The sequence below is a fragment of the Thiomonas arsenitoxydans genome, assembly GCF_000253115.1.
Lineage (GTDB): Bacteria > Pseudomonadota > Gammaproteobacteria > Burkholderiales > Burkholderiaceae_C > Thiomonas > Thiomonas arsenitoxydans.
Map to the genome: position 1 here is coordinate 1 of NC_014144.1, position 46,756 is coordinate 46,756.

The 46,756-nt window shown below is 60.5% G+C and carries 63 protein-coding genes; 36 read left to right on the forward strand and 27 right to left on the reverse strand.

Annotation, left to right across the window (positions count from 1 at the left end; genetic code table 11):
* Window positions 1-6: 6 nt before the first annotated feature.
* Genes THI_RS17675 through trfA form a run of 5 tightly spaced genes read left to right on the forward strand, consistent with a single transcriptional unit; the run spans window position 7 to window position 3,459 of the window.
* A complete protein-coding gene (locus THI_RS17675; protein WP_020909866.1) occupies window positions 7-777 on the forward strand; it encodes a ParA family protein in 771 nt (256 codons plus the stop codon).
* Window positions 770-1,888, forward strand: coding sequence for a ParB/RepB/Spo0J family partition protein (locus tag THI_RS18210; protein ID WP_020909867.1), 1,119 nt, complete (start codon window positions 770-772; stop codon window positions 1,886-1,888). Before THI_RS17675 ends, THI_RS18210 begins: the two co-directional genes overlap by 8 nt.
* Window positions 1,885-2,337 carry a hypothetical protein gene (locus THI_RS17685; protein ID WP_020909868.1) on the forward strand — a complete coding sequence of 151 codons (453 nt, stop codon included), beginning with the start codon at window positions 1,885-1,887 and terminating at the stop codon, window positions 2,335-2,337. Before THI_RS18210 ends, THI_RS17685 begins: the two co-directional genes overlap by 4 nt.
* Window positions 2,324-2,557 (forward strand): DUF3717 domain-containing protein, encoded by a 234-nt coding sequence (locus tag THI_RS17690; protein ID WP_020909869.1) that lies wholly within the window; start codon window positions 2,324-2,326, stop codon window positions 2,555-2,557. Before THI_RS17685 ends, THI_RS17690 begins: the two co-directional genes overlap by 14 nt.
* Window positions 2,554-3,459, forward strand: a complete 906-nt coding sequence (gene trfA, locus THI_RS17695) for a plasmid replication initiator TrfA (protein WP_020909870.1) — start codon at window positions 2,554-2,556, stop codon at window positions 3,457-3,459. Before THI_RS17690 ends, trfA begins: the two co-directional genes overlap by 4 nt.
* 842 nt (window positions 3,460-4,301) lie before the next feature.
* On the opposite strand, the gene THI_RS17700 is transcribed toward trfA, so the two are convergent.
* Both THI_RS17700 and merR read right to left on the reverse strand, forming a co-directional pair.
* Window positions 4,302-4,622, reverse strand: coding sequence for a hypothetical protein (locus THI_RS17700; protein ID WP_020909872.1), 321 nt, complete (start codon window positions 4,620-4,622; stop codon window positions 4,302-4,304).
* A gap of 95 nt (window positions 4,623-4,717) precedes the next feature.
* Window positions 4,718-5,116, reverse strand: a complete 399-nt coding sequence (gene merR / locus THI_RS17705; protein WP_020909873.1) for a mercury resistance transcriptional regulator MerR — start codon at window positions 5,114-5,116, stop codon at window positions 4,718-4,720.
* 69 nt (window positions 5,117-5,185) lie between these two features.
* Between merR and THI_RS17710 the strand changes: the two genes are divergently transcribed.
* The 3 genes from THI_RS17710 to THI_RS17720 are packed head-to-tail and all read left to right on the forward strand — an operon-like array spanning window position 5,186 to window position 6,044.
* Complete coding sequence (locus THI_RS17710) at window positions 5,186-5,539, forward strand: mercuric transporter MerT family protein (protein WP_041609413.1); 354 nt, start codon at window positions 5,186-5,188, stop codon at window positions 5,537-5,539.
* A gap of 12 nt (window positions 5,540-5,551) precedes the next feature.
* Window positions 5,552-5,827, forward strand: a complete 276-nt coding sequence (gene merP / locus THI_RS17715) for a mercury resistance system periplasmic binding protein MerP (protein ID WP_020909875.1) — start codon at window positions 5,552-5,554, stop codon at window positions 5,825-5,827.
* A gap of 7 nt (window positions 5,828-5,834) precedes the next feature.
* Entirely contained in the window at window positions 5,835-6,044 is a 210-nt protein-coding gene (locus THI_RS17720) for a GDCCVxC domain-containing (seleno)protein (protein WP_020909876.1), read from the forward strand.
* Window positions 6,045-6,056: 12 nt separating this feature from the next.
* On the opposite strand, the gene THI_RS17725 is transcribed toward THI_RS17720, so the two are convergent.
* From THI_RS17725 to THI_RS17735, 3 genes are read right to left on the reverse strand one after another with little or no spacing between them, the layout of a single operon-like run.
* Complete coding sequence (locus THI_RS17725) at window positions 6,057-9,029, reverse strand: Tn3-like element ISAzs17 family transposase (RefSeq protein WP_020909877.1); 2,973 nt, start codon at window positions 9,027-9,029, stop codon at window positions 6,057-6,059.
* Window positions 9,030-9,032: 3 nt separating this feature from the next.
* Entirely contained in the window at window positions 9,033-9,452 is a 420-nt protein-coding gene (locus tag THI_RS17730; RefSeq protein WP_020909878.1) for a putative toxin-antitoxin system toxin component, PIN family, read from the reverse strand.
* The gene (locus tag THI_RS17735; protein WP_020909879.1) at window positions 9,452-9,691 is read right to left on the reverse strand and encodes a ribbon-helix-helix domain-containing protein; all 240 of its coding nucleotides are present in this window, start codon (window positions 9,689-9,691) and stop codon (window positions 9,452-9,454) included. Before THI_RS17735 ends, THI_RS17730 begins: the two co-directional genes overlap by 1 nt.
* A 209-nt stretch (window positions 9,692-9,900) precedes the next feature.
* Here THI_RS17735 and THI_RS17740 point away from each other — a divergent pair, with 209 nt between their 5' ends.
* The gene (locus THI_RS17740; protein ID WP_020909880.1) at window positions 9,901-10,821 is read left to right on the forward strand and encodes a recombinase family protein; all 921 of its coding nucleotides are present in this window, start codon (window positions 9,901-9,903) and stop codon (window positions 10,819-10,821) included.
* Here the strand turns inward: THI_RS17740 and THI_RS18215 are convergent.
* Both THI_RS18215 and THI_RS18995 read right to left on the reverse strand, forming a co-directional pair.
* Window positions 10,747-11,649 carry a Fic/DOC family protein gene (locus THI_RS18215; protein ID WP_083829888.1) on the reverse strand — a complete coding sequence of 301 codons (903 nt, stop codon included), beginning with the start codon at window positions 11,647-11,649 and terminating at the stop codon, window positions 10,747-10,749. The genes THI_RS17740 and THI_RS18215 overlap by 75 nt on opposite strands.
* The gene (locus THI_RS18995; RefSeq protein WP_020909882.1) at window positions 11,624-11,833 is read right to left on the reverse strand and encodes an antitoxin VbhA family protein; all 210 of its coding nucleotides are present in this window, start codon (window positions 11,831-11,833) and stop codon (window positions 11,624-11,626) included. Before THI_RS18995 ends, THI_RS18215 begins: the two co-directional genes overlap by 26 nt.
* Window positions 11,834-11,906: 73 nt before the next feature.
* Here THI_RS18995 and THI_RS17755 point away from each other — a divergent pair, with 73 nt between their 5' ends.
* The 20 genes from THI_RS17755 to THI_RS17835 all read left to right on the forward strand — a co-directional run bounded on the left by THI_RS17755 (window position 11,907) and on the right by THI_RS17835 (window position 25,910).
* Entirely contained in the window at window positions 11,907-12,221 is a 315-nt protein-coding gene (locus tag THI_RS17755) for an H-NS histone family protein (protein ID WP_020909883.1), read from the forward strand.
* 53 nt (window positions 12,222-12,274) lie between these two features.
* Window positions 12,275-12,742 (forward strand): DUF2726 domain-containing protein, encoded by a 468-nt coding sequence (locus THI_RS17760; protein ID WP_157869597.1) that lies wholly within the window; start codon window positions 12,275-12,277, stop codon window positions 12,740-12,742.
* Between the two features lie 212 nt (window positions 12,743-12,954).
* Window positions 12,955-13,176: a hypothetical protein gene (locus THI_RS18220; RefSeq protein ID WP_050986082.1), complete on the forward strand. Its 222-nt coding sequence runs from the start codon at window positions 12,955-12,957 to the stop codon at window positions 13,174-13,176.
* A gap of 10 nt (window positions 13,177-13,186) precedes the next feature.
* Window positions 13,187-13,492 (forward strand): hypothetical protein, encoded by a 306-nt coding sequence (locus THI_RS19005; protein WP_020909887.1) that lies wholly within the window; start codon window positions 13,187-13,189, stop codon window positions 13,490-13,492.
* 617 nt (window positions 13,493-14,109) lie between these two features.
* Entirely contained in the window at window positions 14,110-15,003 is an 894-nt protein-coding gene (locus THI_RS17770; protein WP_083829890.1) for a DUF3560 domain-containing protein, read from the forward strand.
* Between the two features lie 208 nt (window positions 15,004-15,211).
* The gene (locus tag THI_RS17775) at window positions 15,212-16,126 is read left to right on the forward strand and encodes a DNA cytosine methyltransferase (RefSeq protein WP_020909889.1); all 915 of its coding nucleotides are present in this window, start codon (window positions 15,212-15,214) and stop codon (window positions 16,124-16,126) included.
* Window positions 16,127-16,136: 10 nt separating this feature from the next.
* Complete coding sequence (locus THI_RS17780; protein ID WP_020909890.1) at window positions 16,137-16,433, forward strand: hypothetical protein; 297 nt, start codon at window positions 16,137-16,139, stop codon at window positions 16,431-16,433.
* Between the two features lie 1,315 nt (window positions 16,434-17,748).
* On the forward strand, window positions 17,749-18,573 hold the full coding sequence (locus THI_RS17785; RefSeq protein ID WP_020909892.1) for a DUF932 domain-containing protein: 825 nt from the start codon (window positions 17,749-17,751) through the stop codon (window positions 18,571-18,573).
* 306 nt (window positions 18,574-18,879) lie between these two features.
* Complete coding sequence (locus tag THI_RS17790) at window positions 18,880-19,452, forward strand: recombinase family protein (protein ID WP_020909893.1); 573 nt, start codon at window positions 18,880-18,882, stop codon at window positions 19,450-19,452.
* A complete protein-coding gene (locus tag THI_RS17795; protein ID WP_020909894.1) occupies window positions 19,449-19,817 on the forward strand; it encodes a hypothetical protein in 369 nt (122 codons plus the stop codon). The genes THI_RS17790 and THI_RS17795 overlap by 4 nt, the downstream gene beginning before the upstream one ends.
* Window positions 19,814-19,999 carry a DUF7706 family protein gene (locus THI_RS17800; protein WP_020909895.1) on the forward strand — a complete coding sequence of 62 codons (186 nt, stop codon included), beginning with the start codon at window positions 19,814-19,816 and terminating at the stop codon, window positions 19,997-19,999. The genes THI_RS17795 and THI_RS17800 overlap by 4 nt, the downstream gene beginning before the upstream one ends.
* A 735-nt stretch (window positions 20,000-20,734) precedes the next feature.
* Entirely contained in the window at window positions 20,735-21,196 is a 462-nt protein-coding gene (locus THI_RS17805) for a single-stranded DNA-binding protein (RefSeq protein WP_020909896.1), read from the forward strand.
* 50 nt (window positions 21,197-21,246) lie between these two features.
* Window positions 21,247-21,423: a hypothetical protein gene (locus THI_RS19010; protein ID WP_020909897.1), complete on the forward strand. Its 177-nt coding sequence runs from the start codon at window positions 21,247-21,249 to the stop codon at window positions 21,421-21,423.
* 24 nt (window positions 21,424-21,447) lie between these two features.
* A complete protein-coding gene (locus THI_RS17810) occupies window positions 21,448-21,714 on the forward strand; it encodes a hypothetical protein (protein ID WP_020909898.1) in 267 nt (88 codons plus the stop codon).
* 12 nt (window positions 21,715-21,726) lie between these two features.
* On the forward strand, window positions 21,727-22,059 hold the full coding sequence (locus THI_RS19015; RefSeq protein ID WP_020909899.1) for a hypothetical protein: 333 nt from the start codon (window positions 21,727-21,729) through the stop codon (window positions 22,057-22,059).
* 18 nt (window positions 22,060-22,077) lie between these two features.
* Window positions 22,078-22,284 (forward strand): hypothetical protein, encoded by a 207-nt coding sequence (locus THI_RS17815; protein ID WP_020909900.1) that lies wholly within the window; start codon window positions 22,078-22,080, stop codon window positions 22,282-22,284.
* A gap of 572 nt (window positions 22,285-22,856) precedes the next feature.
* Entirely contained in the window at window positions 22,857-23,405 is a 549-nt protein-coding gene (locus tag THI_RS17820) for a hypothetical protein (RefSeq protein ID WP_041609402.1), read from the forward strand.
* Window positions 23,402-24,397, forward strand: coding sequence for a relaxase/mobilization nuclease domain-containing protein (locus tag THI_RS18225; RefSeq protein WP_157869598.1), 996 nt, complete (start codon window positions 23,402-23,404; stop codon window positions 24,395-24,397). Before THI_RS17820 ends, THI_RS18225 begins: the two co-directional genes overlap by 4 nt.
* Before the next feature lie 12 nt (window positions 24,398-24,409).
* Window positions 24,410-25,603 (forward strand): DUF1173 family protein, encoded by a 1,194-nt coding sequence (locus tag THI_RS17830; protein WP_020909904.1) that lies wholly within the window; start codon window positions 24,410-24,412, stop codon window positions 25,601-25,603.
* A gap of 70 nt (window positions 25,604-25,673) precedes the next feature.
* On the forward strand, window positions 25,674-25,910 hold the full coding sequence (locus THI_RS17835) for a hypothetical protein (RefSeq protein ID WP_041609403.1): 237 nt from the start codon (window positions 25,674-25,676) through the stop codon (window positions 25,908-25,910).
* 96 nt (window positions 25,911-26,006) lie between these two features.
* On the opposite strand, the gene THI_RS19020 is transcribed toward THI_RS17835, so the two are convergent.
* The 20 genes from THI_RS19020 to THI_RS17915 all read right to left on the reverse strand — a co-directional run bounded on the left by THI_RS19020 (window position 26,007) and on the right by THI_RS17915 (window position 43,166).
* Entirely contained in the window at window positions 26,007-26,198 is a 192-nt protein-coding gene (locus tag THI_RS19020; RefSeq protein WP_157096603.1) for a hypothetical protein, read from the reverse strand.
* Between the two features lie 3 nt (window positions 26,199-26,201).
* Window positions 26,202-26,954, reverse strand: coding sequence for a TraX family protein (locus tag THI_RS17840; RefSeq protein WP_020909907.1), 753 nt, complete (start codon window positions 26,952-26,954; stop codon window positions 26,202-26,204).
* Between the two features lie 28 nt (window positions 26,955-26,982).
* Entirely contained in the window at window positions 26,983-27,219 is a 237-nt protein-coding gene (locus THI_RS19450) for a hypothetical protein (RefSeq protein ID WP_231836624.1), read from the reverse strand.
* A gap of 102 nt (window positions 27,220-27,321) precedes the next feature.
* Window positions 27,322-29,397, reverse strand: a complete 2,076-nt coding sequence (locus THI_RS19030) for an LPD7 domain-containing protein (RefSeq protein ID WP_020909909.1) — start codon at window positions 29,395-29,397, stop codon at window positions 27,322-27,324.
* 7 nt (window positions 29,398-29,404) lie between these two features.
* Entirely contained in the window at window positions 29,405-31,360 is a 1,956-nt protein-coding gene (locus THI_RS17855) for a type IV secretory system conjugative DNA transfer family protein (RefSeq protein WP_157869599.1), read from the reverse strand.
* Entirely contained in the window at window positions 31,347-32,381 is a 1,035-nt protein-coding gene (gene virB11, locus THI_RS17860; RefSeq protein ID WP_020909911.1) for a P-type DNA transfer ATPase VirB11, read from the reverse strand. Before virB11 ends, THI_RS17855 begins: the two co-directional genes overlap by 14 nt.
* The gene (virB10, locus tag THI_RS18230; RefSeq protein WP_020909912.1) at window positions 32,371-33,720 is read right to left on the reverse strand and encodes a type IV secretion system protein VirB10; all 1,350 of its coding nucleotides are present in this window, start codon (window positions 33,718-33,720) and stop codon (window positions 32,371-32,373) included. Before virB10 ends, virB11 begins: the two co-directional genes overlap by 11 nt.
* Complete coding sequence (gene virB9, locus THI_RS17870) at window positions 33,713-34,603, reverse strand: P-type conjugative transfer protein VirB9 (RefSeq protein ID WP_041609408.1); 891 nt, start codon at window positions 34,601-34,603, stop codon at window positions 33,713-33,715. The genes virB10 and virB9 overlap by 8 nt, the downstream gene beginning before the upstream one ends.
* Window positions 34,600-35,400: a VirB8 family type IV secretion system protein gene (locus THI_RS17875; protein ID WP_020909914.1), complete on the reverse strand. Its 801-nt coding sequence runs from the start codon at window positions 35,398-35,400 to the stop codon at window positions 34,600-34,602. Before THI_RS17875 ends, virB9 begins: the two co-directional genes overlap by 4 nt.
* Window positions 35,401-35,601: 201 nt before the next feature.
* The gene (locus THI_RS17880) at window positions 35,602-36,672 is read right to left on the reverse strand and encodes a TrbL/VirB6 family protein (protein WP_020909915.1); all 1,071 of its coding nucleotides are present in this window, start codon (window positions 36,670-36,672) and stop codon (window positions 35,602-35,604) included.
* A gap of 17 nt (window positions 36,673-36,689) precedes the next feature.
* Window positions 36,690-36,953: a hypothetical protein gene (locus THI_RS19035; RefSeq protein ID WP_020909916.1), complete on the reverse strand. Its 264-nt coding sequence runs from the start codon at window positions 36,951-36,953 to the stop codon at window positions 36,690-36,692.
* Window positions 36,954-36,964: 11 nt separating this feature from the next.
* On the reverse strand, window positions 36,965-37,669 hold the full coding sequence (locus THI_RS18235; protein WP_020909917.1) for a type IV secretion system protein: 705 nt from the start codon (window positions 37,667-37,669) through the stop codon (window positions 36,965-36,967).
* Between the two features lie 2 nt (window positions 37,670-37,671).
* Window positions 37,672-40,086 (reverse strand): VirB4 family type IV secretion/conjugal transfer ATPase, encoded by a 2,415-nt coding sequence (locus THI_RS17890; RefSeq protein WP_020909918.1) that lies wholly within the window; start codon window positions 40,084-40,086, stop codon window positions 37,672-37,674.
* A gap of 26 nt (window positions 40,087-40,112) precedes the next feature.
* Window positions 40,113-40,298, reverse strand: a complete 186-nt coding sequence (locus THI_RS19040) for a hypothetical protein (protein WP_020909919.1) — start codon at window positions 40,296-40,298, stop codon at window positions 40,113-40,115.
* Window positions 40,299-40,337: 39 nt separating this feature from the next.
* Window positions 40,338-40,826 carry a glycine zipper 2TM domain-containing protein gene (locus THI_RS17895; RefSeq protein ID WP_020909920.1) on the reverse strand — a complete coding sequence of 163 codons (489 nt, stop codon included), beginning with the start codon at window positions 40,824-40,826 and terminating at the stop codon, window positions 40,338-40,340.
* Window positions 40,823-41,146: a VirB3 family type IV secretion system protein gene (locus tag THI_RS17900; RefSeq protein WP_020909921.1), complete on the reverse strand. Its 324-nt coding sequence runs from the start codon at window positions 41,144-41,146 to the stop codon at window positions 40,823-40,825. Before THI_RS17900 ends, THI_RS17895 begins: the two co-directional genes overlap by 4 nt.
* The gene (locus THI_RS17905) at window positions 41,146-41,502 is read right to left on the reverse strand and encodes a TrbC/VirB2 family type IV secretion system protein (RefSeq protein ID WP_020909922.1); all 357 of its coding nucleotides are present in this window, start codon (window positions 41,500-41,502) and stop codon (window positions 41,146-41,148) included. The genes THI_RS17900 and THI_RS17905 overlap by 1 nt, the downstream gene beginning before the upstream one ends.
* The gene (locus THI_RS19045; protein ID WP_020909923.1) at window positions 41,499-41,753 is read right to left on the reverse strand and encodes a hypothetical protein; all 255 of its coding nucleotides are present in this window, start codon (window positions 41,751-41,753) and stop codon (window positions 41,499-41,501) included. The genes THI_RS17905 and THI_RS19045 overlap by 4 nt, the downstream gene beginning before the upstream one ends.
* A 36-nt stretch (window positions 41,754-41,789) precedes the next feature.
* Window positions 41,790-42,395 carry a lytic transglycosylase domain-containing protein gene (locus THI_RS18240; RefSeq protein WP_020909924.1) on the reverse strand — a complete coding sequence of 202 codons (606 nt, stop codon included), beginning with the start codon at window positions 42,393-42,395 and terminating at the stop codon, window positions 41,790-41,792.
* Window positions 42,396-42,425: 30 nt separating this feature from the next.
* A complete protein-coding gene (locus tag THI_RS17915; protein ID WP_020909925.1) occupies window positions 42,426-43,166 on the reverse strand; it encodes a hypothetical protein in 741 nt (246 codons plus the stop codon).
* An 801-nt stretch (window positions 43,167-43,967) separates the two neighbouring features.
* Here THI_RS17915 and THI_RS17920 point away from each other — a divergent pair.
* The 7 genes from THI_RS17920 to THI_RS17950 all read left to right on the forward strand — a co-directional run bounded on the left by THI_RS17920 (window position 43,968) and on the right by THI_RS17950 (window position 46,752).
* Entirely contained in the window at window positions 43,968-44,627 is a 660-nt protein-coding gene (locus THI_RS17920; protein ID WP_157869600.1) for a hypothetical protein, read from the forward strand.
* 65 nt (window positions 44,628-44,692) lie between these two features.
* On the forward strand, window positions 44,693-44,884 hold the full coding sequence (locus THI_RS17925; RefSeq protein ID WP_020909928.1) for a hypothetical protein: 192 nt from the start codon (window positions 44,693-44,695) through the stop codon (window positions 44,882-44,884).
* A 169-nt stretch (window positions 44,885-45,053) separates the two neighbouring features.
* A complete protein-coding gene (locus THI_RS17930; protein ID WP_020909929.1) occupies window positions 45,054-45,311 on the forward strand; it encodes an AbrB/MazE/SpoVT family DNA-binding domain-containing protein in 258 nt (85 codons plus the stop codon).
* A complete protein-coding gene (locus THI_RS17935) occupies window positions 45,311-45,643 on the forward strand; it encodes a type II toxin-antitoxin system PemK/MazF family toxin (protein ID WP_020909930.1) in 333 nt (110 codons plus the stop codon). The genes THI_RS17930 and THI_RS17935 overlap by 1 nt, the downstream gene beginning before the upstream one ends.
* A gap of 45 nt (window positions 45,644-45,688) precedes the next feature.
* Window positions 45,689-46,063, forward strand: coding sequence for a hypothetical protein (locus THI_RS17940; protein WP_157096610.1), 375 nt, complete (start codon window positions 45,689-45,691; stop codon window positions 46,061-46,063).
* Window positions 46,064-46,099: 36 nt separating this feature from the next.
* Window positions 46,100-46,351, forward strand: a complete 252-nt coding sequence (locus THI_RS17945) for a type II toxin-antitoxin system PemK/MazF family toxin (RefSeq protein WP_020909932.1) — start codon at window positions 46,100-46,102, stop codon at window positions 46,349-46,351.
* A 182-nt stretch (window positions 46,352-46,533) separates the two neighbouring features.
* Window positions 46,534-46,752: a hypothetical protein gene (locus THI_RS17950; protein WP_020909933.1), complete on the forward strand. Its 219-nt coding sequence runs from the start codon at window positions 46,534-46,536 to the stop codon at window positions 46,750-46,752.
* The last annotated feature ends 4 nt before the right edge of the window (window positions 46,753-46,756 follow it).

A 46,756-nucleotide genomic window follows, 5' to 3' on the forward strand; every position in this document is an offset into this window, starting at 1 on the left:
TCCACCATGAAAACGATTGTGGTTGCCAATCAAAAAGGCGGGGTCGGAAAAACCACCCTGGCCGTGCATCTGGCGTGCCGCGCCCATGAGCGCGGGGCGCGCGTGCTGATGATCGACCTGGATTCGCAAGCCTCCCTGACCCGGTATTTCGACGGGGCGGGGCAGGGGGGCGATACCGCTGCAGCGGCCAGCCTGTTCAACGGTTCGGCCTATGCGCCCGACACGCTGACCGAGCGCCTGGCGCTGCTGCGCGCCGACATCCGACTGACCGACGCCGACAAGGCCGACGCCCTCGCCGCAGGGCGGCATCTGCGCGCGGCACTGCGCGCCGTGGGCGCAGGTTATGACGTTTGCGTGATCGACACCCCGCCCGGAGGCGGTTCGCTGCTGTTCGGCGGGCTGGCCGGGGCGAATGCCGTGGTCATCCCGACCTCGACCGGACGCATGGAGCTGGACGGGGCGCAGGCGGTTTCCCAAACCATCGACAAGGTGCGGCAGAGCGCAAACCCGCAGTTGCAAGTTCTCGGCATCCAGCCGGTCAAGATCAATTCGCGCAGCGCCGTGAGCCTGGCGCGACTGCACGCGCTGCGCGTGGCGCATGGCGCGGCAGTGCTGCCTGATGTGCTGATGCAACGCAACGCGGTACAGCGGGCCGCAGACGCCGGGCGCATCGTCTGGCTGGGCACGAAGGGCAGTTCGCATCTGGCCGCAGCGCGTGAATGGCAGCGCGCGTGTGATTCCATCCTCGATAAAGCAGGAGTGCAACAAAATGGCTAAATCCCTTTTCGGCGGACGCAAGGCCGACGCGCTGATTCCCGCGAGCAACCCGGCCAGCTTCGCGGCCATGTTCGACCCCAACGCGGATCAGTGGAGCCTGCTCGACCTCGATGACATCGAGATTCGCGCGCAGAGCCGCCAGGAGTTCGATGCGGAATCCATCGCCGAGCTGGCCCGATCCATCGCCGACATCGGGCAGGCGGTGCCGGTGATCGTGCGCCGGGCCGAGGCGGGGGCGGCGCTGCCTTATGTGCTGGTGGCCGGTGAGCGCCGGTGCCGCGCGCTGCGCGAGCTGGGCCGCGAGCAAGTGCGGGCGGTGATCCGCACCATCAGCGACACCGACGCGGCGGCGATCCAAGCCGCCGAGAACATCCACCGCGAAAACCTTTCGCAGATGGATCAGGCGCGCATGGTGGCGCAGATGGCCGAGACGCTGGGCAGCGCCGAGGCCGCGGCGCGGCATTTCGGGAAATCGCCCGGCTGGGTATCGCAGCAAATGATGCTGCTGAACCTGCCGCCTGTTGCGCAAACGGTCGTGGACGACAACCTATCGTCTGACCTGGCCGTCATTGCCGCCGTTTCGACCGTCGAGCGCCAGAGCGGGGCGACTGCGGCCGCCGAGGTCGTGCGGCAACTCAAGGCCGCACCCAAAGGCAAGGCGCGCGAAGTCGCGCGCAGTGCGGCGCGCACGGCCAAGGACGCCAAGGGCCGGGAAGGCGCGCGCGCCGCACTGGTGAAGCCTGCCGGGGTTGACACGAGCGCAGGCCGGGCTGGTGCGGGGGATGAGAGCGGCGAGGTCGATCCGGTCATGGTGTTGCACGTTTATCTGCTGCGCATTGAGCGCGATCGGAGCCGTGAGGGCGTGAATGCGTGGCTGCGGTCTTTGCCGGAGGGACGCGCCGACGCCATCAGCGCGCACTTGCGCGCTTATTACGCGCAGGGCGAACACTGCTGCTTGAAGCCCGCTGAAACGCTGGTCAAGTTTGTGCGCGACGGGGTTTTTTCCGGCTGGGGAAAGCAAGGGGCGGCGATGGTGGCCTGGGTGAACGGCTTGGCCGGGCGACCGTTTGATGTCATCGACATCCTCTTGTCTGCAGGCGATGAGCAATGAGCGATCAAGCCAGAAGGCCGGTGCGCCGGGTCGTTCGGCGCATCAGCCCGGAGGTGTTCGAGCGGATCGTCAAGCCGCGCCTGCAGCGCCTCGATCCGGCGCGCATGGAGGCCGTGCGCTGCGTCATGGTTGACGGGATGCGCTGGGTCGAGGCGGCGGCAATGCCGGGCGTGGCGCTCAGTGCCTTGAGCAAAGCGGTTGCCAAAGGCTGGCGCGCGGTCGATGAATCCACGGGAGCGGCCCCCGATGCAAGCTCACCGAGCGCAAGCGTGCAGGTCGATACGCGGCACGGGTTGCCGCCCGGCTGGGTGTCGCTGCACCTGGTTGTTCCCGAATCCGTGCTGCCGGGGGTTCGGGCGCTGGTCGATGAGGCGGCAGAAACGATGCAGAGAGAACATGCCCGCCGACTGGCGGCGCTCAAAGGAGGGCAACGCGATGACCACGAGTGAAGTCGGGGCGGGCGACATCGAGCGGGCCTGGATGCGCTGCGCGCAGGCCAATCCCACTGCGCCGCCCGAATATGCGATGTGCCCCGATGCGGCGAAAATCGCCGATGTGTATGCCCGTGTCCTGGCGCTGAACCTGCAGACCGTCGATCTGCAAACCCTACGGGCCGAGACACGCGAGGCGCTGATGCGGTGGTGGCCTACGGAGCGTTCAAACCCATGAGCAAGAATCAGAAATCCGAAGATGTGGACAGCGGCGGGCCGACCGACGCCAAAAAGCCGGATGAAACGCCTATCGACCGCATGCGGCGCAATGCGTACCTGAACAGCAAGGGCATCACGCCCAGCGGGCAGTTCCAGCTTGATCTGATTTTTCCGAAAGAGATTGGTGTTCGTGAGGACTTGCGGCATATCCCGAACGAGTATGCGCGTTCGGCGATTTTCACCGCGCGCAACAAGAGAGAGCCGCGCCGAACCCTCATGCGCGAAAAGCTATTTCACTACAACGAGCATGTTTCCATCCTCTACACCGGCATCGAGCTGCGCGCCGAGGATGATGAACTTGTTTGGCTACAAATTCTGAATTATGGCAAAGGTATTGCGCTCGGAGAGCCGTTCGATTTCTCAATCAAAGACCTGGTGGCCGAGGTTGGCTGGCACAAAAACGGACGCAACTATGACCGCGCCCGAGAGTGCATTTCGAGGCTAAGGGCCAATGAAGTCCTGGCCCTGAACTCCAAAGCCTACGGGCGCAGCGGCTCTATATCGCTGATTCAAAAATACACCGCGCTTAACGATGAAGAAGGCAAGCCGACGCATTTCCGCGTGTGGATTGATCCCAACTTGATCGCCTTGTTCGCGGGCAATACCTTCACCAGCCATCGCTGGGAAGCCTACCGCAACCTTTCGCCGGTCGCGCGCCGACTGGCGGATTACATCGAAAGCCACAAATACCCGTTCCCTCTGACGTTGGAGCGGTTTCGGCAAATGTGCGGGTCAACAACGTCCGATGCAAGAAGCTGGAGGCAGACGGTCAAAAAGGCTTGCGCGGAGGTGCAAGCCGCCAAGATTGCCGCGATTGTCTCGCTCGACGGCAACGATCAAATCTGTTGCGCGAGCGATTAGGGCGCATGTCAAACGTCACGGCACAGCCGAAAACGGAGGGCTGGTGCGGGGTTGCCCCCTTGAAAGCGCACCTATCCACAGAAATGCAGGCATGGCGTGACGGATGACATGCAGCGCGTGACGGATGACATGCGCCACTCTTGCCGACTGCATGTCAAACGTCACGATTTTTGGCCTAACGTCGGCCTCGTCCCGGCGTTTCTGTGGATAACTTACCTCTAAACGCTAATTGTGTAACCTTGAGTATTCATTCCGTGACGTTTGACATGCAGTTTGTGGATAAAGCGTGACGGATGACATGCAGGGACACAAAAAATCACCCCATTGCGTGACGGATGACATGCAGAAGCGTGACGGATGACATGCAGAAGCGTGACGGATGACATACGCACAGGTTATCCATGTTCTTGATTTTTCTGCAGAAAATGGGATTTTTCGCGGGCGCTAACCGTCTTTTTAACCGTTTTTTAACCTAAAGAAAGGAAACGCACCGCTTCTTGGGGGCTACGCCCCCGCCAGCTCCTACGCGCCTACGGCGCTTCGCCCGCGCTTCGCGCTCCCCGCCCGGCACCCCCCAGGGGCTACGCCCCTCGGCCTACGGCCTTCACCCCTTTTCGAGCCCCCATGCCTGCGGCCTGGGGAGCAACGCCCTACGGGCTTGTGCGCCCCAGGGGGCGGGGGCTACCGCCCCCCCGTCCTCACTGCGCTTCGCTTCGTTCGCCCCCTCGCCCCCCCGTGGGCCTAGCGGCCCCCCGCCTACGGCGGCACCCCCCGCAACTCAAGACGGCTGGCAAACAACGGGGGGTATGCGGGAGGCGTCCGGGGTCGGGCACTTTAGCGCGCTAAAGTGGGCTTTGTTCGTTCGTGGCTTCGGAGGCGTCGCTGCGCGGTTGAAACCGCATCTGCTGCATTTGCACGCTGCGATATTGCCCGGTCAAGATGTGATCGGCCAAGGCTTGCCGCATGTTCGTGAGCGCCTGTTCACGCTGCGCCTGTTCAATGCCTTGCGCATCGAGCGCGGCTTTGTACGCGCCGAGCGTGGCGAGCGGCCCAGCCAGGGCCGGGTGTTCTTGCGCCGCTTCGCGCGGGCTCTTGCCGAGAAAGGCGCTGGCCGCGTCGGCGTTGCGTTTCTGCTCCGGGGTGAGCGTGGGAACTTTGCCCATGTCGAGCCCGCGCAGAATTTCCGTGGTCTTTGGGGTTCGGGGAGCAATGGAACAGCCAACCGACTTAAGCCCTGGCAAGGGAAAGCCGGAGGTGGTCAGTCACGCTCCAGCACGTCGATGATCGGGCACGGCCTTGTGCTGCCACCGGTATCGCATTGCTGGATCAGATCGCCCAGCGCTTGGTACATGGCCGTCAGGTCGGCCATCTTTCGCTCGATCAGTCCCTGCTTTCGGGCGGCCAGCGCCCGCGTGTCCGAGCAGCCACACGCCGAGTCCAGCGTCAGCAGCATGCCGACTTCATCCAGCGTGAAGCCCAGCGCCTGCGCCCGCTTGATGAAGCGCACCCGCTTGGCCTCCCCTGCCGGATAGCGCCGATGGCCGCCCAGCGGCTTGGCCGGTTCATCCAGCAGCCCGCGCCGCTGGTAATAGCGGATCGTCTCGATGTTCACTCCGGCAGCGTCCGCCAGCTTGCCGATGGTCAGGTCTGCGCCCATGCAAATTCCCCTTGATTCCGTACTTAGGTACGGAATGTAGAGTAGTACTTGGGCGCACAAGTTCAAGGAATCGGCATGGCATCACTCACCGGCAAAAGCTCATTGGTCGCAGGCATCCTCGCCGCCATCGGCGCATCGGTGTGCTGCGTCGGACCGCTCGTGCTGCTGGCCCTGGGCATCGGCGGCACCTGGGTCGGCAGCCTGACGGCAATGGAGCCGTACCGGCCGTTCTTCATTGGCTTGACGCTGCTGTTTCTCGGCCTGGCCTTCCGCAAGCTTTACCTGGTGCAGCAGGTCTGCACCCCAGGCACGCCCTGCGCCGATCCGCGCACGCGCCGCCGGCAACGGCTCACCTTCTGGATCGTTGCCATCCTGTTGCTCGCCCTGCTGGCCGTGCCGTGGCTGGCCCCGTTGTTCTACTGAAAGGAGTCCGCCATGCGCAAATTACTCATCGCTCTACTGGTTGCCTTGCCGTTCACGGTGCTGGCCGCGCCGTCGAAAACGGTCACACTGGCCGTCCAGAACATGACCTGTCCGCTGTGCCCGATCACGGTCAAGAAATCGCTGGAGAAGGTAGCTGGCGTCAGCGCAGTACAGGTCGATTTCGACAAAAAAACAGCCACCGTCACCTACGACCCGGACAAGGCCCAGCCGGAAGCGCTGACCAAGGCCACGACCAACGCGGGCTACCCGTCCGCCGTGCAGAAGTGATGCCGAGATGACCATCATTCTCGAATCTGTGCTGACCTGCCCGCACTGCGGGCACGCTTGGCAGAAGACCATGCCGACGGATGCCTGCCAGTTCTACGACGAGTGCCCGGCGTGCCACGCGCTGCTGCGCCCCAAGCCCGGCGACTGCTGCGTGTTCTGTTCGTTCGGCTCGGTGCCGTGCCCGCCTATCCAGCAGCAGCAAGGATGCTGCGGATAGGCTTGAAGCGGCTCAAACGTCGTCCTTCCTGCTCAGGGGTCGCAGCTCGCCACGGGCGACCGCCTCCGGCACCGAGAACGAGTAGCGTCCAAGCATGTTGATGTGCTCATGGCCGAACGGCGACAGCCGAGCCTCGTCCTCGGGCTTCACCCGGTAGCCCTCGCTGCGCAACTGCGCGAGCACCGCGTCCATGTACAGCGTGTTCCACAGCACGATCATGTTGACGACCAGGCCGAGCGCGCTCAACTGGTCCTCCTGCCCTTCGCGGTAACGCTGGAACAGCTCGCCGCGCTTGCCGTGGAAGACTTCGCGCGCCAGGCTGTGGCGGCCTTCGCCGAGATTCAATTGCAGCAACGTGGCGCGGCGGCGGGCCTCGTCGTCGATGAAGTTCAGCGTATGGATGGTCTTGTCGATGCGGCCGATTTCGGCGATGGCCTGCGCCAGGCTGGTGGGCCGCTCATCGACCTGCAAGGTGCGCATGATGCCCATCGCCGGCACCATGCCGAGTTTGAGCGAGCCGACCAGGCGCAGCACGTCATCCCAATGCGGCGTGATGCGGTCGAGGTTCACGCGCTGCCGTGCCAGTGTATTGAGGTCGCCATAGTCGGCCTCGGCGTCCACGCGCCAGAAGCGCGTTCCGCCAACGTCGGCCAGGCGTGGGCAGAAACGGTAGCCGGAGAGACGGAACAAACCAAACACCACGTCGCTGTACGCGCCGGTGTCGGTCATGATCTGCGTCGGCTGCAATTCGGTCTGCTGCTCCAACACAACCGCCAGCAAGACCAGGCTGTCGCGCAGCGTGCCGGGAACGGTGATGGCGTTCAGCCCGGTGCATTGATCGGACAGCAGGTTGTACCAGGTGACGCCGCGCCCGCGATTGAAGTATTTCGGGTTCGGCGCGGCGTGGATGGTGCGCACCGGCACCACGAAGCGCATGCCGTCCGCCGAGGCCACGTCGCCGCCGCCCCAGGCGCGGGCCAGCGCGATGCGGTTCTGCGCCGCCACCAGCACGGCGTTGCAGGCGATCAACGTGTCGTCGCGCACGTAGTTCTGATCGACCCACATCAGCCGGTCGCGCCTGAGCGCCGGGGAGTCCTGCCGCACGAGCGGTTCGGGGCCGGTGTTGCAGGCCTCGGCCATCAGCACCGCGCACAGGCTGGTGGTCAGATCGGCCGCGCGTGCGGTGCGCTCGGTCAGGTGCGTGAACGCCTCCATGCAGCCGGTGCGCGCGGCGACTTCCAATAGGATTTCCGGCAGATCGACACGCGGCATGCGCGCCTTGATCTCGTTGCGCAGCGCGATCAGCGAAGCCGGTTCTTCCAGCGCCTCCAAGGGGCTGAGCACCAGTTCGGTCTTGTCGCCGACTGTCTCGAAGCGCACTGCGTCGTTCTCGGGCAGGCGTGCGGCGACGCGCCGGTAGGTCTCGTCCAGTTCGCGCGTCAGCGCGGACAACGTAGCCTCGGGCTGCGCCGTCAGGCCCAGCGAGCGGCAGACGATGGGCCGCGCGGCCTCCCACTCGGCCCCGGCCAGCAGCCCGGCGCGTGGATCGGCGTAGCGCCAACTCGGGCTGATGAACACGTCGCGGCGGCGAATCGCGCTGCGCAGCTTGTCGAGCGCGCAGAACGAATAGGCCGTGGCATTGATGCGGCCGTCATCCTGCACGACATGGCGCTGCCACGCCTTGCCGACGATGGCCGTAGGCGGATCATGGTCGGGCTTCTCATGCAGCCATTGCAACGCCTGCGCCAAAGGCTGCGCGGCCGGATTGGCGTCGAAGCGGATGACGCGCAGCAACGTCGGCAGGAAACGCGAAACGGTGGCCTTGCGGGCCTCCAGCTCGGTATAGAACACATCGTTTGGCGGACGCACCAGGCCGCGAACCTCATTGAGCGCCTGGGCCAGTTCATCGCGGCCGATGGCGGCATAGACGCGCTCGCGCAGTTCGCCGTCCGGCAAGGCCGGATCGAGCAGCATCCGGCAAGCCTCGGCCAGCGTCGAGGCGGCCCGATCCAGATCCTTGAGCGAGCGCTGCCTGACCTTGCGGTCTTCCTTCTCGGCCTTGGTGAACAGTTCGCGTAGCAGCAGGTCGAGCACATCGAGGGCGTCGTCCTGCGCGCTGGCTTCCAGGCAATGCACGAAGGCCACCAGCGTGGCGATGCGCCGCGCTTCCGGCAGCCGGGCCACGGCGGACACCTTGACGGTGCTGGCGAAGCGGGCCAGTGCCGCGATGCGGCTCGGCGGCACATGGGTGCCAGGCAGCCTGATGCCCAGGCCGCGCACGGTCTCGATGCGCAGCAAGGCCAACACGAGCGCCGGAGCGCTGACGCGCACTGGCCCCTTGCGCAATCGATCCAGCCAGGACTGGCGGCTGCCTTCGGCGGGCTTGAGCAGATCATCGAGTCGCTGCCGCTGTGCAGCCGTCACGCCGCGCACGAGCAGACGCCACAGGCGCGACTCCATGCGCGAGCGCACTTCAGCGATGAAGCGTTCCAGCACCGTGACGCCGGGCAGCAGCACCTTGTGACCGACCAGCCAGCCGTTGGCGTAATCGAACAGCGCGCTCGGCCGGTCGGTGCCCGTCCAGCACAGCGCGCATAGCCACCGGCCAAGGCGGAACTGCACGCCGCCGTCGGCAAATTCACGATAGCCGTAGCGGGCACGAATCTCGGTCGTGTGCCGCCAGCGTTGCTCGCTCTCGCGGTAGGCCAGCACGCAGTCGGGGTCGGCGATGCCGAGCTGGGACGACAGCGTATGCAGTACCGCACCGGGCACGGCGGCCGGGTCTTCCAGGAAGGTGCCGAGAAAGCGAGCCGTGGTCAGTTGCAGCGCATAGCCCAGTCGGTGGCTGTCGCGCCGCTTGGTGGCGATCCACTCGCGGTCATCGTCGTCCAGGTGGAAGTAGCGCGCCAGTTCTTCGCTGGAAAGCGTCTCTGGATAGCGGCCGTAGCGTTCCCGTTGCGTGGTGGACAGGAAGCTGACCGGCATGGCTCAAAGCGCCTCGGCGCAGAAGGTGGCCGGCGTGACGATGCGCGTGCGCCCGATGCTGCCGCGTTGCAGCAGCCCGGCGCGGCGGTCGCCTGTCACCAGGTAGTCGGCCTCGCCGCCCAAGGCCATCGCCAGCAGGAACGCATCGTTCGGATCATTCGCCTCGATGCCATCCGGCAGTGGCGGCAGTTGCGCCAAAACGATGGCGCGCTGCATGTTGTTGACCATCGTGCCGACGCGGTGCGCGGGCAAGATGGTCTTGAGTTTGGGGTAGCGGCTCACTCGCCGCAACTCGTCGAGCTGTGCCGCCGATGTCACCAGCTCGAAACGCGCCGCGCGCCAGGCGCGATAGATCGCATCGGGTGGCCCATGGGGCGAAATCAGCGCACCGAGCAGCACGTTGGTGTCAAGGATGACGCGCATCAGTGCTCACGCGCCCATTGCACAGCCTCGTCGATGAGGTCGGTCAGTTCGGTTTCGCTCATGCTGGCCGCAGCCGTCTTGGCCTGATCGACGGCGCGCTCCAGCAGGTAGGCGCGCACAGCTTCCTCGATGAAGCGCGACAGGTCGCCCTTGCGGCCGCCGCCCTGCGCGGCGATGAACATGCGCACGGACTGATCTACGTCCGGCGACACGGCGATGTTCCAGCGAACGGTGTTCATAACGCCCTCCAGTACGGTGTTTGGGTGCATAGGTGTTTATACACCCTATAGCCGTCACTGGCAACGGTTCGATAAAACCTTCGTTTTACAAGACTCTGCCGCGCGACCTGACGGGCAAACGGTGAAGCACCGCAATTCGTCTAACTTTGTGGTTTGATGAATCAAAGTTCGATATTATTCTCTTTCAACGAGTAAAGCAGACTCTAAGCATGAAGATCGGCTACGCCCGCGTTTCCACGCGCGACCAGAAATCAGACTTGCAGGTGGACGCCCTCAAGGCGGCCGGTTGCGAGCGCGTCTACCAGGACGTGGCGAGCGGCGCGAAGACCGCGCGGCCGGCGCTCGACGAGTTGCTGGGTCAGTTGCGAGCCGGCGACGTGCTGGTGATCTGGAAGCTCGACCGCATGGGGCGTTCGCTCAAGCACCTGGTTGAACTGGTCGGCAGCCTGATGGAACGCAAGGTCGGGCTGCTGAGCCTGAACGACCCAATCGACACCACCAGCGCCCAGGGGCGGCTCGTGTTCAACCTGTTCGCCTCGCTCGCGGAGTTCGAGCGCGAGCTGATCCGCGAGCGCACGCAGGCCGGACTGACGGCGGCACGGGCGCGCGGACGGGTCGGTGGGCGGCCCAAAGGTTTGACGCCGCAGGCCGAGGCGACGGCGCTGGCCGCCGACACGCTGTACCGCGAGCGCAAGCTGTCGGTGGCTGCCATCGCGCAGAAGCTGCATGTGTCCAAGAGCACGCTGTACAGCTACCTACGGCATCGCGGCGTCGAGATCGGCCCCTACAAGAAACCGGCGCGGGGCCAGCCAGGCCCATCGACGAGTGCTGGCGAGGCTGATCCGCCGAAGGTCGCCACGATCCGGCTGACGCTGCGCATCGAAAACAACAGCAAGTTCGTGCGCGGCAAGAAGCGCGCCCGTGAGGACATCGAGCGCTACTGCTTGTCGGAGTACGACGGCCAGCGGCTACCCAGTGGCGAGTACGAACTGAAGGTGCCCTACAGCAGTGATGACGACCTCGACAAGCGCATGCACGAGCTGCTGGGTGACATCTCAAGCGAGGCGGACGACCGCAACTGCTTCTCGGAAAGCGATGCCCGCATGGATGGGACTGACCGCTACTGGTGATGCCGAGCGCTTAAGTCGGTTGGCTGTTCCATTGCTCCCCGAACCCCTCTTTTGCCGCATGAAATGATCGACGGCCTGCGGATTGGTCGGGTGTGCTAGGGCGAGCTGGGCGCGCTCGATGCGCAGCAGCATGAAGCTGTCGCGCAGTTCGGGATGGTGTTTCAACGCGGCATCACGCGGCAGGCTCTCAAAATCGACGGCCCTTTGTGGGCGCACCGCTTCCATGAATATCTGCTTGATCGGCTCCAGTTGGCCCGCCATGCTTTGGCTGGCCGCGTGGTTCCACCGATCTTTCACCGCATCAATCCGGCGCTGGTCGAGGCTATAGCCCGCACGGCGGGCGACCGATTCCATGAAAACCCGCGTGCTTCGCCCGTTTCCTTCTCGGAAGGGGTGCAGCGCGTTCCAGTCCGAATAGTGATCGGCCAGGCGTTCCACAAACGCCCGTTTATCCGGTGGCTGGTTGATGTCCTTATCTTCGGCGAGCGCGCGGCTTAGTTTTTTGCCTTCGCTCTCGATGTATTCGGGGCGGGCAAACTCGCTGTTTCCCTTCGCAATGCCCACCGATCGGATTTGTCCCGCCCATTCATAAACATCCTGAAAAATATGCTTGTGGATCGCCTTGAGGTGATCGAGGTCATAGTTCCCGGATACCGGGTTTTGTTCGATCTCTCGAAGGCGACGCTCCGTTATCTCATATTCTTCCGAGCGCAGCTCGGCGGCGTCTCGGATGCCGAGCTTGTTTTTGAGGGTCTGTGTGCCTGGGATAAAATACGATTCCCAGGTGTCGAATGGCGCTTCGCTATTTTCTGTTGCCATTGTTGGCATGGCGCTCTCTTATTCGCGCCTTGATTTCTTCAATGGCTTGTTCGGGTGTGATTTCGCCGCGAACGATGCGCTCGGATTGTTCGAGGAAACGCGCGCTCGGTTCAAATCCCTCTATCTTGCAATTCGCCGTGGCCTGCTCACCAGCCCAGCGGCGACGGGCCGTTGCTTCATCATCATTTTCCATTTTGTTCTCCTTGCATAACTCTGTTCATTGGTTTATATTTTAACTGACTTATCTCTTTAACGTGAGGATAACTATGTCGTCTTATGTGGATTTAATGAAGCAGATTGCGGATTTGCAGGCGCAGGCCGATGCAATGGCGCGAGAAGAAAAAATCGCTGCGGTATTGCGCGTGAAGGACATCATGCGCGAATATGGTGTGACGCTGAGTGATCTTGGCGGGCTGGCCCAGCCCCGCTCTGGCCGTAAGGGGGTCGCTGTACCGCCGAAGTATAGGCATCCCGCCTCCGGTGCGCTGTGGTCGGGGCGCGGTCAAAAGCCCCGGTGGTTGCGCGAGGAAATGGCGAAGGGCCGCACCGCCGATGACTTTCTGATTGAGCGGGTATCGTGATTGATTTGGCCCCGATGCTGTGGCGTCTGGTCGGGCTGGCCGCAGGGCTGGCTGTGCTGGCCTTGCTGGTGCGTGTTGTCCTGCATTCGCCGTTTCGACGCTGGCCGCTGCGGGGTAAGCGCGCTTTGATGTCTGCACCTGAGCGGCGCTTGTACCAGCTACTCGGGCGCGCTGCGCCCGGTCTGGTGGTGTTTACGCAAGTCTCTGTGTTGCAGATCATCGAGTTCGAGCAGCGCGGCACCCGGCTGTTCTGGACGTTGTTTCGCCGCCTGGGGCCGATGTCCGTTGATTTTGTGTTGTGTCGGCCTGATGGCTGCATCGTGGCCTGTATCGAGCTGGATGATTCCAGCCATGCACTGCCCCGTCGCATTGCCGCCGATCAGGTCAAAGATCGTGCGTTTAAGGATGCGGGGCTGGTGTTGTTGCGCATTCCTTTGTCGCATATGCCAAGCCTCGCCGAGCTGACTTCGGCGATCCAATTATTGATGGAGAAACCGATTGAACCCCTCCAAAATCATTGAGTATTCGGGCGCGGCTCTCGGTGTTGCGGGGGCTTTGTGGCTGGCACTGCGTTTGCCGAGTTCTGGTGATGCTTGGCTGGTGTGGATTGCGTCGAACGTGCTCTTGATCGCATGGGCTTGGCGGCACCGTGCTTGGGGCTTGGCTGCAATGTATTGCGTTTATCTTGGCACCTCGTTATTGGGCGCTCTGCGGTATCTTGGATAACTTTAGCATGCTAAATTCGCTGGCGTTTCTTCGATCTGTCCCTGTGCTCTGGATGGTTGTGGGTGCGGGCTTGATCGGCGTTCTGTCTTTCCTGCGCTTGTTCTATGGACTGATTCGCTGGGAGCTGCGTTTCGATCTTCGCATCCTTGAGTTTGGTTTTCATATGTTTTTGCTGGGCGCTGTCTCGATCATTGTTGTCCTGGCATGGCTGTTTCGGGCCTATCTTTAAGGAGTGAGTGATGTCACGTTATGATGCGCGCCTCGGTCGTCAGGTCTATGTCACAGATTTTGGGGAAACCGTTGATTTTTCTTTAGAGGATTCCGCCGAATCTATTATGACGGCGCTGGATTCCTTTTATGCCGTTCATATTCAAGATTATTATATTCGGTGCGATGATTCGGTCGATGGTGCGTTAGGCGGTAGCTATATGCTTTACCTTCAGAATGGTGGCGATTTTTTCGAATACGCTCCTGATTTGTATTCTGTTCATGCCATCCTTGAGGGCATTCGGGCGGGTTATTTCGATCCCAAGAAAATGAGCTGATCGGTTGTGGGCCAAATACCGCGTGAGCGGTCAATTTGTGCGTCACCCTTTCGGGCCGGGCTGTCGTGCTGCGCATCGAGCCGGTCTGCGCCCGTCTCGCCCCTTGCGGGCTTCCATCCCTGACGCCTGCGCGCCGTAGGCGCTGCGCGCTGCGCTTGCCTCCTGGGGGACGGCTTGCACCCTCCCCCGCCGCGCGTTGCTTGGCCTCCCCCTAACTCCCGGACAGGTTGCCCCTGACCGGGCAGGGCGCTTGCGCGCCCCACAGACCTGAGCTGGCCCGCGCTGCGGGCAGGGGCGGGCTGGCCTGCGGCCTGCCCGCGTGGGTGCGGTGTGGCGGGTTCCATCGCCTGCGGGTGAATCTGCTTTTTGGAGCCGCCCAGCCTGCGGGATGCTTGCGGGCTGTTCGGGGTCGCCTGCGCCCGGCTTCGCCCGGCTGGTCTTGCACGGGGTCACGCCAGGCCGCAAGCGGCCCGCCCGGTGCGCTGCGCGCACCCGGCTCTGTCATGCCCCCCTGCAGCCCCTCTCGACGCCCGCAGCCCTGCGGGCGCGCATCCCTACGGCTTCCTGTGAGGCGGCTCCAAAAAGCAGATTTTTTCCCACCCACAGGAGGTCACACCATGAACCCACTCAACACCGCACCCACTCACGATACGGGCGTTCCCCCCGTACCCCCCGAGGGCTCACCAAAAAGCAGCGGGCAGGATGGAACGGACAGCACGGAGGCACGGCGGGCGCAGTTTGCCAGCAAGGCCGAGGCGCGCAAGGCGCGTTATGAGGCTAGGGCGGCAAAGATGGCCGCTTACTCCGATGCGATGATGCGCGAATCAAACCGCATTGTCGAAAACATCCCGTTCGGCCAGCCCATCCTAGTAGGGCATCACTCCGAGCGCGGGCACCGGGCGCAGATCGCCCGCAGTCACCGGGCGATGGATCGGAGCTGCAAGGCGGCAAAGCTGGCCGAGTATTACCAGCGCAAGGCCGAGGGGGTCGGCGGGGCAGGCATATCGTCGGATGACCCGGACGCCATCGAGCAACTACGCGACAAGGCGCGCGGGCTGCAAGAGTGGCAAGACCGCGCCAAGAAGATCAATGCGCTGGTGCGAAAGAACGACCGGGCGGGCATGGTTGCGCTGGGCCTGACTGATGCGCAGATTGCCGAAGTGTTCACGCCCGATTACATGGGCCGCGTCGGCATCCCCGCCTATTCGCTGCAGAACAACCTTGCGAACATCAAGCGCATCGAGCAACGCATCCATGAAATAGAGAAACGCCAGCAGCGCGCGGACGTGGAGCAGGCGGGGGCGGGTTATGTCTATTTCGAGGACGTGGATGACAACCGCCTGGGGCTGCGCTTTCCCGGCAAACCCGACGCGCCCACGCGCGATCTGTTGAAGCGCCATGCGTTCAAGTGGAGCCCGACCCGTAACGCCTGGGTGCGGCACCTGAACAACGCCGGAATCTATGCGGCGCAGCAGGTACGCAAGGCGCTGGATGCGCAAGCCGGGGCTTGATTGTGGGCGTGCGCTCTGGACAGGGTTTCGGGGCGCGCAAGCCTGCACGCGGGCTTTGCCCGCAGTGCGGGCGGCGCGGACTGACACAGTGGCGGGCGACGGCTACGGGCATGCTGCGCTGGTGTCAATACTGCCAGCACACCGAAGGGCCGGGCGCTTGGGACTTGTATTGCGCGGCCAAGGCCGCGAAGAAAACGGGACATAAAACATGAAAGCGATTGATCTGTTTTCGGGCGCTGGCGGGTTCACCGAAGGCGCGCGGCAGGCCGGGGTTGAAGTCTGCTGGGCGGCGAACCACTGGCCCGCCGCCGTGGCGTGCCACAGCGCGAACCACCCCGAGGCCGTGCATGCCTGCCAGGACTTAGAACAAGCCGACTGGCGGGCGGTTCCGGCGCATGATGTGCTTATGGCGTCACCCGCCTGTCAGGGCCACAGCCCGGCACGAGGCAAAGAGCGCCCCCACCATGACGCGCTGCGCAGTACCGCATGGGCGGTCGTGGCCTGCGCCGAATACCACCGCAGCCCCGTTGTCATCGTTGAAAACGTCCCGGCCTTCACGGCATGGGCGCTTTACCCGGCTTGGTGCGACGCCATGTTTCGGCTGGGTTATGCCGTGGCCCCGCATCTGATCGACTCGGCAGATCATGGCGTGCCGCAACACCGCGAGCGCCTGTTTCTAATCTGTAGCTTGTCCAAGCATCCCCTGGAGCTGGACTTGCCGCGCCGGGCCTATGTCCCGGCCCGCGACATCATCGAATGGGACTTGCACCCGTGGGCCGAGATTGACGAACCGGGGCGCAGCGCGCACACGCTGCGCCGCATCGAGGCCGGACGACGCGCCTATGGCGCGCGGTTTCTGGCCCCGTACTACGGCAGCGGCAGCGGATTGACCGGGCGCAGCATCGACCGGCCTATCGGCACTCTCACCACCCGCGACCGCTGGGCCGTGATCGACGGGCCGCGCATGCGTATGTTGCAAGTCTCCGAGGCGCGCAAGGCAATGGGCTTTCGAGCCGACTACAAGCTACCGGCCCGCAAAAAAGAGGCCATGCACCTGCTTGGCAATGCCGTATGCCCGCCCGTGGCCGCTGATTTGCTGGCCGCGATTCGCGCGGCGGCTTGAGGGGCGCGTCATGGTGTACGACATCACCCAGCAACGCTACATCGACGGCAACGGCCAACCCATCGACCCGCCGGCATTGAGCCTGAACGTGGGCATTGAACCAAGCTGGTTCGTGCGTGATTTCGAGGGCTTCTTTCAATCGAGCGAGAGCCAAGCCGGGCCGTGGCGCTTCTATCTGGCCGGGTTTGCGGGCGACAGCGCCCGTGCGCTGCGCTACGACCGCACCTATGAGTATGTGCCCATCGACAGCCGGGATCGGGTTTTGATCGGCGGGCGCTGGTGGAGCCGGGCGCACTGGTGCCATTGACCGGGCGGGCAGGGGGCGGCAAGCGGCCCCCTGCCGATCCAGGCGCTTCGCGCGGGTTGGCCGTGGGCGCGAAGCGCGCCAGTCTTTGGGGTGGAGGCTCAATAGGGGCAGCAGGCCCGCCGTGCGCTGCTCGGCCTCGCTTAGCTCGGCGCTGCGCTGCTCCTATGGGCCTGCACCCCCTAGCCGCATGGCTTACCCCAAAGCCCTGCCCGGACAGGTTGCCCCTGACCGGGCAGGGCGCTTGCGCGCCCCACAGACCTGAGCTGGCCCGCGGCCTGCCCGCGTGGGTGCGGTGTGGCGGGTTCCATCGCCTGCGGGTGAATCTGCTTTTTGGAGCCGCCCATGCCCGACGACTGAACCCCCGCATTGCCCATCCAACCGACGCCGGAACGCAAACGGCCCGCAGCTTGGGGCTGCGGGCCGTTTGCGGGAGAGAATCCAAATCTGGAAGCGGGAACTTCTGCTTTGGATTCTCCGATCCGACGGATCGCCTGTCAAGGCCTGTCAAGCGCGACAGGGCACCGCCTCGTGTCAGCGCCCGCGTCAGGAATGGCGGCGCGCGTGCCGCCGAACGCCTATGGTCATCCAGGCGCTTCGCGCGGGTTGACCGTGGGCGCGAAGCGCGCCAGTCTTTGGGGTGGAGGCTCAATAGGGGCAGCAGGCCCGCCGTGCGCTGCTCGGCCTCGCTTTGCTCGGCGCTGCGCTGCTCCTATGGGCCTGCACCCCCTAGCCGCATGGCTTACCCCCAATGGCCCCGCTGCTGCGCAGCCGGGCAGGGCGCTTGCGCGCCCCACAGACCTGAGCTGGCCCGCGCTGCGGGCAGGGGCGGGCTGGCCTGCGGCCTGCCCGCGTGGGTGCGGTGTGGCGGGTTCCATCGCCTGCGGGTGAATCTGCTTTTTGGAGCCGCCCAGCCTGCGGGATGCTTGCGGGCTGTTCGGGGTCGCCTGCGCCCGGCTTCGCCCGGCTGGTCTTGCACGGGGTCACGCCAGGCCGCAAGCGGCCCGCCCGGTGCGCTGCGCGCACCCGGCTCTGTCATGCCCCCCTGCAGCCCCTCTCGACGCCCGCAGCCCTGCGGGCGCGCATCCCTACGGCTTCCTGTGAGGCGGCTCCAAAAAGCAGATTTTTTCCCACCCACAGGAGGTCACACCATGAACCCACTCAACACCGCACCCACTCACGATACGGGCGTTCCCCCCGTACCCCCCGAGGACTCACCAAAAAGCAGCGGGCACTGAAAGGAGGATCACCACCACGACACCGAGCGAGTTTTTCAGACCACAACAAACAACCCACTATTGAACTGAAAGGAATCACCATGTTGGCATCCCGTTTTTCTGGCTTTTCCCCGTCTGTGCGCTCACAAACCGCACTCACCGACGACCAAATCCGCCGCGTCGCCCCGTCGATCTTCGCCGAGGCCGCGCACGAATCGCGCTCGCAGCGTTACACCTACATTCCCACCATCACCGTGCTGGACGGACTGCGCAAAGAGGGCTTTGAGCCGTTCTATGCCTGCCAGACCCGCGTGCGGGTGGACGACCGCCGCGAAACCACCAAGCACATGATGCGCCTGCGCCGAGCGGGTGAGCAGGGCGCGCGGCAGGCCAACGAGGTGATTTTGCTGAACTCCCACGACGGCACGAGCAGCTATCAGATGCTCGCCGGAGTGTTCCGCTTTGTCTGCAGCAATGGCATGGTGTGCGGCGATGTCGTTGACGAAATCCGCGTGCCGCATAAGGGCAACGTGGTGCAGGAGGTCATCGAGGGCGCTTTTCGCGTGGTCGATGGCTTCGCCCAGGTGGACAGTGCGCGCGAAGGCATGCAAGCCATCGGCTTGTCCCGTGATGCGCAGCATGCGCTCGCAGAATCCGCCCTTGTGCTGCGCTATGACGAGGCCAACGGCCCGGCCCCCGTGACGCCCGCGCAGGTGTTGGAGGCCCGGCGCTTCGATGATCGCGCCGATGATCTGTGGACGACTTTTAACCGGGTGCAAGAAAACCTAGTGCGGGGCGGGCAAGCTGGACGCAACCGCGCCGGACGCCGCGCCACGACCCGCGAAGTCACCGGCATCGACCAGGGGGTGAAACTCAATCGGGCGCTTTGGGTTCTGGCCGAGCGCATGCGCGAAATTCTCGGATGACGCGCCGAGCGGGGTCGTTCTGGCCCCGCTCTACATTCGCGCCGCAGGCTTTAGCAGGCTAAAGCCTGCGGCAAACCCTGCGGCCCTCCCGCTGGTCGGGTCGCTTCGTGCGGCTTCGCCGTGTTCTGGATCGCCCTGCGCTTGCGCTTCGGGCTGGTTTGCGCCTTCTCGATAACGATCATTTTTGAGAAGTGCCGGGCTCGGCCCGGTCGATGACCATAAAACAACAACCTGCAATTCTCGATTGCCGTTCTTGATTGATCTTCTCGAATTCCCTATACTGGATTTATTTCGAGAAGGTTTTGCATGTTGATCGGTTATGCGCGGGTTTCTACGGTGGATCAACGTCTGGATCTGCAGCGCGCCGCTTTGTCGGCGGCGGGCTGTGAGCGGATATTCGAGGATCAGGCCGGTGGCGCTTGCGCGAACCGGCCCGGTTTGGCCCTGGCGCTCGATGTGCTGCGCGAGGGGGATGTGCTGGTGGTCTGGAAGCTGGATCGGCTGGGGCGTAGTGTGGCGCAGCTCGTTGATTTCGTCGAACGCCTGCAGGGCAGGGGGGTGCAGTTCCGCAGCCTGACCGATGCCATCGACACGACGACTGCAGCGGGGCGGTTCTTTTTTCATGTCATGGCGAGCTTGGCGCAGATGGAGCGGGAGTTAATCGCCGAGCGCACGCGCGCCGGTTTAGAAGCGGCCCGCTTACGCGGGCGGGTCGGCGGTAGGCGTCGGTCGATGACCCCGGCCAAGATCGAGGCCGCGCGCAAGCTGCTGGCCGCTGGCACGGCTCCCCGCGAGGTCGCCGCCAGCTTGGGGGTGTCGGTGCCGACACTGTATCGCTGGGTGCCGGGCGGCATTGGATCGACTGGAGGTGTGACATGAAGCGCGTTTTGCTTTTTCTGTTGTGGTTGGTGTTGCAGATCGGCTGGGGCCTGTTCATGCTGCTGCGCTGGGCGCTGCTGCCTTTAATGGCCCTTGTGGGGGGATTTGTTTATGTGATCTGTGGCCTAGGGGCGATCATCAGCTTGATCGGGACGCTGATTGTTGCCGTGGTCTTGCACGGCCCCGATCCCTGGGCCTGGGTGGGGCCGCTGCTGCTGACCTGCGGGTTTCTGTTCGGTATGGTGGCTTATCTCGGTGTTTGTTTTGTGGTCGATCCGTCGATGTCGGGCTGGCTGGTGCCGCGCTTCTATGCGGATGTCCCTTTTCGCCGTCATCGGACTGATCCTTCGGAGTATTTGCAATGAACGTGTCCTTTCCTGTGGAACTGACCGATAGCCAGGCGCTGGCCTTGGCTCAGTTCGTCAAGCGCGTGGGCTGGCAAGAATTCCGGGCCTGCGCTGTGGATGATGATGAGGCTTACGCCATCCGTTCCGCTGTTGACCAGGTGCGGCGTGCGCTGGCTGAACAGGGCTACTCACCCCGCTGATCGGGCCTTGAGCTATGCTTGTAAGGCTGAGCTTCGGCTTGGCTTTTCAATAGTGGGGAGAAATCCCTTTAGATGCCGCTCCGTATTCCGGGGCGGCTTTTTTTTGTCTGTTCGGCTGATCTGTTTTTATTATTCTGTGAATGATGCGGCTGTTTTAATGGGGTCGCATTATCGTTTTTAATTGAATCATGCGGCAGCTTTTCAAACCCTGAAACGCTTGGGCGTGTCCCCTACGGGGCCGGGCTTTCGTGCTGCGCATCGAGCCAAACATAAAGCCGTTTGTCTCGACCCTTCGGGCTTCAATCCCTCACGCTCTAGGCGCTACGCGCAGGGCTAGACGGCAACGACAAACAAGAGCAGGCGCAAGGGTATCGCACTAACAAGCGGCCCTCTCCAATCGTTGCGGTGAGCGCGCTCGACTGGCATCCAGGTATTCCCCCTTCAATTCGCTGGCCGCGCGGCCAGACGTTACACGGCCTTGTCTCGCTGCGCGAGCCATCCCCTGCGATTACTCGGGGCACGGCCTTGCGGTATTCCACCTTTTACTGCGGGCTTTGTAATAGGGTGGTTTGCAAGGAGCGTGCCATTATCAATATAGGGCGGTTTGCGTGGTTACATACTATTGCACATTATGCGAGTTTAGGGGTTGTTTTATACCCCCATTCAATTATAATTATTCCATGTCGCAAGGATATGCGGCATCAACCAAAAACCCACTATTGAAAGGACTTTATCATGGCTTCCCTCAACCGCGTTGATTTGATCGGCAACATCGGCCAAGACATCGAGCTGCGCTATATGCCCGATGGTTCCGCCGTCGCCAATATCTCCCTTGCCACCACTGCCAAATGGAAAGGCAATAACGGGCAGTTGCAGGAGCGCACGGAATGGCACCGCCTTGTGTGCTACGGCAAGACCGCCGAGCTGGCCGCCGAGTATCTGCAAAAAGGTTCACAGGTCTTTTTCAGCGGACGCCTGCAAACGCGCAAATGGGAAAAGGAAGGCGAAGCCCACTATTCGACCGAGATTGTCGTGCAGGAAATGCAATTCCTCGGCGCGAACCGCAAAGGCGCAGCCGCACAAGCACCCGAAGCGACACCCGAAGCGACACCGCCCGCAGCCGCCAAAAACGCACGCAGGGCCAAACCCGCACCGAAGCAGAGCGCCGATATTCCCGAAAGTGACGTGCCCTATTAATTGACCCAGGCCGGGGCAACCCGGCCCGCCAACCCCCATAAGGAGCCGCCATGTTTCACACCCTCAAATATCGCGCCGGTTTTTTGCACCTGAGTTATCCGGCACATGCTGCGCCGATCTACAAAGCACAGCATGATTTTTCACTGCGCGAATTCAAGAGCCTGCGCGCTGCAAAAATCTGGCTTTCGATCAAGAGCCGTCAACCTGGCCCGCTACGCGCCCGCTGAACCAACGACTTGAAAGGCATCAACATGCACACCTTGCCCCCCTGGCGTGTTTTTTCCACGCATGACGGATATATCAAGATCGTGAGCGCCTGCGGTGCGGAAATCGCCACGATAGACCGCTGCGCAAAACCCACGACCGGAAGCCAAGAGAAGAACGCCGGCTTGATTCTGGCCGCGCCTATTCTTTATCTAGCCCTGAATGCGCTGCAGGCCAATCCTAACGATCCGGCTGCGCATCGCATGGCGCTGGATGCTTTGCGCAGTGCTAATATCCCCATCACCCACAACTGAAAGGCTATCCCGATGATTACCGTACACAAAGCAAAAAGCGCCATGCAATGCGATTGCCCGATTCGTGGCGATGGTAAGGAACCCTGTATTGCTTCGCGCTGCATGGCGTGGCGCTGGTTTGGCGACGCACCCGAGCCCCGAACCGTTCCAGCAGTCCCGCCCACCGCCGCAAATATCAACGAAGTGACCCAACCGGCCCCCGATGGTATTTGGATATTTACCCCGGCCCTGCCCGCTGAAATGAACGATGGCGAAGCCGTCGCCGCGTATTGGATGGAGGGCATGGATTCCACCGATGCGCGCCGCCTGGGCTTTTGTGGTCTGGCAGGCCGTGCCGAAAACTAACCCCTGAAAGGTGCATTCATGTCATCCCGTCGCCGCTTGCCCTATTTTGCCACCGCCCTGTGCAATAGCGTATGCCCCGAAACGAACACCGAGATTCGCAAAGGAGACAGCATTGTTTACAACCCAACGTATCGCATCGCCTATGCGTTGACCTCAAAAACCGCCGACCAGGTAAGAGCCCGCCAGTTCGCCGAGACGTTCAACATGACCGATCAGAATTACTAGCCACGGACTTTTCCAACGACCCGCCAGAGAGCGGGTTTTTTTTCGTCCCGATTTATCGACCGGCTTTAGCGTGCTAAAGCATTCCCATACAGCCCCATAGCGCCGCCCGTATTCCTGCGAATAGGGTAGGCGCAGCCCCGTTGCGTTCGCCTGTCCTGTGCCCATCTGGTGAGCCGAAGGGGGTATAGCGTGACTTGAACCGGCACGCTCTCGTGATGCCTGCGGCATGGGACAACTGCCAACGGGTGAGAGACTAGAAGAAAGAAAGAAGGGAAGAAATTGAGGGCAGGATACGCATAACGGGTGCCAAACATGGGCCGCATACCGATAACAGGTGTCAAACATGGTTGAGGCGTTGCCTAACGGGTGTCCAGAAGGGGCCATGTCTATTGTTAACGAGTGTCGGAACGGTGCGATTCCATCGCTAACAGGTGTCCGACAGGGTGCGTTTTCTTCCTTAACGGGTGTAAACTTTGCCCTGTCTGTCGTTGCCGCTCCTGCGGCACGAACTACCCAGCGCATTGCAGCGGCGTGGGGGTAGGGCGGGAATTTATAACTCGGAGAGATTTAATATGGCAGCTAAAAAAATCGTTAAGACCTTTGTGTCGTTGGAGCATGCGACAGCGTTGAATGCCATCGCCGAAGCGTCTCGGATCAGCGTTAGCGGATTGATTTCTCATATCATTGCCGAGCGTCTTGAGGGCGGGGATGTCGAGAATTTCGGGGGAAGCACTGAGAGCATTAGCCCCTCTGAATTTAATGTTAAGGACGTAGTTCGCTATACAGTTGCATTGCCCCTATCTCTCATGTCTGTTATTGATGAGCGTGCTAAGAAGCAGGGCATGACGCGAAAGCGTTATGTTGCTTCGCTACTGACCAGTCATGCGAGCTGCGAGCCGATCTATGATCGTGCGGCACAAATCACTATCCAAAAAACGCTCGATAAAGTGCATGCAATGGCAATCAACCTGAATATGCTCCGCGTGACGATGGAAAGCCGGGGTGAGATTCCAAGAAATCTTGAAGCGGAGCTATTGACTGCAACGGCACTCTGTGAGAATCTATTGTCCGAGGTCAACCAAATGCGGTTAGCCAATGTTGAGCGATGGAGGTCAACGTGAGCGAATCATTCGATGAGGAAATGGATGTTTTAGTCGGGCGCGAAAAAGGTAAGGCCAGCAAAAAAGGAAAAATCGGCGGGGGCGGAGGGCAACGCCCGCGACGGTATCTTGCCGGTGCGCCCGAGGTCATGGTCAAAATCACGGGCTGGGGGCACTCGATAGGCGGTCTTGAGGGTGCGAAGGGAAACAAGGTGCGCTCTATTGAAGGACATTTGAAATACATCACCCGGCACAGCAAACTTGAGGCAGAAACAAGCGACGGCATGACGATCTCTGATGCGTCCGGCTTGAAAGACTACATGGAGCGTATTTACCGCAAAGAGGATCAAGCGCCTGCGAAAAACCGTGAATCGCTGCATGTTGTGCTTTCGATGCCAGCGGGTACTGAGGCCGAGGCCGTAAGGGCGGGTGCGCGCGAGTTTTTGATGAACCGATTTGGAGACAATCATCGTTTCCTCTTTGTATTGCACACGGATACGGATAACCCGCACGTTCATGCGGTCGTGCAGAATAGGGGGTTCGATGGCCGGAAACTGCACTATGAGAAAGGCGAACTGCAGAAGATGCGGCAAGAGTTTGCCGATAGCATGAATGCGCAGGGTGTATTCGCCGACGCCACGCCGCGATCTGTGCGCGGCGTTGTGGAGAAATCGGCGATTCAATCCTGGCTGCATATGCTGAAAGGCGACGACAAGCGCACGCCGAGAATGCCGAAGAAGCTCGGCATGCAGATTGCCGATGCGGTGAATAACCCGGATCGACCTAAACCGTGGCTGGCCGCAATCTATACACGGCAAGAGGAAATCCGGGGCGGCTTGGCGAGCGAAATCGAGGCGCTGCGGGTTAGCGGGGAAAAAGGCGGATTGCGCAAGGCCGACCTCATCGAAAAATTCTTAAAGGCCATGCCGCCGATCCGCACGCAGGAAGATCGCATACGCGAGAAGCAGGCAAACCGTAAGGTGGATGAGTTAGATCAACAACAGCTCCTTTAAGGGATACGCGCCATGTCCGAATATCTTTTCCCGACAGGTGAAATTCTTGAAACGGCCACGCCGGAGTTTCAAGGCGCTCTCGCGGATGCTTACGGCGACACAAGTAACCGGGTTCGGTGTCTCTGCAAAACAGGCGGTTTGCCGATGTATATAGCCAAGCGTGGCGAGCTATACATCCTCAAGCGTATGCCCAACACCGCCGAGGAACACGCAGCCGGGTGTGATTCCTACGAACCACCCGCCGCGCTATCGGGCCGGTCGGAGGTCTTGGGCGGGGCCATCAAACACGACGACGAGAGCGGACGCGACAAGCTGCGGTTTGACTTCTCGCTGTCTCGCAGCCAGCGGCCACAGATGTCGGATAGCGCACAGGCTAGTGGGGATAGCGTTCGCGCTGAACCCAATAAACTGAGTTTTCTCGGCTTGGTGCATTACTTATGGGATCAGTCGGGTTTGGTACGCTGGAAACCTTTTGGCGCGGTGATCCGCTGGGAACAGGTGCGCGAGCGGGTCTTGCGCGCGGCGAGCGGTGCCGAGGCAAAAAGTCGCGGGTTATCGGACATTCTTTATATGCCGGAACAATTCGATAAAGACCGGCACGATGCGCAAGAGGCGCGGAGAATCGGGTTTTTCAAACGATTCGAGCAAAAGGCGTCGAGCGGTTATTTACTGTGCATCGGGGAGTTGAAAGAATTTTCGGAAAGCAGGGGGGCGCACAAGCTGACCATCAAGCACGCGCCGGGCGTGGCCTTTCTGATGGATAAGGTCACTGCGGGCCGTTTTGGTCGCCGCTTCAAAGCAGAGATGGCGAGCTGGGCCGCTGACGAGAAAACACGGCTGATCGCGGCCATGACCTGCGCCATTGAAGGCGGAATTGCGCATGTCGTTGAAATTACCCTGATGCCTGTCACGCACGACTGGATACCGTTTGACGGGGCAATGGAAAAGCAACTGCTCGATGTGCTGATGCGGCAAGAGCGCGAGTTCATCAAATCCTTGCGGTACAACCTGGCCGCAGGTTCGCCAGTGGCCAGCGCAATCTTGACCGATGCAGGAGAGCAGGGCGTCGCGCTGTTTCTGCCCCCTGAAGAACCCGAGGCGCGGATTGCCTGGGCCGAGCGGATCGAGGGCTATAGCGGGCCGACTTGGGAATGGTTGGGGGGTGACATGCCCGCATTGCCTATGCGGGCGTCTGAGGCCGAATAACGGGCTTGCAGCGCCGGTGACGGTCGGCGCTTTTGTATCCTGTGGGCGTGCTAAAACACGGAGTGGAGAAATGGCCGAATACAGCTTTGAGATTGTTTCGCGCAACGTCGATCTAGGCGGCGGCTGGGCGCTGCGCCTTTTGGAAGATGGCGAGGAAATGGGCGGGGGCGTGTACCCGCTTGCGGCCTACAACGGGGCGACCGCGAAAGAGGCGGGAAAGATGGCGCTGGCCGATGCGCTGGCCGAGGCTGAAAGCTGGATCGACTCTCGGCGCGGCGGCGGTGAGCTGCGCGCCGACGCGCCCTAGCTCAGTGACGCAAGAACAGAAGGGCAACGACCGCAGCAAGTGCCACGATCACCACAATTCCACCACCAATAGAGAAGCCGAGCAGTGCGGACATTTTTAGCTCACGAGATTATCGGAAATGAACGCCAGAGCTTGGATCAGCGCCCAAAAGATCGGCACCACTATCACAATGCCGATTTCACCTGTTCTAGCATAGACGACACCACCAAAACCGGCAACGCCCCATGATGCTCGTCGCAATTCTTTTGCGAGCGCATGCGCCGATTCGGGTCTGAATTGGAACTTCACGGATCAACCCGTTCTGAGGCGCGGAAACATCATCTGCGCGAACCACAGGGCATAGAGCAGGGCGGGGTAATAGCCGTAAAACGCCCACCGAATGCGTGGGATGCGCAACTTCACATGCGGGGCCAGCAGCATCAGCGGGAAGCTGGCGAGCGCCCATTGATCCAGATTGACCGCGCCGAGGAAGAAGGCCGCGAACAGGGCGGCAACAAACCACCGGAAATGCCCGCTTTTGATCCAGGCAATGAGAGCCAAGTTCATCAGGATTGCGGGCCACCAAAACTCAACGGAGCTGCCGCCGACGATGAGCAAGGCGATTCCGAGCATCTTGCTTTGCCATCCTGAACGCTCAAAGATCAAATAGGCGCTGGCCGTTGTGACCAGCAGGGTGAACAGGATGTTGAGCGGCCACCAGCCATACAGCAATCCGCCCAGGCCAAGAAACGCGGGCGTGCTGATGAGCCCGAAGATGAGCAGGCGCTTCATCACCCGGACATGCAGGCCTGCGGCCGCAGCGCCGGGACGCGCCAGGTTATAGGCCAGCACGAAGCCAAACAGCGGCATGACCATGCGCCCGAAGTCGAACAGCACCGAGGACGTTCCGCCGAGCGCGTACTTATTGACATGATCGCCCGTCATCCAAAGGAGTGCGAGCCACTTGATCGCCTCAAGTGTCCCGTTCTCGACGTGGACGCGGCTGGCGGTTCGAGCTGGCGCCCTGCTGATCGGCGCAATAACTGGCTGGGCTTTGCTGGACATGGTTTAGCGCGCTAAAGAATCGAAGGCTTTACGCTAGTTCTTCAATCGTTACCGGGGTGCCAATATAGAACAGATATAAAAAGGTGCCGTTGTTGAAATGTTGAGTGGAGGTCGATAATTGAACGCCAATAATCGCATTTGCCCCCTCTGGCGCAGACCCCGCGAGGGCATCGCGTGCTTCCTGGTATGGGTCTGTCCCACTTGAAGTCAAACGCTCTAACAAGCCTATATGGCTGATTTTAATTTGCCGAACTATTTGAATCATCGGAAAAATACGAGTGCATTTGAATCCTTCCGGGAGTGTTTGAAGTGTGTATAGGTGTGTTTGCATTATTTATCCCATTCGTTCGTATTTTCTGTAATTCGCTTACATCGCGCTCAATGTTTCCGCTGCAGTTTGCTCTCGGATTTGGGTGCGCTGCTCCTGTGCGTCTCGCTGGGGAAATCGCACTTGCTGCGTCTTGACCGCATCGTAGTGCCCCCTTTCTATGCGTTGTGCCAAGGTATTGCGCATGACAGCCAGCGCCGATTTGCGCGCTTGTTCGTCATGCCCCTGATCCTTGAGCTTCGCGTTATAGGCTCCCAGTACGGCATACGGCCCGGCCAGCTTGGGATGCTCTTTGACCGCCACGGAGGCTTTGACCTTTTCCGAGGCGAATCGCGTAGCGGCCTCGCGGTTCACCCGCTCCATTTCATCCATCGCCACCTGCACCTTTTGCGCGGTTTCCTCGCGCCTGATGGCCGATAGCTGTTCGGCTTTCAGGGCGGTGGCTTGGCCGTCTGCCCGCATGTCGCGTTCCAGTTCCTTGAATTCCGCTGCAACAACGTGGGTACGGATACCGTTGTTCAGGCTGGTCTGACCTATGGTGCGCGCTACATCCTCCTTGCTTTCGACCAGATGCGGCGCTTCCTTGGCGTCGGTGTTGAGGAATGCGCGCATGGCATCTTCGGCCTTGTCGAACACGCGGCGCTCATTGGCCTGCGCCGAGGCGGTACTGAGGGTGTAGATCGTGGCCGCTTCTGCCGCAGCTTCGGCAGTCTTGGCGCTGCTCTGGCGGGTCGTTTCGGGGGTTGCCTTTCTTTCCCCTGGCTTGTCCTGTTCGGCGGCTTCCTGGGCCTGTTTTATGGCCGTCTGTTCCGGGGTCTTATCCGCGACCGCATTCTCGATCTGCTCTTTTGTTTCTGTGGGCGATGCGGCTCTTTTGTGGGCAAGCTCGGCCTCATCGCGTTCGCTTGGTTCGTAGCCTGTGACCGTCATTCCGGCCAGGCTCGCTTTCATCCAGGCTTCGCGTCGAAATTCCTTGGTGCCCGTGACCTCAATCGCTTTCCACTCGCGCGCCTTTGCGATGTCCACGGCAATCTGCGCCGTGCGCTCGGCGGGGTGTGCTCGGTTTGCGATGATGCGATTGCCGCGATCCTCGAAATAATGCTGGCCGCTATTGTTCTGGCTGCTGTAATACCGTTTTCCTGTTTTGAAATACTGTTTTTCAATATAGTCTGGAAGCAGGTTTTTTCTTTGGCTCTCCTGCTCCGGCGTGCGATTAAGAACGCTGTCCTCTTTATCAGCCTGATCGGCTTGCGAGGGCTTGGAGAAGCTGGCGCGCGGCGCTTTTGCCTTGCCGTCTGCGGCGAACTCGGCGATGGATTCCCCGCGCGCGCCCAGCACCTCAATTTCAATCTTTTGCGCGCCCGTCGATTCCGGGCCTGCGGCTTGGGCGCTGGCCGTGGATGTCGGCCCGCTACCTGCTGCCGGGCCTGCGCTGCTGCTCGATGTCGCCATGTCAATTACTCCTGTGTGTGATGCTTGCTGAAAAAGACTTTGCCGGGTTGCTGGAAAATTCTGCTGGCGGCGCTCGCCCAAGTGCATGCCCCACGAAACCGCCCGAACGATGGTCATAGCCTCCACCAGTGTCAGCTTGGCCGTTGGGTCTGACTTCAAACGCTCAACGGTGGACAAACCTTTTTGCGCATGTCCTGCGTGAGTTGGCGCGGGCGGCTTTTCGTGTTCGGCTATGAGCGCAAACACTTCCTCGGCCTGCTGTTCCAGCGTTTCGCCGCTGTAGTACTTGCGGACTTCTCCCCATAACGCGCCTAGTCCCGGATCATCCTGTGCGCGAATCAGTCCGTTGAGGATGGCCCGCTTTTCAGCTCGTTGGAATGTATTGATTCCATGATGGCCGATAACTTCATGCGCGAGGCTTCGTCGGAAATCGGCATCGTCCACCGCGTGGGCAAGGGCAACGCCAACAACTCCTTTCTCGTCAGGATGCGTCCCTGGGAGATAGGTTGCTCTGGCGCTGTGGGCGGGGTGTTGCGGGTCTTGGAATCCATACGCATCTCCTATCGTGGTCGGGGCGGCAAAAAAATCGAGCGCGGCGGCGGATCGGTATTCGCTCTGAAATTCTCTCCAAAGCGATTCCGCGCGGGCTTGCGATATTTCCATGTTGCGCCTAAGCGACCTGCATCACCATGTTCTGCGCCTGCAGATCGTGTGTGAACCGCTCAATGAAGTCCATCACGCCAGCTACATCGGTTCGCGCCACATAGTCTTGCAGATCGACCCCGAATTTTTCTAGCCCCGCGTCGAGGATGCTTTCAACCTCTTGCGGGTCAGGATCAGCAAAGAACACTTCCGGCGCGTAGCTGGTTGCCGCTTGATGTTCAACGGCCACCAGGCGCGGGATCGCGGGCGGTTTCGCATATTGCTCGCTACGCTCACGAAACAGCTTTTCCGCGTAGTAGCGAATCTTGCGGCCATGAATCGGCGGGCAGTTCTCCACGATGATGATGTTGCGGCGCTCACCAATGTCGGCAATCTCCTGCGGCAAGAGCAGCGCACGGCGCTGCTCTTGCTCGGAGAGGCTGTGCTTGGCCTTCTCGAACAGATTGTTCGTGCGGGTTCGGTTCACGCCCGTCTCGGTGTTGTAGCCCAACCATTCCGACATATCGCGCAGGATTTGGGTTTCGGTTCGCTTGGGTGCGTGCGCCACCTGCACGCCAAAGTTCGCCAGAAAGGTCGATGCCGCATCCTTGCCGTAAATCTCGGCGATTTGGGCCGGGCTTTGCAGGATCGCAACGATCCGCAGGCCGTAGCCTGCGACGAAGGCGATCCCTTTCGCCAGGCTCTCGATCTTGCCGATGGCCGCGAACTCATCGAGCAGCAGCATGCACTTGTATTTCAGGGCTGCATCGAATTGCGGCAGGGTCACGGTGTTGACATCGACGCACAACTGGAAGAACAGCAGCATCAGCGAATGCAGACGGGCCAGATCGCGGGGAGCGCACACAAAATAAACCGACATGCGCTTGCGGCGCAGATCGCGCAAATCAAAGTCCGAGCGCGATGTGGCCGCATCAATCGACGGACTTTGCCAAAGCTCCAGCGCCGAGCGAAACCCTGTGATGATGCCTGCGCGGGTTTCCTTGGCGGCGATGTCGAGGTATGCGCCCAGCGAGCGCACGCAGGCGTCACTGAGCGGCTGGCGCGACTTGATGCGATCCTTGATGATCTTGTCAAACGTCGTGTAAGGGTCGCCGTCCATGCCTGAGCGCAGCACTGCGCCGATGCTCAAGGGCTGGCCGGATTCCATGAGGTACATCGCGATGCCGATGAACAGAAAGCGGGGGGTGCGTGTCCAGATCGGTTGCACGCCCGGCGTGTCCGGGAACAAGATGTTTGCAATGCGCTGTAAATCCTCAATCGCCTTGCCGGGTTCGCGCGACACCAGATCAAGCGGGTTCCAGCAGTGGCTTGTCCCATCTTCTGCGGCGGGATCGAACCGGAAACACGCTTGGCCGTGCGCTGCACGAAAGCCCGCCGTCGCGTTCCAGTTCTCGCGTTTCATGTCGAGCACCACGACCGAATCGCCCCAGGTCAACAAGTTTGGAATGACGACCGAAACCCCCTTGCCGGAGCGGGTCGGGGCGGCAACGAGCACATGCGAATCGCCCGAGTAGTGCAGCAAGCGGCGACCAAATCGCCCCAGCAAAACGCCCTTGTGCTTGAGCAGGCCGGCCTTGTTGATGTCATTCAAGGTGGCGAATTTAGAAACCCCATGCAGCGGACGGCGGGGGCGCAGTTTGACGATCAACGCGGCCACGGCAACCAGCGGCACCAAACCGATCAGCGCGGCTATAGAAAGCTCGGATTGCACCGCGCGGACGTGGCCGTAGTAATAGGCGTATTCGACAAACACCCAGGGCGAGAGCAAGGACAGGGGTTGACGCACCAGCAGCAGCAGCACCGCGCCCGAAACCATTGCCCAGCCATAGAGCGCCACGCCGACACCGACGACGATAACGGCGGTGCGCCAGTGCTCCCCAATCGCGCGCAGGGTGTCGCCGATGCTGCGCATTGACGCGGCGATACCGGAAGGCCCGGCGCGCATCCTCTCAGACGTTGACATGGCGGCTTTCCGGGTCATAAAACACCTCAACCACTTTGCGGTTGTGCATGAAGATGACCACATCAATCGTGGCGAACAACCGCTTTTGAATGTAGTCGGCGGGCAGGTGCGCGCCGGTCGGAGAATCCTTGATGAAGGCCGTCATCTGCTCGAAGGATTCATACGCGCCGTTAGCGTGCAGCGAAGTGATCGACCCCGGATGTCCAGTGTTCACCGCCTTGACATATTCCCAGGCTTCATCACCGCGCAGCTCGGCCAGCAAAATCCGGTCGGGCTTCATGCGCAGGCAGGACGCAAGCGCGTCTTTCGCTGACAACACGCTATGCGTTTCGACCTCCCGGCTGTAGAACAGATGCACATGGTTGGGATGGTTCGGCAGCGGCAGCTCGTGGACATCCTCCAGCGTAATCAGCCGCGCGGTCGGCTGGATGCGGTCAATCAAGCTCTTGGTGAGTGTGGTCTTGCCCGAACCTGTTTTGCCTGCGATGACGATGTTGCGCTTGCTAACCACCGCCAGGTGCAAAAACTCCCGGTAGCGGCGCTGGGCCAGCAGATCGAGCAATTCCCGCTCGAAGTCTTGCAGGGTGTCGCGCTTGACCACCACATCCGAAAAGGTGCCGTCATCCTCCAACTGCTCCAGGCTTCTGCTGATGCGCGAGGCTTTGCGGATTGTGATGCTCACTGCGCCGGGCTCGCAGCCGGGCGGAATCACCGCCTGCACCCGCTCACCGCTGGGCAGCGACGCCGAAAGAACCGGCCTGTCTTTCAAGCTCTTGCCGTTATAGCCCGCGATCAGATTCACCAGATGCTTGCACGCATCGAACGTCAACGCGGGCTGCGCGTGCCGCTCCCAGCCGCGCGTGCCTTCTGTCCAGATCGAGCCCGGTTGATTGATGCACACCTCATCCACCGCATCATCGGCCAAATACGCGCGAAACGGCGTCAGGAACTCATGCAGCATCGGCGCGTGCGCCGATGACGAACGCCTGAGTTCCACCACTTCATGCGGGCTAGTGTGCATCGCGGGTCTTGAGCTGATAGACATTTGCAAAACTTAGGTCACGGGCAACCATCACCTGAATATGCGCGCCCTGATTGATGCGGATTGTGGGCGGTATATCCACGGAGCTTTTGAGCATGCTCTTGACGACTTCCTGACCCGAGTTGACCGTGTTTGTGTAAGCGAACGTCGAGGCCGCTGCCGCGCCCGCGTTGTTGCTCGCCGTTTCGCGGTTCACCAGCGCCGCTGTCGTGTCGCTGATGAAGGACATCAAGATTGCTGCGCCGAACCGCTGCCAGAAATGGTTATCCACATAGCCGGTATTGCCCCCGCGGCCCAGGCGATCCGCGCCCGGCGAAGTGATGTTGATAACCACCCCCTCGGGGGTTTCGACGCGATCCCACAGCACGAACACCCGCGCCTGGCCCTGCTGCACGCCAGAACGGAACTCGCCCACGAGCTTTGAGCCCCGATCCAGCAAGATCACGTTGCCATTGTCTGAATACACATTGCGCGTGAGCGTGCAGGTTGTGAGGCTGGGCAAGGTGGTATCAATCGCGGTATCGAGCGCACATTCCAGCGAGGTTCCCTTTGTGATGATGAAATTCCGGTTCGGCAACACGCGCGCCGAAGCCAGAGCAAGGCGGGTCGGTTTGAGGTTGCCGCCCAGGCTATCCGGGTTGTTCGATTGCGGGCCGGGGGCGGGTGCTGCGCCGCTGCTGCCTGCACCCCCGACGCTCGCCTGATTGAACGAAGTCGGCGCAGGCATCGGAGCAACATAGGGCTGCGGCGCTGCCGCGTAAGCCGGACGCGCGGGCGCTTGTTGCGACGGCATGGCATTCGCGCCCGGCTGCTGGCCGACCGCGTTCGTATCCTGACCCGACATCATCAGGGGATCAAACTGGCGGCGCTGCGCCAAAGTGATTTGAGGCGGGCCTTGACGGTGATCGAACGCCCCGAGCCCGCCAGTGGCCGGGGCTGGCGGCTTGCTCAACAAAATGGGCGCTGCAGGTGTCGCCGATGCCGGTGCAGCCGGTGCGGGGGGAATCTGCAAAGGCGGCAAACCCATCGCCATTTCTTCCCCTTGCGCGCCTTTTTTCTTGGGCGCGGTCAGGAAGGCATTGATTTCATGCTTGAGGAAGAACACCCCCACAATGATGATGGCAAACACGACGCCGTAAGTGACCAATGTACCTTTGCTCGTGCGCCGCTTCGTGCTCGGGATTTCGCCAACGTCATCTTCTGGCCGGGTTGCGCCTGGGGCGTCAGCGGAGCCACGGAATTCCCGTGGGTCATACTCTGCTTCGGCAATTCGCGCACGCTCTTGCTGCTCTTTGATTTGGTCTTTGAGGTCACTCATCGTTGTTCCCCTTGACGATGACGCGCTGCACGGCGGGGCTGATGGTGCCCGTCTGCGGGACAGCGCCCGCTGTTGAATAGCCCCGGTTCTCGATGCACACGACCCGTTTGCCGAAACGCAGCACAAGCCGGTGCGCTAGGCGCTGAACCACCATCGTGTTGCCCTCCACGTTGGTATTGAGCAGAGATTCCCGGTCATCGCGGCTCAGGTCATAGACCGAGGGCATGGGCGAATGCGGGCCAAAGGTCAAGTAAGTGAACTGGCCGTTGTCATACGCCCGAATCGGGGTGATCGAGGCGTTGCCTGCGGCCCAATAATCCGTGTTCAGCACGCCCTTTTTGACGCCCTTGAGTTCGTCCTTGATCTTCTGCGCGTGGGCCTGCCGTTCCTTCTCGGCTTGGTCGCGCGCTGCCGATTGCGCTTGTGCCGCCAGAAGCGCGTTTTGCTCGCGTACCGTATCGTTCGGATAAAGGAAGGACAGGCTATAGATCAGATGCTTGTCGCGCCAGGCGCTCGTGCTGTTCGCGGGGAAGGGCAGCACGATCAATTCAAAGTTATAGCTACGCCGATTTGTGATGATCGTCAGGTTCGTATCGGCATGCTGGGCGCGCGGCTTGAGGAACAGATTGTTTCCCCGTGCCACGATGTCCCAGGCGGCACTATCCCCGCAGGCGATGTCTTGCACCTGTTCGCCCTTATCCAATGCAATATGGGTCGAAACGCCATAGAACGTATGCAGCTCGGTCACGTTCATTTTCTGATACGGCACCACCCGCACGCGCGGATCTTCGTTGCCGAGAGGCGGCGTGATTGCGGCATGGGCTGCGCTGATGCCCAGCGCAATCAAACCCAACCCGGTCATAAGAGAGCGCAGATTTTTCATGGCCGTTCTCCCGAGGCTGCAACAGGAGGCGGGGGATAGATCGCCAACGGTGCCGCCTTCGTCGCAGGCTTCGCGTTCGTGTAGTCATCGAGCTGCACGGGCGCACCCATGATGGCTGTGCTGTAGTGCGTCACCACGAAATCCAGCGGATTGATGAGACGCTGCGCATGCGTAAGTTTCCGGTTCTCATATTTGAATTCGACCGTCGCGGTTTCTTGTTGTGTCGTCGGCGTCTGCTCTCCGGCCTTTTCAGAAAGGCGCTGAAACTGCACATAGGCCACATTCGGCTTGATGAAATTCACGCTGATGATCTTGATATGGACATACCCTTTTTGTCCATACACGTTGAGCGGGCTTGTTGGATTCGCGGGGCTAAACCCGTTCATGTAATCGCGCGCCACAGCGGAATCACTCATCAATCCCACTTGTTCATACCGGGGGCTGGCAATGTCTCGGTCGTAGGATTCGCGCGCCGTCACATACGACTGCACGAAATAGCGGTTCATCGCTTCTGTGGGTGTCGCCGCCCGCGTGAGGGGTTGAGGGACATCCACCAGGCCGGTTGAGCTATCGACCCGGATCACATACGGCTGTACCGTCTTGAGCGGGGTAAGGCCCGCAACGGCCAGCGCCTCGATGCCCGCGATGAACAGCGCGGCACCTGCCACGATCCAGGCCGTGCGGCGGGACTTGAGCAAGGATTGCTCGCGGCTGGTTTCCCAGGACAAGGCTTCCCGCATGTAGGCCGATTCAAGCGCCTTATCGCTCGGCTCTTTGGGTTTTTTCGTGCCGATCATGGTGTGGCCCCCGAAGTGCTGGGCATCGGGGCCGAGGCCGCAGGCGGGTTGATCGGATGGAAGGGCTGACCCTTCCAACTTGGGGGCGCTTCGCTTGCGCACCCGGCAAGGGCGACAAGCAGCAAGGCGGTGAGGATGGTTTTCATAGTGGGTTTTATCTTCTCGTTTAGGTTCTCAAAATCTTTAGCGTGCTAAAGATGTTCACACTTTCTTGATGGTGTTCGGGTTGATCTTTGATGCAACGGCGCGAGCTGCTGCACCTAGTTTGCGTTCTGGATACAAGCCCGGTGCAAGGCGCGTCAAACGCCGCGTGTCCGCCTTAAACCGTGCCGCATTGCGGCGTGCCATGACAGTTCCCATCGCGCCGCGCTTGAGGAAGCTCGCCGTCGCGGCAAACATGCCCATCGTGGCGAGGGCTACGCCGCCAGAGAGGGCGGCGGCTTTGGTTTGGACTTGCATCAGGATCAGGGCGCCGACTAGGGAAATGATGACGATAGGTAAAGCCGTTGAAGTGAAATTCACAGAGCCCATTACGGCTGCATTCGCCTTAGTTGTATACGCATTCACCACATTAAGGATGATTCCCAGCACTGCGGCGGTAAGCATGACGACAAAGATATAATGAAATAGCATGCCTATCCACTTTTCAAAGAATGGCTTGCTTGCATCAAAAAAGAGTGCAATTATAAAGATAGGCCCAATCGCCAACAGAACCGCTAATGCCACTAAAGAAAGTATATAAAGAAATGCGCCATAAAGCACCATGATAGATCCGACCACCAAAATCACAAAGGCAAATATTTCTTCTCCAATATCTGGCACTCCTAATGTTGAATCTTTCCCCGCTTGTATTGTTTCCTTTTGATAGGCCATGTCCACTTGATCTTCCGCGTTGTCGAGAAAGTTCATTTCTGATGATGGAGTTGCGCTTGGCCCGCCTGAAATCAACGCCGCAGCATCGCCGGGTGCGTTGAAAACCCAACTCGATATTTGAGTTTGATACGTTCCAACTGACATCGCAAAGCCCCAAATCAAGCTAATTTTTATGATGCGCTGCAAACCATCGCGCAGGGGCTCGTTGATGGTTCCGCGAATCATCATCCAACCCCATAACGCGACATAAATCGCCAACAGCGTCGTTGCCGTGCCATTAAAGGAACCGATGATGCTGGCCGAGGTCGAAGAAACGTACCCCGATAGAACGCTATCGATTTTCGTGAAAAAATCGCTGTAAAACGTGTAATTGGGGCTTGTTACAACTGCCGTAGCCATTCAGTTCACCTATTCCTTTACCATTTAAGCGGTTTTCCAACATTCGTGATGCTTTTCTGCACGAGAACACTCTGCACTGCTCCGCAAATAGGATCAGTGAAGGTTTCCGGCTTGCTGCAGTATTTCGCCTTGAATGCCTCTGGCGTCATGGCTTTGCCGTCAACCACCGGAGCCGAGGCACTTGCTATTTTCGGTACTCCGTTGGCATCGACATCGGGTTTAGAGCAAGCGCCCAAAATCAGCGCAGAAAGTACCGTAGATATTACATAAATATATTTCATTGTTATCTCCTTTACCAAGAAAGTGGTGGCCCCGGTGTTGTAACGCTCTGAATAAATCTTTCTTTATCCTGTTCCTGCTCTGTCGCCGCCTGCGCCTGCTGGGTGAGCTGCAGGGCTTTGAGCTGGTTTGTGCTGTTGGCGATCAGGGCGTTTTGCGCCTGGATGCGCGCCTGCAGATTCATGGTCTGTTTGGCGCTGGGCGAGTTCGCCACTTGCGTTATCAGCGATTGAATGTTTGTCATTCCCGAGGTGATGTTTTTATAGGCTTCTTGTGCAGCGGCCAGGTTCGTCGCATTCTGTTCCTGCACCCCTTGCATATGCTGCGCGGCTGGCGTTCCTGCGCCGAATGTCGCATTCGGATCAAGGATATTGTTCTGCTTCATAAAATTCTGAATGGATGCCTGCAACTGTCCGTATTGTCCGTTCGGGTTGTTGATGGCGTTCAATAGATCATTCACACTTTGCGGCAACATGCCTTGCGCCGTTTGCATGCCAGCGGCGCTCAGGCTGGACATGCCAAAATTCCCCTCCATGTTCTTGATCGCAGCGATTTGGTTTTGCAGACTATTCACCATCTGCCCATATTGCTGCCCCCAGGCGACCACCTGCTGAACTGCTTGCGCCAGGTTGGCCGCGTCAATAACGGGTATGCCCGCATGCGCGGCCTGCGTCATGGCGAACAGAAAAGGAATGAGGATAAATCGAAGGTATTTCATGGTCATACTCCTTGACGGATGCGGTGAAACTCGGGAAGCCAGATTTCCGGGTTATTGCCATGTTCTTTGACAAGGCGTTCAACCAGGTGTGAGGTTTCTGTATTGCCGGAGAGCACAGCGATTTCATCGTGCATCCCGGCCAGATTCATTTCAGCGACAACCGAACCATCCCCTTGTTTAATGAGGAACTGGCGGGACTTCTCGCCCAAATTCTTGATGAGGCTGTATTCTTTTTCGGACAGCTTGAAATCCTCGATGTAGCTCTTGCGATCCGCCTGCGGATTCGGCAGAAAAATCTTGGTCGAGGTCTGCCCGACCAGCGCATACGCAATCGGGCTGCGCATCAGTTGCTCCGGGCTTTGTGAGAACATCACCAGAAAACCATCTTGCTTTCGGATCGTCACCAGCTTGTTTTCGATCAGGTCGCGGAATGCCTCATCGCCGAGCACCTTCGGAAACTCGTCAATGAAAATCGGGATGCGCCGCCCGTCGATCAGGCTTTCAATACGGTGGAACAGGTAGAGAATCGTCGGGGTGCGAATCTCGGGCTCGTCCAGAAACTCGGTGACATCGAAGCCAATGATCGGCGTGTTATCGACATCAATGGTGTCCTCATCGTTGTCGAACAGCCAGGCCAGGGTGCCCGTGCCGCACCAACGCTGCAGGCGGGGGCGGATACCGTTCGGGTCGGTCGGATCGAGAAATTCCATCATCGCGCCCAGCCGCCGCAAGGGCTTGGGCGCTGACATCACCCCGCGAATTGCATTGCTGATTTCGCTTTCCTGAACCGTGGTGAAGGGGTGCGCCTCGCTGCGCACCAACACCTTGACCAGCTTTTCCAGAAACATCTGCGTGGCTTGCGTGGCCGGGAGCTGAAAGGGGTTGAATCCCGAGGGTTCACCGCGCTTGATCGGGTAGTAACGCCCGCCCATCGCGCGGGTCGCCACCGACATCCCGAGGTCTTTGTCGAACACCACCGCAGTAAACCGCTTGCCAGGCACGTTGAACTTGCTCACCATCGCCAGAAGCATCCCCGCCAGCACGGTTTTGCCCGTGCCGGTCTTACCCATCACAACGGTGTTCGCCGGTTCCCGGTGGTTCGGATCGGCGACGGCCTGCGTCGGATCAACCGCGTGAAAATTGAAGTAATACGGTGCGCCCGAGGTGGTCTTGAAGGCCATCACCGCATCCCCCCACTGCGCGCCCTTGATGCGTCCAATCGGGAAATTGTGGTTTGAGGCAAAGCCCGCAAAATTCAGGCTGGTGATGTCCGCCAGACGGGGGCGATATTTGTAGTTGCCGGGCAGTTGCGAGAAATACGCGGCGGGGGTCGCAATGTCCTCTCGCGCCCACTTCATACCCACATCGGCCAGCGCCGTGCCAGCGAGGGCCACAGCGGTATCCACGCCCTTGCGCGTGGGCGATTTGACCAACAGCGTGAGGCTGTGGGTGCCCATCACAAACGCATTGGACATGAGCTGATCCAGGGCGTCACCGATTTCGTCAACTTGGCTCTGCGCCAGATCACCCGCATTGACCATGCGGCCATGCTGGCGGCTCATGCGCTGTACCGCCGTTTGTTTTTCGATGAAGGTGAAAGATTGGCTCAGAACCAGCTCGAAAGGCATGCCTAACAATTCGTTGAGCAGGCCCGGCGCGGTAGGCCGTGGATATTCCCGGATGGTGATGGCAGCGGCCATCTGCGTTTTGATCGGCCCCTTGAGGGCAATCAGACCGCCTGCGCCGAATAGCGGGCGCGTGATGCCGAACACCTCATTGATGTCGGCACGCGGCACCGGGAAGGGGTGATGCTCACCATCGAACAGATAGGCATAAAACTCAAGCTGCTCGCTGAACAGAACGCCGTTTTTCTCATAGACCTTGAGCAATTCCGGGCCATAGTTATAGAGCGAAGTGCCGACCGTGCGGATCAGTTCTTCTACCGTGCCCAAATCGTCTTTGATTTCCGCATCGGTGCGGGGCTTTCTCATCAGGCCATCGAATAGCCCTTTGGCATCCAGTCGCTGGGGCTTAAAAAGCACGGTGATGTAAAGCTCGTTGACGAACTTCTCATCTTGCTGAAACCGCTGGCGGTATTTCGCGTTGAGGTCGATGCCGAAACCATTGGTCGGCTCGCCGTCCGGGTATGCGTTGTATTTGATGCGTACTGTATGCGTCCACACAGCGATGTGGGTGTCGGCAATGTTGCGCAGCAGTTGCGCAAATTGCCGGTGCCATCCATTGATCGTGCTCGTGTCGGCGCTTTCATGCGCCGCCCCCGCCATCTTGAACGTGAAGCAGTATTCGCCGCTTTGCAGCCGAACAATGGCGGGCGTCAGTTGCGTGCGATAGGGGATGAACCCCGCCAGCTCGCTTTCGGACTTGGTTTTTTCAATCAGTGTTGCCGTGGTGGACATGGTTTAGCACGCTAAAGTGGGTTGCATCATTGCTGCGGGTTATCGGTCTTGCGAAAATACCCCTTCGCGGCCAATCCCCAACCCACCGACATCACTCCTAAAAGCAAATTCCCGATCAATACGGCATAGGCCCCCTTGGACAAATCGGGCAAATACGATGCCAAGCCCGCGAGGGCCATCCAGATCAATCCAAAAATCATTCTTCCGTTCATGGTTTCGTTCCTTTCGTTCTTTAGCGCGCTAAAGTGGGTTCAACCGGCAGGCGTGACTTGCACGTTCACGCGCAGGGTCGGGCCGGGCTCATAAGGCAGCACGGCGCTGAATACGCGCCCCTCATAGCGATAGCTCACGCGGTAGCCCTGTGTCTGCGGTTCGTCCTGATAGACCGTCTGGCAGCTCTGTATCGGTGTCTGCGGGGCGGCGCTGGCTTGCTGCATGCTCTGGCCTGCCAAGGCGCCCGTGGCCGCGCCTACGGCAGCGGCGGCAATCTTGCCGTTGCCTTGACCGACCTGCGCGCCCAGGAGCGCGCCCGCGATGCCGCCGATGACCGTACCGGCCCCGACTTGCGTATTCGGGGCGGGTGCTGGGGGCGGCATCATCGTTGTGCATTGCTGATGCGGCACTTGCATATAGACGACATTGGGGCTTGCGCCCACCACTTGCGCCGTGGCCTGAAAGTCGCCCGCCCAGGCCGGTGAGGCGCAGAGCGCAGCGAGCGTGATTGTTGCGATTGACTTCAAAGCAGTTTCCTCGGTTTCCGCTGTTTCACGGGGGAAAAACTCGCGGCCCCCTCCCATACGCTGCGGTTCTGCACCGGCGCATTGGTTTGCGCCGCGAGCATGAGTTCATGGAAGATGCCCCCATCCTTTGCACTGAGCGCGTAAAGCGCGCCGTGCAAAGGAATGGCGAGCAGGAAGGTGAAAATGTTTTTCGAGGCGAGGAACGCCACAATCACAATCAGCGCCTCGATGACAAACGCAGTGAGCGGCACGCCCGCCACGGTCGCCGGGCGCGTGAGCCCCGCAAACAGCGGGTCGGTGTGCAGTTCCTCGTCCTGCATCACGCCGCCCCTTGGATCAGGTTCACGATGTCCGTGCCGCCAAAGATCAGGATGATCCCGCCGATGATCGAACCCGCCCAGCCCCACGACATCTTGCCAAACAAGGCCATGACACCCAACACGATCACGGCAATGATGGCCACCGTGGTCATAAACGGGCCGGTGAGGGTCGTTTTGATCGTTGTCGCTTCGTTATCCCAGGCGGCGGCGTGGGCGGTGCCCGCCATGAGATAGAGCGCAAACAGGCCCAGGATGCTGAGGGCCTGCAGCCAGAACACCAGCTTTTGATCGTTATCCATGCTTTGATACATGGCGATGCGCTGCTGGGCAAAACGGGGTAATGCGATTGTGTTCATCGTTCAATCCTTATCGGTAAAGGTTCCGGTTCAATGGACTTGATATAGCTCATCAGGGTATCGAGGCGTTTCCAGGTTCTCGCTTTGTTTCGTGCCGCCTCAAGCACGACTTCGAGATTTTCATATCGGTGTTTTGCGCTCAACTCATAGGCGTCATTCCTTTGTCGAATGATGAAAGTGGATAGGGCGTTTGTTTTAACTAGCAATTCAAATTCGCGCCTTTTGATGTGGCTCGGCTCGGTGGATTCCATTGATTGTGTGGGTTCAGGTTTACTCCATATTATGTTCTAGTAAACCTTTATGTGAGCGGGCTGCGATGCTTTGTAAACATCGTAGGGGTCATACGGAGCTTGCTGCTTCTGTTTTTGTCTTTCATCTTTAGGTGTCTGTTTCTGTTTTTCCTTTCCTGTTAGTGGGATGATATTCGGGTTGCTGGTCGCCGTATCCACGATTTTACGAACATAGCCGTTCGCAAATCCCTGGGTGCGCGAGCCGGTGTTATACATCGAAATTGCATCCAGAATCGCGCGCTGCGGGTCTTGCGTTATCCCGTAGGCTTGTCTGTAGTTCTGGTCGAAAATGATTGCAGCCGCCTTGATATTCGTGCATGGATCGAATACCGTCTTTGCGTCTAGGTTCAGTCGTTTGAAATTCGCGCTATTGATCTGCGCAATTCCTGCATCAAACGAATAGCCGTGCTGGTATAGCCATGCAGCGGTTGCTTGCGCCTGCGCGATATTCTCGGGTGGATGTGCGAGCGCCTGACCTCCATTGACGTTGATCGCCAAAGGGTTGCCCCCGCTCTCATTCTGGATGATGGCTTTCATCCATCCAGCAGGGACTTGCTGGGTGCATTGCGCAATCATCGCGGGGAGGTCGGGCAGGGCGTGCATGGCGGCTCAATATCCGGCGCAGTCTTTGGCTCAGTAATGCACCACGTTATGCAAGGCGTTGTTGATGAATACATCAATCGCCCGGCCATTCATGCCCGGCTGGATCGTCGTCACTTGGTTGTAAACGGGAATCGCGGGCGGTTTCTGTCCGTACCACGACCACATGGAATTACTGTCTTTCGGCGTGATGGTGCCCACTTGCTGCCCGACGCAAGTCATGGGCTGCAGGGGGGTGTAGTTGCCATCACGCCCGCCATAGTCGGGCGTCAGTCCCTCGCCGTCGCCTATGCCGGTCGAGACGCCGGTGAGCTGCATCGAATAGCCATCATCGCCGTCACGCACCCAGCTATAAGTGACGGGCTGGCCCTGCAGGGCCGCTTGCGCGCCTGCGGCCAGCGGGGTTGTGCCTGCGGGGCATGCGTTGTAGTAGTTGACGGCCTGCGTGGCGTAGTTCTTGTTGCCCGGCGTCGAGGCCATCGGGCAAACCGGGATTTGGCCGGGCGGGGTTTCGCTCAGAATGTGCCAAAGCGTTTGAATCGGCTGGATGCACTGCGTCACCGCTTCCGGGCCGTTGGGGTTCGCCAGACATAGAAGAATTTTGCATCCCAGCGCCGCATCGCCGGTAAAAGGCGGCTGGGCCGCGAGGATTTTGTTCACGAGGTCTTGCGCCTGCTGGCTGACTTGCGGTGCGGCGGCGGTCTGCGCCATCGCTTGCATCGGCAAGACGCTGATGCTCAAGATCGCTGCAACGGTGAGGGGGTGGAACTTCATCGGTTGCTCTCCTATGCGATGTGCGGGTTACTTCGTACTGGTGCGGGGGAAATATGACAATCGCGCTTGTTTTACATTGCAAACACGCCGATTTGTTGCATCAACTCTACTTGAGAAAAGTTCCGTTGTGTGCATTAGTTCACAGAAAGCTGTAACAAAACGTCATTCGTTCCTATAAACAAGGGGTAATGTGAGGGGAATGAAGTTTTCGCCCCAATCTTGTGCGTCACCCTTTCGGGCCGGGCTGTCGTGCTGCGCATCGAGCCGGTCTGCGCCCGTCTCGCCCCTTGCGGGCTTCCATCGCTGACGCCTGCGCGCCGTAGGCGCTGCGCGCTGCGCTTGCCTCCTGGGGGACGGCTTGCACCCTCCCCCGCCGCGCGTTGCTTGGCCTCCCCCTAACTCCCGGACAGGCTGCCCCTGACCGGGCAGGGCGCTTGCGCGCCCCACAGACCTGAGCTGGCCCGCGCTGCGGGCAGGAGCGGGCTGGCCTGCGGCCTGCCCGCGTGGGTGCGGTGTGGCGGGTTCCATCGCCTGCGGGTGAATCTGCTTTTTGGAGCCGCCCAGCCTGCGGGATGCTTGCGGGCTGTTCGGGGTCGCCTGCGCCCGGCTTCGCCCGGCTGGTCTTGCACGGGGTCACGCCAGGCCGCAAGCGGCCCGCCCGGTGCGCTGCGCGCACCCGGCTCTGTCATGCCCCCCTGCAGCCCCTCTCGACGCCCGCAGCCCTGCGGGCGCGCATCCCTACGGCTTCCTGTGAGGCGGCTCCAAAAAGCAGATTTTTTCCCACCCACAGGAGGTCACACCATGAACCCACTCAACACCGCACCCACTCACGATACGGGCGTTCCCCCCGTACCCCCCGAGGACTCACCAAAAAGCAGCGGGCAGGATGTCAAGGCGAAGCGAGAGGATTTCGCGCGGCGCTGTGGCCTGCGGGTCATGGTGCAGGATGAGGCGTGCGGGTTCGTGGCCTATACGGACGGCGCGCGACTTCTGGCCGTGTTTACCGGGCGAAGGACGAAGCGCGATTTTTACGAGCGTCATCGGGACATGGCGGGCGTGCAAGCGCGCTGCGATGCGGCTTTGAAGGTTTGCCGCGAGCTGGCCGAGGAGCGGCGGGCGGCAAAGCAGGGGCAGCGCGGTGTGAGCGTGGGGGATGTGCTGGTGTGCTCCTGGGGCTACGAGCAGACCAATATCGACTTTTACGAGGTCGTGGCCTTGAACGGCGCGCAGTCGGCGACCCTGCGCAAGATCGCCGCCGAAAGCAACGAGTGCGCGCCGACCGATATGCAGGGTGCCGCAACGCCGCAGCCGGGGGCTTTTGTCGGCTCGCCGTTCCTGGTGCGAATGCGCGATGAGAGCTGCTTGATCGGCGGATCAATGTACGCAAAAAAGCTGCACCCTTTGCGCGTGGTTGATGGCCTGCGCGAATGGCCGCTGCAGCGTTGGACAGCTTACGCCTGATTTTCCAACAGGCCGGGCCGCTAGGCCCGGCCATTCCCCCCCCCAACGTATTGAGAGGAATCCCCATGCAAACGCCTTTTTCTGCCAAATACCCGAGCAATCGCCTCAGTGCGGTGCATCAACGAAGTCACGCCGACAGCCTGCGCTTGGCGCGGCATTTTCGCGCGCTGGGCATGGGTGCGGAATGGGCGCGCATGATGGCGTGCGCCGCCAGCGCGCGTTTCTACTTTTCGAGGATGCGACGCCTGGGCGAATAGGCTATTGCAGGGCAGCGCAACCCTTTACATCGCGGATCGGCGGCAATCGGCCCGCGCCAACTGGCTAGGTCATCAACGATGCACACGCAGCGACACCGCCCACCAACGACTTTAGCGCGCTAAAGTCTCCGTTTATCATTATACTTTTGTATAACCTTTGGAGGATGCTATGCACACCACGACTTTGCGGCGGGTCGGCGGCTCGGTCATGCTGACCGTGCCCCCCGTCATGCTTGATCTGCTGCATCTGCAGGCGGGCGCCAATGTCGGCCTGCAGGTGGAGGCCGGTCGGCTTGTCGTGCAGCCTGCGCCTGCACGCCGATATACCCTTGATGCGCTTCTGGCGCAATGCGACCCCTCTGCGCCACTGAGCGCGGCAGCACGGGAATGGCTGGATGCGCCTGCCGTGGGCGATGAGGTCATCTGATGGAACGGGGCGACATCTATCTGGTTTCGCTCGATCCCACTTCGGGGCACGAACAGCAGGGCATGCGCCCTGTGCTGATCGTGTCGCCGGGCAAATTCAACCGGGTGATGAAAACGCCGGTCATCGTGCCGATCACCAACGGCGGCAACTTTGCCCGCTCGGCGGGTTTCACCGTCTCGCTTTCGGGCGCTGGCACCCAAACCACCGGGGTTGTCCTGTGTTCGCAGCCGCGCGCCCTCGATGTGCTGTCTCGCGGTGGCCGCAAGATCGAGAGCCTGCCCGCTGACCTCATGGATGAGGTTCGCGCCAAGCTGCTCGCCATCCTCGATTGAGCCTATGGCCGCGCCCCAAAACTTTAGCGCGCTAAGAAAAAGCACTTGCGCACTCCGCGCATTGAGCGCATTCAACAACCCGTGGCGGAAACCACGACCGGCGCCTCGCGGATCGGGGGCAGGAGAAATGAAATGCCTAAAGCTCTGACGATGCGCAGCAAAATCACTGTCCGTTGGACAACTAACCCGGCCGACATGGGATACGACGGTCGCCCGAGCGACTGGAAAGAAAGCGGCGGCGAAGTCTTGTCGATCCGCCAAGCCTCCACGTTTGCTTACAAGCTAGGTCGGAAAATTGGCGAGGGGACGAACAAACTAATCTATTACACCAACGGGGGGCGCGAGGTATCCCTTGGCGAAATCAACGAAGTAATCAATGCCTGGGAGTGCGCAGCACGGGAGAACCGCCGTTATGGCTAACCATCCCAGCCGCAGCCGCTGCGCTGGGTTCTGATCGTGTCGCCGGGCAAATTCAACCGGGTGATGAAAACGCCGGTCATCGTGCCGATCACCAACGGCGGCAGCTTTGCCCGCTCGGCGGGTTTCACCGTCTCGCTTTCGGGCGCTGGCATCCAAACCACCGGGGTTGTCCTGTGTTCGCAGCCGCGCGCCCTCGATGTGCTGTCTCGCGGTGGCCGCAAGATCGAGAGCCTGCCCGCTGACCTCATGGATGAGGTTCGCGCCAAGCTGCTCGCCATCCTCGACTAAAGCACCGAGCCGCGCCGAAACTTTAGCGCGCTAAAGTTTCTCAAAGGGTTTATTGATACACCTTGTTTTATATTTCTCTTTAAGGGGTTGTGTTATACCGCTTTTCCTGTTAGACTGTTTTCCGTGACCGATGCAATCGGCGCAGCGCGGCAACGACCGCACCACTATTGAAAGGATCAACCATGAAGATCAATGATGCGGTGTGCATCGCGGGCGATGTCATCCGGCGCTGTGGACACAGTGCGCAGCTTGCGCGCAAGCGCGGGCATGTGGTGAACATCGAAGGGCGGGTGGCGGAAGTTGCCTGGGATGATGAACAGCGCACGCGCTTGATTCCGCTGGCCAGCTTGGCCGTCATCAGCAAAGCGCAGGGGGTCATCGAACCCCGCGCGCGGGTTTGAGGAA

Excerpts from the sequence above, each read along its gene's own strand:
- THI_RS17675 (WP_020909866.1), top strand. The coding sequence starts at position 7 with ATGAAAACGATTGTGGTTGCCAATCAAAAAGGCGGGGTCGGAAAAACC.
- THI_RS18210 (WP_020909867.1), top strand. The coding sequence starts at position 770 with ATGGCTAAATCCCTTTTCGGCGGACGCAAGGCCGACGCGCTGATTCCC.
- THI_RS17685 (WP_020909868.1), top strand. The coding sequence starts at position 1,885 with ATGAGCGATCAAGCCAGAAGGCCGGTGCGCCGGGTCGTTCGGCGCATC.
- THI_RS17690 (WP_020909869.1), top strand. The coding sequence starts at position 2,324 with ATGACCACGAGTGAAGTCGGGGCGGGCGACATCGAGCGGGCCTGGATG.
- trfA (WP_020909870.1), top strand. The coding sequence starts at position 2,554 with ATGAGCAAGAATCAGAAATCCGAAGATGTGGACAGCGGCGGGCCGACC.
- THI_RS17700 (WP_020909872.1), bottom strand. The coding sequence starts at position 4,622 with ATGGGCAAAGTTCCCACGCTCACCCCGGAGCAGAAACGCAACGCCGAC.
- merR (WP_020909873.1), bottom strand. The coding sequence starts at position 5,116 with ATGGGCGCAGACCTGACCATCGGCAAGCTGGCGGACGCTGCCGGAGTG.
- merP (WP_020909875.1), top strand. The coding sequence starts at position 5,552 with ATGCGCAAATTACTCATCGCTCTACTGGTTGCCTTGCCGTTCACGGTG.
- THI_RS17720 (WP_020909876.1), top strand. The coding sequence starts at position 5,835 with ATGACCATCATTCTCGAATCTGTGCTGACCTGCCCGCACTGCGGGCAC.
- THI_RS17725 (WP_020909877.1), bottom strand. The coding sequence starts at position 9,029 with ATGCCGGTCAGCTTCCTGTCCACCACGCAACGGGAACGCTACGGCCGC.
- THI_RS17730 (WP_020909878.1), bottom strand. The coding sequence starts at position 9,452 with ATGCGCGTCATCCTTGACACCAACGTGCTGCTCGGTGCGCTGATTTCG.
- THI_RS17735 (WP_020909879.1), bottom strand. The coding sequence starts at position 9,691 with ATGAACACCGTTCGCTGGAACATCGCCGTGTCGCCGGACGTAGATCAG.
- THI_RS17740 (WP_020909880.1), top strand. The coding sequence starts at position 9,901 with ATGAAGATCGGCTACGCCCGCGTTTCCACGCGCGACCAGAAATCAGAC.
- THI_RS18215 (WP_083829888.1), bottom strand. The coding sequence starts at position 11,649 with ATGCCAACAATGGCAACAGAAAATAGCGAAGCGCCATTCGACACCTGG.
- THI_RS18995 (WP_020909882.1), bottom strand. The coding sequence starts at position 11,833 with ATGGAAAATGATGATGAAGCAACGGCCCGTCGCCGCTGGGCTGGTGAG.
- THI_RS17755 (WP_020909883.1), top strand. The coding sequence starts at position 11,907 with ATGTCGTCTTATGTGGATTTAATGAAGCAGATTGCGGATTTGCAGGCG.
- THI_RS18220 (WP_050986082.1), top strand. The coding sequence starts at position 12,955 with ATGCTAAATTCGCTGGCGTTTCTTCGATCTGTCCCTGTGCTCTGGATG.
- THI_RS19005 (WP_020909887.1), top strand. The coding sequence starts at position 13,187 with ATGTCACGTTATGATGCGCGCCTCGGTCGTCAGGTCTATGTCACAGAT.
- THI_RS17770 (WP_083829890.1), top strand. The coding sequence starts at position 14,110 with ATGAACCCACTCAACACCGCACCCACTCACGATACGGGCGTTCCCCCC.
- THI_RS17775 (WP_020909889.1), top strand. The coding sequence starts at position 15,212 with ATGAAAGCGATTGATCTGTTTTCGGGCGCTGGCGGGTTCACCGAAGGC.
- THI_RS17780 (WP_020909890.1), top strand. The coding sequence starts at position 16,137 with ATGGTGTACGACATCACCCAGCAACGCTACATCGACGGCAACGGCCAA.
- THI_RS17785 (WP_020909892.1), top strand. The coding sequence starts at position 17,749 with ATGTTGGCATCCCGTTTTTCTGGCTTTTCCCCGTCTGTGCGCTCACAA.
- THI_RS17790 (WP_020909893.1), top strand. The coding sequence starts at position 18,880 with ATGTTGATCGGTTATGCGCGGGTTTCTACGGTGGATCAACGTCTGGAT.
- THI_RS17795 (WP_020909894.1), top strand. The coding sequence starts at position 19,449 with ATGAAGCGCGTTTTGCTTTTTCTGTTGTGGTTGGTGTTGCAGATCGGC.
- THI_RS17800 (WP_020909895.1), top strand. The coding sequence starts at position 19,814 with ATGAACGTGTCCTTTCCTGTGGAACTGACCGATAGCCAGGCGCTGGCC.
- THI_RS17805 (WP_020909896.1), top strand. The coding sequence starts at position 20,735 with ATGGCTTCCCTCAACCGCGTTGATTTGATCGGCAACATCGGCCAAGAC.
- THI_RS19010 (WP_020909897.1), top strand. The coding sequence starts at position 21,247 with ATGTTTCACACCCTCAAATATCGCGCCGGTTTTTTGCACCTGAGTTAT.
- THI_RS17810 (WP_020909898.1), top strand. The coding sequence starts at position 21,448 with ATGCACACCTTGCCCCCCTGGCGTGTTTTTTCCACGCATGACGGATAT.
- THI_RS19015 (WP_020909899.1), top strand. The coding sequence starts at position 21,727 with ATGATTACCGTACACAAAGCAAAAAGCGCCATGCAATGCGATTGCCCG.
- THI_RS17815 (WP_020909900.1), top strand. The coding sequence starts at position 22,078 with ATGTCATCCCGTCGCCGCTTGCCCTATTTTGCCACCGCCCTGTGCAAT.
- THI_RS17820 (WP_041609402.1), top strand. The coding sequence starts at position 22,857 with ATGGCAGCTAAAAAAATCGTTAAGACCTTTGTGTCGTTGGAGCATGCG.
- THI_RS17830 (WP_020909904.1), top strand. The coding sequence starts at position 24,410 with ATGTCCGAATATCTTTTCCCGACAGGTGAAATTCTTGAAACGGCCACG.
- THI_RS17835 (WP_041609403.1), top strand. The coding sequence starts at position 25,674 with ATGGCCGAATACAGCTTTGAGATTGTTTCGCGCAACGTCGATCTAGGC.
- THI_RS17840 (WP_020909907.1), bottom strand. The coding sequence starts at position 26,954 with ATGTCCAGCAAAGCCCAGCCAGTTATTGCGCCGATCAGCAGGGCGCCA.
- THI_RS19450 (WP_231836624.1), bottom strand. The coding sequence starts at position 27,219 with ATGATTCAAATAGTTCGGCAAATTAAAATCAGCCATATAGGCTTGTTA.
- THI_RS19030 (WP_020909909.1), bottom strand. The coding sequence starts at position 29,397 with ATGGAAATATCGCAAGCCCGCGCGGAATCGCTTTGGAGAGAATTTCAG.
- THI_RS17855 (WP_157869599.1), bottom strand. The coding sequence starts at position 31,360 with ATGTCAACGTCTGAGAGGATGCGCGCCGGGCCTTCCGGTATCGCCGCG.
- virB11 (WP_020909911.1), bottom strand. The coding sequence starts at position 32,381 with ATGCACACTAGCCCGCATGAAGTGGTGGAACTCAGGCGTTCGTCATCG.
- virB10 (WP_020909912.1), bottom strand. The coding sequence starts at position 33,720 with ATGAGTGACCTCAAAGACCAAATCAAAGAGCAGCAAGAGCGTGCGCGA.
- virB9 (WP_041609408.1), bottom strand. The coding sequence starts at position 34,603 with ATGAAAAATCTGCGCTCTCTTATGACCGGGTTGGGTTTGATTGCGCTG.
- THI_RS17875 (WP_020909914.1), bottom strand. The coding sequence starts at position 35,400 with ATGATCGGCACGAAAAAACCCAAAGAGCCGAGCGATAAGGCGCTTGAA.
- THI_RS17880 (WP_020909915.1), bottom strand. The coding sequence starts at position 36,672 with ATGGCTACGGCAGTTGTAACAAGCCCCAATTACACGTTTTACAGCGAT.
- THI_RS19035 (WP_020909916.1), bottom strand. The coding sequence starts at position 36,953 with ATGAAATATATTTATGTAATATCTACGGTACTTTCTGCGCTGATTTTG.
- THI_RS18235 (WP_020909917.1), bottom strand. The coding sequence starts at position 37,669 with ATGAAATACCTTCGATTTATCCTCATTCCTTTTCTGTTCGCCATGACG.
- THI_RS17890 (WP_020909918.1), bottom strand. The coding sequence starts at position 40,086 with ATGTCCACCACGGCAACACTGATTGAAAAAACCAAGTCCGAAAGCGAG.
- THI_RS19040 (WP_020909919.1), bottom strand. The coding sequence starts at position 40,298 with ATGAACGGAAGAATGATTTTTGGATTGATCTGGATGGCCCTCGCGGGC.
- THI_RS17900 (WP_020909921.1), bottom strand. The coding sequence starts at position 41,146 with ATGCAGGACGAGGAACTGCACACCGACCCGCTGTTTGCGGGGCTCACG.
- THI_RS17905 (WP_020909922.1), bottom strand. The coding sequence starts at position 41,502 with ATGAACACAATCGCATTACCCCGTTTTGCCCAGCAGCGCATCGCCATG.
- THI_RS19045 (WP_020909923.1), bottom strand. The coding sequence starts at position 41,753 with ATGGAATCCACCGAGCCGAGCCACATCAAAAGGCGCGAATTTGAATTG.
- THI_RS18240 (WP_020909924.1), bottom strand. The coding sequence starts at position 42,395 with ATGCACGCCCTGCCCGACCTCCCCGCGATGATTGCGCAATGCACCCAG.
- THI_RS17915 (WP_020909925.1), bottom strand. The coding sequence starts at position 43,166 with ATGAAGTTCCACCCCCTCACCGTTGCAGCGATCTTGAGCATCAGCGTC.
- THI_RS17920 (WP_157869600.1), top strand. The coding sequence starts at position 43,968 with ATGAACCCACTCAACACCGCACCCACTCACGATACGGGCGTTCCCCCC.
- THI_RS17925 (WP_020909928.1), top strand. The coding sequence starts at position 44,693 with ATGCAAACGCCTTTTTCTGCCAAATACCCGAGCAATCGCCTCAGTGCG.
- THI_RS17930 (WP_020909929.1), top strand. The coding sequence starts at position 45,054 with ATGCACACCACGACTTTGCGGCGGGTCGGCGGCTCGGTCATGCTGACC.
- THI_RS17935 (WP_020909930.1), top strand. The coding sequence starts at position 45,311 with ATGGAACGGGGCGACATCTATCTGGTTTCGCTCGATCCCACTTCGGGG.
- THI_RS17950 (WP_020909933.1), top strand. The coding sequence starts at position 46,534 with ATGAAGATCAATGATGCGGTGTGCATCGCGGGCGATGTCATCCGGCGC.